This window comes from Neisseria sp. MVDL19-042950 (assembly GCF_030504625.1).
Lineage (GTDB): Bacteria > Pseudomonadota > Gammaproteobacteria > Burkholderiales > Neisseriaceae > Neisseria.
The window spans coordinates 1-57671 of sequence record NZ_JAUKWH010000007.1; the positions used below are offsets into that span (position 1 = coordinate 1).

Here is a 57671-nt window from a genome sequence, read left to right on the forward strand (position 1 = left end):
GAACATCAATACGGCGACGTTTGAGCGGGAGCAGATTAAGGATTAAATATAACTATTTGTTTATTCTTGGATTTACTTTTGAATTGCTTTCCATAATTTTTTTAACTCTACCCAAGCTTGTGCTTTTAATTGCGGTTGACGCAATAGGCGGGCAGGATGAGGAATGCTGAAATAAGGAAGTTCAAGGCATAACTCTGTAATGATATCGGCTGGCTCGGCTTGTTCAAAAAATTGTCCTAAAAACAAAACGGCTTTTGCTTGTGAGGCTGAAAGTTCCGCGTGAATTTGAGGAAGTTCGGTTTGAATGTATTCAATCGGTGGATTGTAATCAAAGGTGGCATCTTTTATCCAACAGGTTTTATGGGTATCTGTCGGGTTTAAGCCAATTGTAATAAGCATATTGTCCAGCAGAGTTCCTACTTCTCCGCTGAAAAATTGCCCCGATATATTGTCTTCTAAAGAGGGACAAACACTAATAATCATAACCGTTGCAGGTTGGATTTTATCGATTAATGATTGTGTTGATGGGGTAATCTTATTTTTAGAAGGTAAAACAGTAATGCTTTTTGATTGAGGAGTAATTTTTTCAGACGGCCTATCTGTTACGGGATAACCGTCTGAAGTTGTTTCGGAATTGCTCACAGATACTTTAGCGGCGGCGATGGCGGCTAAACGTGCCTGATTTGGTATTGCAGCAGAAGATGGTACTTGTATAGCAGGCTTCTGCGGGAAAACTAATGGCTGTTCGGTATTCTCAGTAAGTTGTTGACTGGAAACGGCGGGCAGCACTTTTGCACCTTGTTTCAGCCACATCGGGCCGAGGCCAAGTGCTTCATGCAGGTGCAGATAGCGGCTGCTTAACATAATTTCTCCATTAAAACAGCATCTTCGCGCATATTTTCAGATAAGGTGTAATATAATTTCCGGCGACCATATTCGCTAAAACCGAGTTTTCGGTAAAGCGACTGAGCGGCAATATTGCTTTCCCTCACTTCTAAAAATAAGCGCTCTACTTTATGTTCTAAGGCTGATTGGAACCAGATAGACAACAAATGGGAAGCCAAACCGGTTCGTCGGTATTCAGGAGCAGTAGCAATCAGGTGTAATTCCGATTCTCCACAAATGGTTTGCCATACAGCGAAGGCACTCAGTTTTTTATCTTGTTCGATCACCAAAACAGTATTGAAACGATTATTTAAGGCCGTCTGAAACTGATTGGCAGACCATGGTGATGATGGATTGCATTGCGCATCCAATTCTGCCAAATGGAAGCAGTCTCGGGAAGTAGCCGGGCGTATCAACATGAAGTTGCCTTCCGTTCTGCCTGCTCTTTAGCGGTTAAGGCAATTTTATTGCGAACATACAGCAATTCGGCATGTGCGGCATCAGTAGCAGGGTAATGGCCTGTTAGTGCCAGATTGAGATAATCTACGGCTGTGGGCATTTTTTCTGTGCCTTCGAACGGCGGTTTATCAACCAGAGCAAAGGCATTGCCGATGCCTATCGGGTTTTTGGCATATTCAGGTGGTGTGATTTCAACAGCTTTTCCAACCGAATAATTGCTTAGATACCGGTGGTTTTTAGTGTCCAACCAAGCGTAGAACACTTCACCCATGCGTGCATCCGTTGCTGCCAGCACGCATGGTAAATCAGGCAATTGGTAGGCTACCGCATCTAAGCAGGGTATGCCGACAAGCGGTGTGGCAAACGGCGCAGCCAAACCTTGGGCTACGCCTATGCCTATGCGAAGGCCGGTAAATGCTCCCGGCCCTTGCGCATAGACGATTATTCCTAAATCTGCTGCTCGGATATTACATTCATCAAATAATTCAGTAATTTGAGGGAGAATTAAATCGGATTGCTTATTGCCTGCCTCTGCATGGCGGCTGACGGTTTTGTCTCCTACACGCAATGCCAGCGACAGAAACGATGTGCTGGTATCAATGGCGAGAGCAGGACGGGAAAAGTCGGCTTGCATAAATCAAAGTAAACTTATTTTCAGGCGCACATTATACCCTACAACGGCGAGTGATTACCGGTTTATTGTCTTTGCGAGCGTGTTTGGCTTTGCTTTTTCAGACGGCCTTCCGTAAGCCAAAGGCCGTCTGAAATATGCTACAATTTCACGTTAATTTTTACTGAATTTCAGGAACAAACATGAGCTTAAAATGCGGCATCGTCGGCCTGCCCAACGTCGGCAAATCCACCTTGTTCAACGCCTTAACCCAATCCGGTATTGAGGCGGCCAACTACCCCTTCTGTACGATTGAACCCAACGTTGGCATCGTCGAAGTGCCCGATCCGCGCATGGCCGAGCTGGCTAAAATCGTTAACCCGCAAAAAATGCAGCCCGCCATTGTCGAATTTGTCGACATCGCAGGCTTGGTAGCAGGCGCGAGCAAAGGCGAAGGCTTGGGCAACCAGTTTCTCGCCAACATCCGCGAAACCGATGCCATCGTGAACGTTGTACGCTGTTTCGACGACGACAATATCGTGCACGTTTCCGGCAAAGTCGATCCGATTGCCGACATCGAAACTATCGGCACCGAGCTGGCATTGGCCGACCTTGCCAGCGTAGAAAAAGCCATTATTCGTGAAGGTAAGCGCGCCAAATCAGGCGATAAAGACGCGCAAAAACTCGTTGCCTTGTGCGAAAAACTGCTGCCCCATCTCAACGAAGGCAAACCCGTGCGCTCATTCGGCCTTGATGCAGAAGAACTCGCCATGCTGCGCCCCCTGTTTCTGCTCACCGCCAAACCCGCCATGTATGTGGGCAACGTAGCGGAAGACGGTTTTGAAAACAACCCGCACTTAGACCGCCTGAAAGAATTGGCTGCCAAAGAAAACGCGCCCGTAGTCGCCGTGTGCGCCGCATTGGAAAGCGAAATCGCCGAACTCGAAGACGAAGAAAAAGCCGAATTCCTCGCCGAAATGGGCTTGGAAGAACCCGGTCTCAACCGCCTGATCCGCGCCGGCTACGATCTGCTCGGCCTGCAAACCTACTTTACCGCCGGCGTAAAAGAAGTCCGCGCTTGGACCATTCACAAAGGCGACACCGCCCCGCAAGCCGCCGGCGTGATTCACACCGATTTCGAACGCGGCTTCATCCGCGCCCAAGTCATTGCTTACGACGATTTCGTTACCTTAGGCGGCGAAGCCAAAGCTAAAGAAGCCGGCAAAATGCGTGCAGAAGGCAAGGAATATGTGGTGCAGGACGGGGATGTGATTCATTTCTTGTTTAATGTGTAAGTAAGGCCGTCTGAAAATAAGAAAATGGTTGAGTTATAAACTCAACCATTTAAATTTTTAATCAAATAATTTTAGATTAAAGTATGTGCTTCGATTTTGAAAAAAAACATGAATTTCTTACAGGAAGTCATGGAAAAGACACATGGGTAATAATGTATGAATCAGATTATAAAAGTAATAAATATCATTATGGAATGTATAGTGCTTTAGCTGATTTAGAAACTTGTGAGAAATCATTAAATAGTGCTAGCTGGGATCTTCTTGCGTCAGGAGGGTTACCATCATTTGTAGAACATTTAGATGAAAATGGAGAATGGATTAGAAATTATGTTGGCTATGATAACACTGACTTTGAAAGACTTATTTATCTAAGGGATTTTAAAAATATTGTAGAAGGTTATGTTGAAGTGTCAGAAGAATTTCGCTTATTTCATAATCTTTACTATGATAGTGTGAATAATAGATATTTAGATTTTGATGATTGTGGTGATTTTATTGAAGTAATAAAAATAACAAAAAAGTAGAGATACGCTGAAAATATTTAATGGAATATCTATCTGCTAAATGTAAAAATCTTATTTTATATTGGGATGTAACACTTTTTCATGAAAATCAAAAAGAATTTCATATCCACCCTTACATTAAAAATGAAGAATTAGTTTGTATTTTTAATAAAAACCATCCTAAAATATTTGATGACTCGTATTGTTCGGTATTCTATGGTAAGAAAATAATTTTTCAAGAAAAAATTCAATCTGATCCTAAAAAACATGAAAGTTTCTGTATTGCTGGAAATGATGAAAATCCCCATTTTTATTCCTGCGATAATTCAAAGTTAGCAGATAATTTTGGGCATAATCCAAATAATCCTTACTATTTGACTCCTGTTTTCTTTAAAAAAGAAGTCATGCAAAAATATTACGAGTCCGATAAATATGAGGTTCAGGATGGTTCTCTAAGGTGTCAAGGGTTATGGAGCATTCATATTGATAATGGGTTACCTAATCATGTCTCTGTATTTTTGGGTGATTTAGGTAGAGATATGCCTTATAAAGAACAGCAGTATTGGAAGTTATTCAATGTTCCACCTGAGTCTCTTAAAATTAGCGAGGGAAGTTTTAGACGCAGTTTTTTAGGAGAGTTTGCTGATTCTAGCAGCCCGGAATTTCGATTTAAATCTGAATTTGAACAATTGAATAATAAATGGAAAGAACATTTTGGTTGGAATCTTTTTCTTCCATTATCTCAAGAAGATCAACATTTTTTTGAAAATATTAGAACACTCATTGCAGACAGCCAAAGAGAATTTGATAACGTAATTTTTGCACTGGCTAAAAGCACTATCGATTCATTAAATGTTAAAGATATGCGGACTTTTTTGGGCAAGGATTGCAATGATGAAAGTAAATCATTACAACTTTTCGAAGAAATTTTAATTAAGCTGCATGTTTTAAATGCACTAGACAAAGTGAATTTTTTGCGCAATATTCAAAATTTACGCTCTTCAAGTTCTGCTCACAGGAAAGGCAAGCAGTTTGAAAAGTTAAAAAGTCAAACAGTTTTGTTACAAAACAAGCAATATCAAAATTATGTTGAATCTGTTTTAAATACATTTGCTGAATTATGCAAGGAACTCATAAAGCATTTAAGTTTCGAAACTTAAAATACTCAATTTAAAAAATAATTTTAAAAATCAAAATAAGGATTTATTTAGAAATGAGTGTAATCCAAGACCTCCAATCCCGCGGCTTAATCGCGCAAACCACTGATGCCGAAGCCTTAGACGCTTTATTAAACGAACAAAAAATCGCTTTATATTGCGGTTTCGACCCTACTGCCGACAGTCTGCATATCGGCCATTTGCTGCCTGTGCTGGCTTTGCGCCGTTTCCAATTGGCTGGGCATACGCCGGTGGCTTTGGTGGGCGGTGCAACGGGCATGATCGGCGATCCGAGTTTCAAGGCGGTTGAGCGCAGTTTGAATACGGCGGAAACCGTGGCGGGCTGGGTGGAAAAAATCCGCAACCAGCTCAAGCCTTTTTTGAGTTTTGAGGGCGACAATGCCGCGATTATGGCGAACAACTACGATTGGTTCGGCGGCATGAACTGCTTGGATTTCCTGCGCGACATCGGCAAGCATTTTTCTGTGAATGCGATGTTGAACAAAGAATCGGTGAAGCAGCGTATCGAGCGCGACGACGTGGGTATTTCGTTTACCGAATTTGCTTACGCGCTGCTGCAAGGCTATGACTTTGCCGAATTGAACAAACGCTACGGCACGGTGTTGCAAATCGGCGGATCCGACCAATGGGGCAACATCACCGGCGGTATTGATTTGTGCCGCCGCTTAAACAAAGTAACGGCTTACGGCCTGACTTTGCCGCTGGTAACAAAATCAGACGGCACGAAATTCGGCAAAACCGAAGGCGGCGCAGTGTGGTTGGATGCGCAAAAAACTTCGCCTTACCAGTTTTACCAATTCTGGCTGAAAGTAGCTGATGCAGATGTGTATAAATTCCTGAAATACTTCACGTTCTTGTCGGTTGAAGAAATTGATGCCATAGAAGCGAAAGACAAAGCCAGCGGCGTAAAACCGGAGGCGCAGCGTATTTTAGCGGAAGAAATGACCCGCCTGATTCACGGCGAAGAGGCTTTGGAAGCGGCGCAACGCATTTCCGCCAGTCTGTTTTCCGGCGACGAAAGCAGCCTCACCGAAAGCGACTATGCACAGCTTGCTTTAGACGGCTTGCCGGCGTTTGAGGTATCAGGCCGTCTGAATGTGGTGGAAGCCTTGATTACTGCGGGTTTGGCCAAGTCAAACAAAGAAGCGCGCGAGTTTGTGAAGAACAAAGCGGTTTTGCTCAACGGTGAAACAGCCGTGTTCAACAATCCCGAACACACCGCCGAAAAGCCCGATGATGCCTACCTGATTACCGACGAACACAAACGCTTCGGCAAATACACGATTATCCGCCGCGGCAAGCGCAATCATGCGTTGCTGGTTTGGAAATAAGCAGTTGAAATATTTGAGGCCGTCTGAAAAGTTTTCAGACGGCCTTTTGGTATGGAACGGCAGGTTTATTCTTCGCCCAGCAATTGTTCGCGTGTCAGCAGGAATACGAAGCCGTCGCCGCCGCTGGTTTCCAGCCAAGTGACAGGGAGTTCGGGGTAGGCGGCTTCGAGCACGTCGCGGTTATGGCCGATTTCCACCAGCAGTACGCCTTTGGGGTTGAGGAACTTCGCTGCCTGCAAGATGATTTCGCGGGTGGCATCGAGGCCGTCCGAACCGCTGCCGAGGGCGAGCTCCGGCTCGTGCAAATATTCGGGCGGCAGTTCGTCAACCGATTCGGCATCCACATAGGGCGGGTTGGAAACGATTAAATCGTACGTGCCTTCCAAGCCTTCAAACAAATCGGTGTGTATCAGGTTGATGCGGTCTTGCAGGCCGTAGTCTTCAACGTTGATGGCGGCCACTTCCAATGCGTCCAAACTTAAATCGACGGCATCGATTTCGGCGGCGGGGTAGTGGTGTGCCATCTGAATCGCCAAACAGCCGCTGCCGGTGCATAAATCCAAAGCGCGGTGAACCAGTTCTTCGTGTTCTATCCACGGTTGCAGCGGTTCGCCCAGCAGCTCGTAAATAAACGAACGCGGCACAATCACGCGCTCGTCGACGTAAAAGTCGAAATCGCCCTGCCAAGCCTGATTGGTAAGGTAGGCAACCGGCACGCGGTCGGTAACGCGCCGTTCGATTAATTCCAACACTTCTACGATTTCGCTTTGCAGTAATTTGGCATCGAGATACGGGTCGAGAATGTCGAGCGGCAGATTGAGGGTGTGCAGAATCAGGTAGGCGGCTTCGTCGTGGGCGTTGTCGCTGCCGTGGCCGAAATGCAGCCCGGCATCGTTAAAGCGGCTGACGGCAAAGCGCAAAAGGTCGCGCACAGTGGAAAGTTGTTTGGCGGCTTCGGCGAACATGGGGTTTCCGTTCGTAAGGTAAAAACGTGATTATAGCGGAGGAACGGTTGCAAGAGTATTTCAGACGGCCTCCTGAATAATGAAGTGGCCTTCTGCTATAATCCGCCGTTCTTATCTGTTTCTTATCAACAGGCCGTCTGAAAACGGCTTTTCAGACGGCCTCGAAAGTAATCTGATGAAATACAACGATCTGCGTGATTTTATCCAAAAACTTGAGCAGGAAAACAAACTCAAGCGCATCGGTTTGCCGGTTTCTCCCCATTTGGAAATGACCGAAATTGCCGACCGCGTGTTGCGTGTCGGCGGGCCGGCGCTGTTGTTTGAAAATCCGGTGCGGCAAGACGGTTCGCGTTACGATTTTCCCGTGCTGGCCAATCTGTTCGGCACGCCCGAGCGGGTGGCGATGGGCATGGGGGCGGACAGTGTGGACAAGCTGCGCGAAATCGGCAAAACGCTGGCCTATCTGAAAGAACCGGAGCCGCCCAAAGGCATTAAAGACGCGTTTTCCAAACTGCCGCTGCTGAAAGACATCTGGAGCATGGCACCGAATGTGGTGAAAAAAGCGCCGTGCCAAGAAATCGTGATTGAAGGCGACGACGTCGATTTAAGCAAACTTCCGATTCAGCATTGTTGGCCGGAAGACATTGCACCGCTGGTAACATGGGGGCTTACCGTTACCCGCGGCCCGCATAAAAAACGCCAGAATTTAGGCATTTACCGCCAACAGCTTATCGGCAAAAACAAGCTGATTATGCGCTGGCTGGCACACCGCGGCGGCGCGTTGGATTTTCAGGCGCATAAAAAAGCCCACCCCGGTGTGCCGTACCCCGTGGCGGTGGTATTGGGCTGTGATCCGGCTACTATTTTGGGCGCGGTAACGCCGGTGCCTGATACCTTGAGCGAATATCAGTTTGCCGGTTTGCTGCGCGGTTCGCGTACCGAATTGGTGAAATGTATCGGCAGCGATTTGCAAGTGCCCGCGCGTGCCGAAATCGTGCTCGAAGGCGTTATCCACCCCGATGAAACCGCGCTGGAAGGGCCTTACGGCGACCACACCGGCTATTACAACGAGCAGGATTGGTTTCCCGTGTTTACGGTGGAACGCATCACTATGCGCGAAAATCCGATTTACCACAGCACTTATACCGGCAAACCGCCCGACGAACCTGCCGTGCTGGGCGTGGCATTGAACGAAGTGTTCGTGCCGCTGTTGCAAAAGCAGTTTCCCGAAATCGTCGATTTCTACCTGCCGCCCGAAGGCTGTTCGTACCGCATGGCCGTGGTCAGCATCAAAAAGCAATACGCGGGGCACGCCAAGCGGGTGATGATGGGCTGCTGGAGTTTTCTGCGCCAGTTTATGTACACCAAATTCATTGTGGTGGTGGACGACGATGTGGACTGCCGCGACTGGAAAGAAGTGATTTGGGCGATTACCACCCGCATGGACCCCGTGCGAGATACGGTGTTGGTAGAAAACACGCCGATCGACTACCTCGACTTTGCCAGCCCCGTTTCAGGCTTGGGCGGCAAAATGGGCTTGGATGCCACCAACAAATGGCCGGGCGAAACCGACCGCGAATGGGGGCGCGTGATTGAGCGCGACAAAGCCACCGTGGCGAAAGTGGATGCGATGTGGAGCGAGCTGGGGTTGTAATGAATTGTGAGATTTAATTATTTAGACAACACTTAACATAAGCCTTATATAATCTTGTATAATAATAAAATTAAGGTTGTATAGGCAGCGTAATCCTAGCGGCCAATGAAATATTATTAATATTCTCTATTGCCATTTTTCTTTTATTGTCAATAAATCAATTTTTATCTTTATCATCTATAAAAGAAAGGAATAGCGTTATGGAATTATTACTTAATATTATTTTCAATGCAATTAGTGTCTTAGGTGCTATTTTTAGTTATTTGAGTAATTCATTGGTAACTCTGCCTATACAATCTTAAAAATGTATGTGATGTATGTGAGTAGCTTGGTGCGATGTGCTGGGCGAGAGAGCAAAATGCTAGGTTTTGTTGGGTTCGAATCCCAATACTCACTTCAAAAATAACAAGGCCGTCTGAAAACATCTTTTCAGACGGCCTTGTTTCGGCAGTAAAGTGTGGTACAATAGCGGCCTTTCATAACCCGGGTCTGTAGCTCAGGGGTTAGAGCAGGGGACTCATAATCCCTTGGTCGTGGGTTCGAACCCCACCGGACCCACCAAAATACCCAACCGCATGAAGCAGCCGTTTCATGCGGTTTTGTTTTTTTATCCGCAAGACAATGAATTCAAAAATGATGTACACCGGACGTTTCGCGCCCAGCCCCACGGGTTTGCTGCATATCGGTTCGCTGCTTACCGCCGTGGCTTCTTACGCCGATGCCAAAGCGCACGGCGGCAGATGGCTGGTGCGGATGGAAGACCTCGACCCGCCGCGTGAAATGGCGGGGGCGGCAGACGATATTTTGCGTACGCTCGAAGCATTCGGTTTTGAGTGGGACGGCAAAGTGGCGTATCAAAGCCGCCGTTATGCACTTTATGAAGACGCTTTAGGCCGTCTGAAAAACAAAGGGCTGGTGTATCCCTGCTATTGCAGCCGTAAAGACTGGCAGGCGGCAGCGCGGTTGGGGGCGGACGGTTTCGTGTATAACGGCAAGTGCGGCAAGCCCGATTACAGGCCGTCTGAAAACGATTCGGCTAAAACGCCGGCATGGCGGCTGCGCGTGCCCGACGAAGTGGTGGGCTTCGACGACGAAATCGTCGGGCATTATGAGCAGAATCTCGCCCGCGACATCGGCGACTTCGTGCTGCTTCGGGCGGACGGTTTTTGGGCGTATCAGCTTGCGGTGGTGGCGGATGATGCCGATCAGGGCATCACGCATATCGTGCGCGGGCAGGATTTGCTGGTGTCCACTCCGCGCCAGATTTGGCTGCAACGCTGTTTGGGCTATGCCGTGCCGCACTATGCGCACCTGCCGTTGCTGGTTAATGTGCAAGGGCAGAAATGGTCGAAACAGACGCTGGCTCCGGCATTGGATTTAAACGCGCGGGAACGGCTGCTGCGGCAGATAACGACATACCTGAATCTGCCCGATGCGCCGGAAGTGGACAAACCGCAAGAACTGCTGGCATGGGCTGCGGCGCATTGGGACATGCGGAACGTGCCGCGCGAAGCAATCTGTACGGAAGGTACGGATAGGTAGATTTATCAAATCACAAAGGCAAAGGCCGTCTGAAAGCTCATAAGGTTCGCTTTCAGACGGCCTTTTTCTAACTTCGGGGCGCGTTAATCCGAGTTTTCGTGGTCTTTCAGAATTTTTTGATACACCGCTTCGGGCAGGTAGCGGCGAATCATCTCGCGCCATCCTTCGGGGCCGACCATGCCTTTGACCATAGTGGACGACACTTCGGCGAATTCGCGCGGCGGCATCAGGATAACGGTGGTGATGTCGGGCTGCAAATCGCTGTTGATGTAGCGCATCGAGCGTTCGTATTCGTAGTCGGAGGCGGTGCGGATGCCGCGAACCACGAAACGCGCGCCGATGCTGTAAGCGTAGTCCACCAAAAAGCGGTTGCCGAAGATGGTTACTTTCACGTTGGGGAATTCCTGCGTAATCGCTTCCAGCATTTCGCGGCGTTCTTCGGCGGTGTAGGTGCTGTGTTTTTCAGGGTTGACACCGATGGCGATAATCAGTTCGTCGAACATGGCCTGTGCGCGGCTGATCATCCATAAATGGCCGTTGGTGGGCGGATCGAAACTGCCTGCATAAACGGCACGGCGCAGAGTGGGAGTGCTCATGTGGAAAATCGGAAAGATTGAATAAACGGCTGGCAGGATAATGCTTGGGAAAATGAATGTCAAAACAAAAAAGCCGTCTGAAAAGAACAACTTGTTTTTCAGACGGCCTGGCGGTTTTTATCCATATGTTTTATTTGGGCTTATTGTAAGCCTCATAAAAAAACATTGCAGCAAGTCGTTGAGAAACCGCCGCCCCAGTTCGGTCGGTCTGAAAAATTGCGGATCGGTATCCAGCAGCCCTTGCTGTTGCGCGGTACGGATTTGCGCTGCGATGTGCGCGGGCGAGATGCCGGTGCGCTCTTGCAGCCATGCGGCGGGCACGCCGTCGGTCAGGCGCAGCGCGTTCATCATGAATTCGAACGGCAAATCTTCGGCCGCCACGGGTTTGCGTTCGATGGCATCGGCAGGATGGCTGTGCATGGCGGCAAGATAATCGTTGGGATGGCGCTTGCGGGTGGTGCGTTCGATGCGGGTAGGGTAGGAAATCTTGCCGTGCGCACCCGCACCGATGCCGATGTAGTCGCCGAACTGCCAATAATTGAGGTTGTGGCGGCATTGATGGTTGTGGCGGGCGAAGGCGGAAGTTTCGTAATGCTCGAAACCTGCGCTTAAAAGCTCGGCGTGAACGGCATCTTCGATATCTTGCGCCGTTTCGTCTTGCGGCAGGCCTTTCGGCGGCGTGTGTCCGAAAGGCGTGTTCGGCTCCATCGTCAAATGGTAGGCGCTGATGTGGCTTGCGCCGGTAGCGATGGTGGTTTGGATGTCGGATAAGGCCGTCTGAACGGTTTGGTTCGGCAGCGCATACATGATATCGACGTTCACTTTTTCAAACAGGCCGAGGGCGGTTTCGATGGCATTCAGGGCTTCGCTGCGGTTGTGGATGCGCCCCAATGCGCTGAGTGCGGCATCGTTGAAACTCTGCACGCCGATGGATAGCCGCGTGATGCCTGCGTCTTTAAACCCCTGAAATTTCTCTTTTTCAAACGTGCCCGGATTGGCCTCGAGCGTGATTTCGGCTTGCGGTTGCAGTTTGACAAGCGAACGGATGCCGCTGAGCAGACAGTCTATCGAGGCCGCCTGAAACAGGCTGGGAGTGCCGCCGCCGATAAAAATCGTTTCGACGGGCCGCCCCCACACGTTGGGCAGTTCGGTTTGCAGGTCGGCCAGCAGCGCATCAACATAGGCTTGTTCGGCCAAGTCGCTTTTGGCTTGATGCGAGTTGAAGTCGCAATACGGGCATTTGCGCACGCACCACGGTATGTGGATGTAGAGCGATAAGGGGGGCAGGGCGGTAAGGTGGCCTGCGCGGGTGAAGCTGAGTTCGGTCATGGTCGGGTATAAGGCGGTAGGCGTTTTCAGACGGCCTCAAAGGAGAGCGAAAGGGTCAAGGAGAGGCCGTCTGAAAGTTTGCGGCAAATAAACTTTGTTTCTGCTGCGGTGCTTTAGCTCGAAGAGAATGATGTTGCAGACCGCCGCAAGTGGCCAGAATCGGTTCTGTGCTCTTTGCACCGGCTGCGGCTTGCCGCTTGGTATCAAAAATAAGTTTATCGGCTATACGATGGTTTTCAGACGGCCTATGCGGGTTTTATTGCGGATACAGCAAATCGATTTTCTTTTTCAATTCAACCAATGCCGATCCGCGGTGGCTGATGCGGTTTTTGGTATCGGGGTCAAGTTCGGCGGCGGTGCAGCCTAATTCAGGCAGATAAAAATGCGGGTCGTAGCCGAAGCCGTTTTCCCCCGCCGCCTGCTGCTGCCAAACGCCGCGCCAGATGCCTTCGGCGATGATCGGCTGCGGATCGTTTTCATGGCGCACCAAAACCAGCACGCAAACGTAATAGCAGCTTTGATCGGCCTTGCCGGCGAGTTCGGCGGATAGTTTGGCATTGTTGGCGGCATCGGATTTCGGGTTTTCGCCGGCGAAGCGTGCCGAATAAACGCCAGGCGCACCGCCCAAAGCGGGCACGCAGATACCGCTGTCGTCGGCCAGTGCCGGTTTGCCGCTGTGTTTGCTGGCATGGCGGGCTTTGGCGATGGCGTTTTCGATAAAAGTAACGTGCGGTTCGGGGCATTCGGGTACGTTGAATGCGGATTGCGGCAGCACTTCGATATGGCGGCCTGCAAACCAGCGGGTGAATTCTTTGAGTTTGCCGGCATTGCCGCTGGCCAAGACGATTTGTTTAAACATGTTTGTTTTCCTGTTGTTCCGCCTGCATGCGCGCGGCTTGGATGGCTTTATTCCGCGCCACTTGGCGGATATAGAGGGCGAGACAGGCAATCTGGCCGAACACGGCGGCAAAGGCGAATAAAAAGCCGGCGACGGCAAATTGTTTGCTTCCGATAGAAAGCAGCCAACTTCCGAGCAATACTAAAGCCATGAATAAAAGCGTAAAAAAGGCGATGCCGAGCAGATAAGTTTTGCGGGCGTTCATAAGCGGCGGAAATGTGCGTGAAAAGAATGCATTATAGCGGAAGAAGCGGATAATTCTAAGCCGCGGCACCAAAATCGGGCTTGGCTTCCAAGCCGTTTGCCGCGATATGCCGAGGCCGTCTGAAAAGGTTTTTCAGACGGCCTGTGATATGATGCGCCCGTGACGAATCAAGCAGATTGATATGGAAAAAACCGTTTACCTATACACCGACGGCGCGTGCAAAGGCAACCCCGGCGCAGGCGGCTGGGGTGTGCTGATGCGCTACGGCACGCACGAAAAAGAATTGTTCGGCGGCGAGGCCGAAACCACCAACAACCGTATGGAACTGACCGCCGTTATCGAAGGGTTGAAAGCATTGAAACGCCGTTGCAGCGTGCAAATCTGCACCGATTCGCAATATGTGAAAAACGGCATGGAAAGCTGGATACACGGCTGGAAGAAAAACGGCTGGAAAACCGCGTCGAAGCAGCCGGTAAAAAATGAAGACTTATGGCGCGAACTGGATACGCTGGTGAGGAAACACGACGTAACATGGGCTTGGGTGAAAGGCCATGCGGGGCATGCCGAAAACGAACGTGCCGATGCGTTGGCAAACAAAGGCGCGGCGGCGTTTTCTTAAAGCAAAGGTGTTTTCAGACGGTCGGAAACCTTGCCTCGATGCCGGATAAGGTTCCGGCTTTTTTTAATCTCGCTCAATACAATGGCAGTATGCTTTCTTCGCAGATTTGCGGTGTTGTATAATTACATGTTTGATTGCAAGCCGAATATACAGGCCGTCTGAAAACACATTTCCAACCGGACGGCCGTTAAACAAAACAGCACAGGAACTCCAACCATGACCGAAACCATTGAACGCGACAGCATGCAATACGATGTTGTGATTGTCGGCGCAGGCCCGGCGGGATTATCCGCCGCCATCCGGCTCAAACAGCTTGCGGAACAGGCGGGCCGCGAAACCAGCATCTGCGTGGTGGAAAAAGGTTCGGAAGTGGGTGCGCATATTTTGTCCGGCGCGGTGATCGACCCGTTGGTGTTGGACGAACTGCTGCCCGATTGGAAAGAATTGGACGCACCGCTTACCCGCAGCGTGACCGCCGACAAAGTGCTGTTCCTCACCAAAAACAAAGCCATTAAGCTGCCCGTTACCCCCAATTTCAATAACCACGGCAACTACGTCATCAGCCTCGGCGCGTTGTGCCGCTGGCTGGCGGAGCAGGCGGAAAACCTCGGCGTGGAAATCTATCCGGGCTTTGCCGCATCGGAAGTGCTGTACCATCCCGACGGCTCGGTAAAAGGCATCGCTACCGGCAATATGGGCGTGGGCAAAGACGGCGAACCGACCGACAATTTCCAGCCCGGCATGGAATTGTGGGCGCAGCAAACCATTTTCGCCGAAGGCTGCCGCGGCTCGCTTACCCGACAACTCATCCAAAAATACGCGCTCGACCGCGATTGCCAGCCGCAAACCTACGGCATCGGCATCAAAGAAATCTGGGAAGTGCCCGAAGGCCGTTGCCAACCCGGATTGGTGGTGCACAGCACGGGTTGGCCGTTGGATAGCAAAACCTACGGCGGTTCGTTTATCTACCATCTCGACAATAATCAGGTGGCCGTCGGCTTCGTGGTCGGTTTGGATTATCAAAACCCCTATCTTTCACCATTTGAAGAATTCCAACGTTTCAAAACCCACCCCGAAATCCGCAAAACTTTTGAAGGCGGCCGCCGCATCGCTTACGGCGCGCGTGCGCTTAACGAGGGCGGTCTGCAAAGCCTGCCCAAGCTCTCGTTTAAAGGCGGCGTGCTGGTGGGGGATGCGGCGGGCTTCTTGAACGTGCCACGCATCAAAGGCATCCACACCGCCATTAAATCGGCCATGTTGGCCGCCGAGGCTGTATTCCCGATTTTGGAAAATTTAGAAGAGGTCGAATCGTTTGAACACGGCAAAGAAGCCGTTGCTTATGAAGATTTGTTCAAACAAAGCTGGGCCTACCGTGAGCTTTACGCCGCACGCAATATCCGCCCGTCGTTTAAATGGGGCTTGTTCCCCGCGATGGCTTATACAGGTTTGGAACAATATGTCTTCAAGGGCAGAACACCGTGGACGATCAAACACCACGGCACCGACCACGGTTCGCTGAAAAAAGCCGCGGCCTGCCGTCCAATCGATTATCCGAAACCTGATAACAAACTGACGTTCGACCGCCTCAGCAGCGTGTTTTTAGCCAACATCAGCCATGAAGAAAACCAGCCGTCGCACCTCACGCTGAAAAATCCGCAAACCATACTCGACGTGAATTTGCAGGAATACGCGGCCCCCGAAACCCGCTATTGCCCGGCGGGTGTGTATGAAATCGTGGAAGAGGGCGGCAAACCGCAACTGCAAATCAACGCCCAAAACTGCGTGCATTGCAAAACCTGTGATATCAAAGACCCGACCCAGAATATCATCTGGATTTGCCCCGAAGGGGCAAGCGGGCCGAATTACGGCGCGATGTAGCAATCGGCAGGCGAGAGGCCGTCTGAAAAGTTTCAGACGGCCTCTTGCTGTTTTCGTGATTTGCAAGCCGCCGGAAATCATAAGACAATACCGCATCTGAAACCCGACGCTCAAGGAAGCCGAAATGACTACGTTCCCCATCGCCCGTTCAGGCGGCAACACGCTGGAAATCCAAGGCAAAATGGCCAACCGCCACGGCCTGATCGCCGGAGCGACCGGTACGGGCAAAACCGTTACCCTGCGCCGCATGGCCGAAGCCTTCAGCGAAGCGGGCATTCCCGTGTTTCTGGCCGACGTGAAAGGCGATTTGTCGGGCATTGTGAACGCAGGCAGCGACAGCGGCAAAGTGGCCGAGCGCATTGCCGAATTCGGTTTGGGCAGCGGCTGGCTGCAAGGCTTTCCCGTGCGCTTTTGGGATGTGTTCGGCGAAACCGGCGTGCCCGTGCGCGTAACCATTTCCGAAATGGGGCCGATGCTGCTGGCGCGGCTGATGAACCTGAACGACACGCAGGAAGGCTTGCTCAATCTGGTGTTCCGTGTGGCCGACGACAACGGCTGGCATCTGATCGATTTGAAAGACTTGCGCGGAATGCTCAAACACGTTGCCGATAATGCCGCCGAATACCGCAGCCAATACGGTAACGTATCGCCCGCCAGCGTCGGCGCGGTGCAGCGGCAATTGCTGACGCTCGAAAACGAAGGGGCGGCAAACCTGTTCGGCGAGCCTGCGCTGAATCTGGAAGACTGGATGCAGACCGAAGGCAGCAAAGGCGTGATCAATATTCTGAATTCCGAAAAACTGATGCGTTCGCCGCGCATGTATAGCGCGTTTTTGCTGTGGATGTTGGCGGAACTGTTTGAAACCCTGCCGGAAGTGGGTGATTTGGATAAGCCCAAATTCGTGATGTTTTTTGACGAAGCGCATCTGCTGTTCGACAACGCCCCCGCCGCGCTGGTGGAGCAAATCGAACAAGTGGTGCGCCTGATCCGCTCGAAAGGCGTGGGCGTGTATTTCGTTACCCAAAACCCGCTCGACCTGCCCGACACGATTTTGGGGCAGCTCGGCAACCGCGTGCAGCACGCTTTGCGGGCGTTCACGCCGCGCGACCAAAAAGCCGTGAAAGCCGCCGCCGAAACTTTCCGCACCAATCCGAATGTAAACGTGGTGGAAGCGATTGCCGAACTCGGCGTAGGCGAGGCGCTGGTGTCGTTTTTGGATGAAAAAGGCATGCCGATGCCGGTGGAGCGTGCGTTGGTGTTGCCGCCGCAATCCAACCTGACCCCGCTGGCCGCCGCCGAACGCGACGAGAAGTTCCAAAAAGATATTCTCTACCGCCACTACAAAGACATGGTCGACAACTATTCGGCCTACGAAGCATTGGCGGAATTGGAGCAGCAGCAAGCCGAAGCGAAGCAGGCCGAAGCCGCGGCGAAAGAGCAGGCCAAAGCGGAGAAAGCAGCCGCCGCACAGCCGCAGAAAGACGGCGTAGTCGGCGGCTTCTTGGGCGGTTTGTTCGGCAGCCGCAAAAAAGCCAATCAAGGCGTGGCGTATGATTTGGCCGACAGCGTGGGCGACCAGATCAACAAGCAAGTTACCCGTGCCATTTCACGCAGCGTGATGGGCGTAATTAAGAATATGCTGAAATAAGCTATTTCGATAAAGAGGCCGTCTGAAAACACCAGAGTTGGTTTTCAGACGGCCTCTTTTTATCCGCTGTTTAAAGCAGCCCTTCAATCGGCAATATCGACAGTATTTTTACCGTTATCCGTTTCCAGAAGCCCGCTTCCGGCTCTTTGGGGTGGATAAGGCGGTCTTCCGGGTCTTGCCATTGCAGTTTGTTGTGTCGGTTTAAGGTTACTTTATAGGCGTAAGAAGGCGTGGTGTTGACCAGTGTACGCTGCATGTTTTGAGCCAATTCGGGACTTTCGATGACCACGCCCATTTCGGTGTTCAGGCGGGCGGAGCGGGGGTCGAGGTTGAACGAACCGATAAACACGCGTTGTTGGTCGATGATGAAAGTTTTGGCATGCAGGCTGGTGGCCGAGCTACCGGTTAAGCCGCGGTCCTTGCTTTTCGGCACGGCATGGCTGGGTTTCAGTTCGTAAAGCTCCACCCCCGATTTCAGCAGCGGCTTGCGGTATTTGGCGTAGCCGGAATGCACGGCCGCCACATCGGTTGCCTGAAGGGAATTGGTCAGCACGGTAACGCCGACCCCTTGTTTGATCAGTTCGGAAATGGCGCGGCTGCCGGCTTTGGTCGGCACGAAATAGGGTGATACCAGATAAATTTCTTTTTCGGGCGAACCTAAGGCTTCATCCAATTTTTCGCTGATGAGCGGTTTGCTGCGGTTGCGGTTGAGCCCTTTGGAAGGATCGTCGCTAATCAATTTGGTTTTGGCGTGCCGCCATGCGATTTGGTTGTTTTTAATCGCTTCAAACAGACGAGAGTTTTCCAAATCGCGGTGGTAGCCGACAAGAATATTGTTTTTGTCGCTGTCGCTGTGGGCAAGCTCGCGGAAGCCTTCGGCGGCATCGGCGCGGGTAATGATGCGTTCGAGCGGATAAGAAGAGTTGCTCGCCCAATAGCGGTCGAAATCTTCGGAAACTTCGGTAACTACGCGGCCGGTGGCGAGAATGTCCAAATCGGCAAATACGGTGTCGTTGCTGACGTTGAAATATTCGTCGCCGATATTACGGCCGCCCACGATGGTGGCATGGTTGTCGGCGGTAAGCGATTTGTTGTGCATGCGGCGGTTGAGGCGGGGGAAATCAGTGAGGTAGCCGAGCGCGCGCCATTTGCGGGAAAGGAAAGGGTTGAACAGACGGATTTCGATGTTCGGATGGCTGTTGAGCGCGGTTAATACGTTGTCCAAACCGTTGGTGTTGTTGTCGTCGAGCAGCAGACGCACACGCACGCCGCGCTCGGCCGCACGGTGTAGCATATTGAACAGCAGCTTGCCCGAAACGTCGTTGTGCCAGATGTAGTATTGGATATCGAGCGTATGGTCGGCCGATTCGATCAATGTCGCACGGGCGACGAACGCGTCGTGGGCATCATCCAAAATGTAGATGCCGGAAGTGTCGGCTCCGACATCAGTATCTTCCCCTTGGGTGGGCTTCAAGGCGGATTTCAGGCGCGGAGAAGGCGGCACGTCGAGATATTGCGTAACGGTGCGGTTCTCCAATGTGGGCAGACTCATGCAGCCGGAAAGGAGGGCAGATATCATTAGGCAGGTAAGTTTAAATTTCATCTGTTTAAAAAGGTGTTTCAGACGGCCTCTGAAACAGGTTGCAAACACCGTGTATTTTACCCTTTTTTGACACTTGTCAGGCTGCTGCCGTCCGAGCGGTGCAAACGGGTAAATATCAGGCTGGATAACAGCGTAATGGTGCCGGTGCCGATAAAGGTGCAGCGGAAGGCAGTGTGCAGGTTTGGCCCGATAAGGCCGCTTTGGCTCCACCATTGCAGCATCAATGCGCCTAAGGCAATGCCGAAACTCATGGCGAGCTGTTGGTTGACCGCCATCAGGCTGTTGCCGCTGCCCGTTTGATAAGGGCGTAAATCGGCAATGGTCAGAGTATTCATGGCGGAAAACTGGATGGAGTTGCACACCCCCATCGCCAGCAGCAATACAACCCATAGCCACAAAGGTGTTTCTGCAACCGGCAGAGCAACCGCCATAATCAGTAAACCGAGTATGCGGGTGTTGGCCACCAATACGTTACGGTAGCCGAAACGGGTCATGATCGGTTTGATCAGCGGTTTGACCAGCAGCGATGCCAACGCAACCGGAGCAACCAGCCAACCCGACAAGCTGGCACTGAAGCCGAAGGCCACCTGAAAAAGGAGCGGCAGCAGAAACGGTATGGAGCTGATCCCCAAGCGGCTGGCCAAATTCCCGATAAGGCCGAGCCGGAACGTGCGCACCTGAAATAAATGTGCGGCATACAGCGGATCTTCATCATGTTTGGCATGCTCGCGGTAGAGCCACAAAGCCGCTATGCCGATGATGGCCGTTAAAGCGGAAAACAATAAAGCATTGGGATGCGTAACCAATTCTACCGACAAACTCAAAAAGCAGGCTGCCACGGCAAATAGCAGAAAGCCGAGCATATCGAAACGGCCTCTTTCGCCTTTGATGTTCGGCATGATTTTCATAGACATCCAAATACCCAATGCGCCGATGGGCAGGTTCAGCAGGAAAATCCAATGCCAGCTTGCGTATTCCACCAAATAACCGCCTACCAGTGGCCCGACCACCGGTCCGATGAGGGCGGGCATCACCGCATAATTAATCGCATTTAAGAGCTGTGATTTGTCGTACACCTTCATTAAAGTGAGGCGGGGCACGGGGGCCAGCATCGAACCCCCTAAACCTTGCACGATACGGGCAATAACCAGCATGGTCAGATTGGGCGCGGCGGCACACAGCAGCGAGCCGGTCATAAACAACCCCATTGCCGCCACAAACACATTGCGCGTGCCGAAACGGTCAACCAAATAGCCGCTCAATGGAATCAGCAAAGCCAATGTCAGCACATAAGCAATAATCGCAGACTGCATGTTTAACGGCGATTCATTCAGATCAACCGCCATTTTAGGCAGGGCGGTATTCAGTATCGTGGCATCAAGCATTTGCATGAAAATAGCAATCGCCAGCAACATTGGCAGCCACCGCGACGGAGTGGGCATAGGTATATTATCCATAGGCTGGGAGGCCGTCTGAAAAGTTCAATTATTCGGAGGTTGTTTTCAGACGGCCTTTGGGGATTAAGGTACCGGTAAGAGATTATCGTATTGTATATCGGCAGAAATTGTTATCAAGATTTGGAGGTATTTACATTGCGGACTGCATAGCCGATGAAACGGGGGCAGGTTGGAAAGGAATGCAGCTATGCCGAGGTTTTCATTCTTCAACTAAAAGAAGATTTTGCTTGGAAGCAGATGGCAATTCGCTTTATCCCAAAGTTGAATTTTTCTGATTTTGAAAGCAGCGGCGAGAATAAGAAGATAAAGAGATGTTTGATTTCCGTACATAGAAAAAAGCCTGAACAATTTGTTCAGGCTTTTAAATCTGGCTCCCCGACCTGGGCTCGAACCAGGGACCTGCGGATTAACAGACCAAAGATAAAAATATAACTAATTGATAATGCTAAGTAGTGATGTTTGCACATTCAGTCATGTACAGCACTTATCAGCTTATTTTAGGTACAAATAAGACGCACCCAATGAACGAAAATTTAAGCATCTTTTTTTATATGTTGGATGTTTAAATTTTCGTTTTTTTCTTTCCATAATCGTTGTGAAAGGAGCATCATTTGAAAAAAATTCTGCTGGTACTGCTGCTGGCGCTGACCTCCTCAAAAGCCACTGCGGCAGGTATCTACCCTGAATACCAAGTGCTGATTGAAAAACACGTAACATTGCAGGGTTTAGATAAAAACCTTGTCTGGGCGGTGATATATGCGAAAAGTCGAAGCAATCGTAATGCTACATCTCATAAAAATGCCCGTGGATTGATGCAGGTGATTCCGCCGACAGTAGCACGAATGGGTGTGAATCCGAAGCATCTATACGACCCTGAGCAAAACATCATTGCAGGTACACGTTACTTGTGCTTCTTGAATGATCGTTTTAACAGCAATTTTGACCATATTGTTGCTGCATACAACGTCGGTGAAGGCGCAGTTGATAAGTACCACGGCATTCTGCCGTATCGCGAGACATGCAAGTATGTTGTGTAAGTGCGCAACCGTTATGCGCGGTTGAGCGGAAACGCCTTTTTTGCCACAACACCGATAAAAGCAGTTGCCAAGGCTGCCGATAAAGGCAATGAATATCTGCTGTTGTGCGGGTTGAAGAGCCGCTAAAAGTTTACGCTTCTTGGGATGTATTTGAAGAATTTTAGTTTTGCCTTCGTGCAATGTCTTCCGGTTTGATGCCGGTTTTTTTATGTCTGCCGCGATTGTGCGGCTTTTCTTTTTGGAGATTAGCATGATTTTAATTAGCCCGAATGCCCGTCAATGGTGCAAAGCCGTTGCGCTCGGCTCAATTTACAATGGCTGCTAACGGTTTGAGTGATCTTGAAAGTGGATTGAGAGATTTCTTTACTAGTTTCTATGGCGTCTATACGATTATTGCTTATTTTATAATTTTGTTTATGATAGTTCACATCTTTTTTGATCTTATTTATAGATATTTAAAATTATTTTTATCAAAGGAAAAAGCATGCCGCTGAACTGCAATATCGACGATTGGTTTTTAGGCTATAAAACCCGCACCGTAAAAGGCAGAGACACCGGGTTGTCATTCAGCAATGGTTGCAACAAACCTATTAAGCCGCTCAAGCCCGGCAGCGGCTTGGCCAACCTGCAGGCGGCGCTCAAACACTCGGAAGTAATGGTCAAAATACCGAAGCGGCTCAGTAATCACTCAAAAGGTATGCGCAGGGTACGTAACCATTTAGATTACGTCTCCTGCAACGGCGAAATCACACTGGAAACTCAAGACGGCGAAAAGCTCAACGGTAAAAAAGCTATAAACGACCTAACCCGAGACCGGCATAAGCTCAATATTCCCGAAGAAAGAAAATATCGTGAAGCGTTCAATATCATCCTGTCCATGCCTGGACACATTGACCCTGACGCAGTATTGAATGCCGCCCGAAAATTTGCCGCCAAACAGTTCGACGGCCACCAATACGCTTTCGGGCTCCATCACGAAGCCCTCTGCCCCGGCGAGCCGAAGCATCCGCATGTGCACTTGTGTGTATTGATGCGTGACGAGTTTGGCTAACGGCTCAATCCGCATAAAAATGACTTATTTGAATGGCGCGCCCACTTTGCCTAAAGGCTGCGTGAAGAAGGAGTTCAATGTGCAGCCACTAGGCGACAACACCGTGGTCAAACACAAAAGCTTGAAAACAGCCTGCTGAGAGCCATGAGCCAACGTGGTGTATTGGACAGTGTGCATAAACAGTAAGCCATTGAGCTGATTAAAGAGGTTAAAAACAGCGATCGCCCAAAGCATCCTTTTTTGAACTATGCAGACGTGTGGCATCATTGTGTCGGAATACGAGGCCATCGCCAAAGAGTTGTACAAAATGGGGCACAAATCGGAAGCCAAAATTATCAGCGGCTTGGCCAAAGAAGTTGCCGGGCAGGGTTTTGATACTAAGGCGCAAATGCAATTTGATCAAACTATCGGAAAGAATCATGCTATGAGTGCGCTGATACAAGAGAGTGGAATAGATGGAGCAGCAAGAGAGCATTGAAAAAATAGCTAAACAAAGAATATAATAATCCATATAATTTAAAAAAATTAATATTATTTTACGTAAAATACCTTGCAAAGATTTAAATAGATGCTATTATCAAACAGCATTGATATTAATGATAATTATTATTATTAATATTATTATTATTTAATATAATTTTAAAAAATTATCGTTATATGAAATGCAATATTTGTTTGATTAAACTTTAATCTATTGAAAGGTAGGTCATATCATGAAATACGGTAAAGTTCTCTCTAAAAGCATTAAAGCCCTGAAAACTCTGCAAGCTAATCAGTCACGAGGCAATTGCGCTTCTTGTAACAACTCTTCTATTAACGCTTAGCTAATCAATCCCCCTAATGCGCTTTCGTATTAGGGGGATTATTTATCAAAATTATTGTTCAACTAAGGATATGGGCGACAATTTATGTACTGCATACCAAACTTCGGCTTATCACGATTCGATGGTGGGTTGTTAATACAGACTCCGAAAGGCTTTTTTGAAATAACCAACAGTAGAGTATGTGAAATTATTTTGTCTTTGCCCCGTAGCGGTGGACTAATAGAGGATGTTGAAGTTATTCAACTTTTGGAAAGGGGTGAAGAAAATGATAGTCAAGAAGTTATGTCTTATTTGGTAGAGACATTAGGTATCATAGCTAAAACCAACATATCAAATAAATCTTCTTTAGTAATGACAACTTCTTCAATATGGGCTGATGTTGCCCGTTATTTGGATTTTGATGTCATAGAAAAGATGGAGGTTCAGCCTGGAAAAATTAATGTAATGATTTTTGAAGGTGCTCCTGAGGAAAGAATTATTGATGCGGCTATACAAGAATTATCTGAGAATGATCAATTAATCATTGGTTTTTGTGCTCGAAGTAATTTCGTAATAAGCTCCACATGGTTCCGTAATTCGGGATTACCATGTCCTCTTTGCACTGTTGATTTTTCTTTAGATAGAGTTTTTTTTGATCCGCATGATGCAGGAATGGGACTTTCGGATGTGTATGATTTTGTGAGGAGCTTAAATGTAAAAGAGCCAAGCATTTCTCTTCGAAAAACAGATATAGCTTTCTTATTGCGGTATGTTAAACAGTATATAGAGTCCTTATCAGGAATCGGTTTCGGTGCTTTCTCTCCTTTTGATCCTTTATTTACATCAGTGATTGATTTGGCAGAATTAAATCGTCAATTGGTACGTATTCCTCTTTCACCTCTTTGTAATTGTATTAAACATCAAATTTAAAGTTTAAATAGTAAATAAGGTAAAGAATAATGCATGAGCTTGAATTAAATTTGGCTGCTGATTATATCGATCAATCAATCTTCAAAGATAATTATATTTTCCATTCTCGTAGCCATAATCGTGAAAATAAATATTTGGCTGTTGTACCTCGGCCTATGACTTATCTAGGTGTTGAACATCTCAAACTTTTAGAGTTTCCGGAACATTATTTTGGTGGGCAAATATTAGAAAGAAATGTAACTGATTTTTCTCCATTAATTGAAAGAAAGCCTTCAGCAACGTTCTTTAGAAATGATCAGAAAATGACTTATAAGCAATTGATGACTCTTTTGTCACAAGCATTTGGAGAATCTAATTCTGATCTTCATACGCGGCCTTACCCTAGCGGAGGAGGTATGTATAGTGGGCAAGTAATTTTATATGCAAAAGCTATAGATGGATTAGATAAGGGTAGTTATCATTTCTTACCTAAATCTCATAAACTAGAGCGATTGAATGCGAAATCAGAAGAAGTGATAGAAAAGCATTTATTCCTTGGGGCAAATGAAAAATTTCTAGATTATTCTTTCTTTATTCTATATTCAATAATGCCAGTATTTACAATAGCAAAATATGGAATGAGAGGATATCGCTTATCTTGTATTGAAATAGGCTCAATGTATCAGGCGCTAATTATGAAGTCTGAAAAAATGGGGTTGAGATCTAGAGTATGGGGTGGCTTCAATGATGAACAATTATCACTCACTTTAGGGGTTGATCCTCGTGTGGTGTGGCCGGTTGTATGCCACTTGGTTGGTTGGGAGAATAAAGAATGATAGGTTCTTATTTTCCGCGTTTTTATATAGTGAACTCTGCAAATCTTGATCTACCTTCGATTATAATCGGCCGCATGGGGGAGACAAAGGGAAGTACTGCAACAGGTTATGATAGAAAAACAATTATTAGATCTGCGGGTGAGGCTTTAGAGCGGCAAGTTGGTTTTAGCCAACTGCCAATGAGTGGAATATGTAGGAAATTAAATCAGTTGGAATACCCTCTGCAGCAATGGTTTAAAACTCTTTTTGGTAGGCAAAATAAGCCAGGCACTGATGAGCATGAATTTTCTTGTGTTGAAGCCTTCCGATTAAATGACAATAAAAAATTTATAGTACCATCTATCCCATTTACTTTATCACCACATCAAGACAATCATTTTATGCCACATCGGGACAGTTCTGGCTGCGCCATTCATAGTAACAGTGATTTGGCTCTGGAAAGTGCTGTTGCGGAATTAATAGAACGGCAAGGGTTAACTTTATTTTGGTACTTTGGCCATCTTAATCATAGTGTGGATTTGAGTGAAGGATTTCTTAAAAAAGAGGAGTACTATGAAATATTGCCATTATTAAATTGGTATAGGTCTAATGTGAGGGCAAAAATATACCTATTTGATATATCAGTATTGCTACCATATAGAAGTATATTGGCTATATATGTAGATGAAAGTGGCCCTATCCATTTTGCTGCTGGTGGAGCGGCTAGTAAAAATGTAACTCAGGCAGTTAAAAAAGCATTAATTGAGTTATATCAAGCTTATACTTTAACTTATCAGAATGTTATTACAAAAAAAACGGAGCTTGATATATCAGAAACTCAAGATAATCTAACAAAAGGTTATTTGCAATTTAATAACACTAAAAATGCAACTTATTTTATTAATTTAGCTATAGAAAATAATGTAACTCTAAACACCTTCTACTCTCCTCCAGAAAATGTTAAAAATATTAATGCAGTAGATGTTTTTGTACATAAGCAGGAAGTTTCTTTTGGCAAATATCTAGATTCTCTAACTTATATATCTACCTTTTGTATTCCAGGATTTCCTTGTATGACTATTGAAGGGAGTGCATCAAGGACGGAGTTGGAAGCAGCTATTTTTTTTGGGTATAACACACAGATCAATTTTGGCCCAGTCCCATTTGCATAGTGAATAGCGTAAAAGGTATAAACATGAAAAACGCTCTATTTGTACTAAAGCAAGTCATTACTTTGTTGAGTAAGAATTCTAGATTTCTTTTCTATATATCTTTTGTGCTCTTTCTGTTGGTTACAACTTTTCGTATTGTAACGCCATTGGCATTTGCGTTGATAGTGGTAGAACATAATAATATTGCTTCCGGATTATTATGGGGAGCAATTATCTATGCATCTCTATTTTTTATAACGCGATTTTTGGAAGAATTACGATTCTCTTTTTATGTTTCTTTTGAGCAGGAAGTGCAAAAACTACTCTTGCTGAGAACGATAGATATATTCTTTAGAGTTCCATTGTCTATGCCTCAAAGTCAGTCACCAAGTGAGAATGCTATCTCTGTAGATAGAGGGGTTGGTGGGCTAAGAGATGTTTTATATAGCTTTATCTTTACACTTGCCCCCGTTGGGATTGAAGCTTTTATTATGGTTGTAATTATCGGATTTCGTATAGATTTGATTATGGCTATTTGGGCATCTTCTATTCTAATAGGTTTTATTTGGATTACTACCAAACTATCTGAGCGTACTCGTGCATTGCAAGAAGAATGGTTTTCGATGGCGTCAGTAAATTATAAGATTCTCTCAGAGAGCCTACGTTCTTATGAAACAATCCGCTCATTTGAACAAAGTAAATGGGTTCGAGACAGATATGGAATTGCAATGGACTCTTTTGTAAAGAGAGTAATTGCATCTTTAAGGCCAGGCATCATTCTCGGATTTATACAGGGAATTCTTTTAACTATATTAATGGGAAGTACAATTAGTTTTGTGCTTACTTCAGATTTACAGATAAATGAAAAAATCGCAAGCATTATATTAATTAATGGGCTTCTATTACAGATGGTATCACCCCTTCTGCAGTTTTCTGGTGCGTATAGGGTTTTTACATTAGGGCTTTCTAGTGCGCGTCAGCTTGTAGAGCTTATCAATACTCTCCCCGCACAGGCAAAAATTGCACATATAGAATATGAAGGTGAAGAGGAATTCAAAATATCAAATCTTATTGTTAAGCATAATGAAAAAATCATTCTTAATATAGATAAGCTATTGATTCCCAGGTTAAAATTTATTACTATAAGTGGCGCATCTGGTTCAGGTAAATCTACACTAGCAAGATGCCTTGCGGGCTTGAATGAGTATGAAGGTCGAATATATTCGAAACAAAAAACGGATCGTATTTTTTTTATGACACAGGAAGTTCATGTATTTGATACAACAGTTGAAGAAAATATTTCAATGGGGTTGCCTGTCGAAAACAGTAAATTTTTTTGGGCTCTAGTGCATGCAGGAATTAGTGAAGAGGAATATAAATCATTAGAAAGCCGGGGGGTTGGTGAAGGCGGCATTAATGTGTCAGGGGGGCAGCGGCAGCGTATAGGCATAGCTCGAATGTTATATCATGAAGCTGAAGTTATGATATTTGATGAGCCTACTTCAGCTCTTGATGAAGTCTCTGCTTATAAGGTAATCGATACTTTATTAGAGCTTTCAAAAGAAAGAACATGTATTGTTGTTACACATGATTCTCGATGCGTACAGGTATCTGACATTAATTTTCAAATAAAAAATGGGGTTGTTGTAAACCAACTTAACATGACTTCAGGATAAGCCAGCATTCCTATCCCATAGCGGACAAGCTGGCGACATTGATTTTTACCCCCAGCTTAAACGGCATCAAGCAATACGCAACCAAGTCCGAAATCAAATTCAGCAAGAAATCTGTATAAGAACGGTGCCGCGTATGCTCTATTTGGCAAAGGTTTTTCAACTCACCAAATACCGATTCGATCACACTGCGCTTTTGCAGTAACCCTAGCTCAAACGGCGTTTTATCCTTTTGTTTCATATTCTTTTTCTTCCCCGTTACCAAACGAATGCCATATTCGCTTTGCAGCCATTGAGTCAGCTCCTTACCTAAATAGCCCTTATCGCCAACAACAATGCCACAATATCTTTCAAAGCATGGCGGTCATTGACATTACCCGGGGTTAACCAGATATCGACAAGTGCTTCTTGATGGTTGATAAGAGCATGAATTTTGAAGCCACAGAGCCAAGCCATACTACTTTTACCGCGCCGGGTGCTGCCTGCAAAAACACGAAGGCCTTACCGGTGTCAGTGTGGTAATTATTGCATCGGAAGTTTACTCGTCCTGCCCGCCTGCAGACCAATAGCAAAGCAGAACGCGTTATCTGTACGCTGCTGGAAATGAGGCATGAAAAGACAGCCTTTACTGACAGTGGACACAGAAAAAAGGAGTTGTGCCGCTTTATTAATTACTATAATACTGTTTAAGCCTCATTCAGGACTACAAGATGATACACCTTTTGAGGTCTTACAGGCTTATTTTTCTCAACCTGTTGTGTAAACAACGCGGTTATTTTCTACATATAAGATTATGGCAGCATGTCACAAAATACCTTTTAACAGATAAAATATGCTTAATTTCAATTGCTAAGAAATTAACAGAGGAATTATGTGTACTCTTGCGGAAAAAGATGCCTTGATCGAGCGCATAGCATCTGTTCAAGCGCTTATTGCCCGTAAAACACCGCGTACTGGTGTGAACATACTCCTGACCAAAAACGGATTGTAGCGTTACGCTGCCACCTTTATGCTTCATTGTCTGAAGATATTAGCTTTGAGGACGTGAAAGATGAATGTAATGCACTGCATCAAAGATATTCTACCATGCCTAAGCAGAAGATGTGTGCATAATGACATCAAGGCAGGAGCAAGCATCATTTGAAGCGATTTGGGACGAATTGACGGTGGAGTTGGAAGTTCGTCCTTCTGCATTTCCGAAAGGGTTTGTTCTGGGCGGCCAGCCTGAGGCGGGTAAATCACGTCTGGTGCCTTGCATTAACACAGAAATGAACGGTAATCTGATGATTATCAATGGCGACGAATTCCGCCGTTATTATCCCGACTTTGACGCTATACAGGCACAATACGGCAAAGATGCTCCTAAACACACTGCAGAGTTTTCCGCAAAAATGACCGAGCTCGTGCTTTGCACGAACAATATAACGCGTCAATCGAAGTCACTTTCCGTACTACTGATGTACCGATGGACACGCTGGACAAAATGCACGAACACGATTATCAAACCGCCGTGCACATCCAAACAGTACCGGCTGAAGTCAGCTGGCAAAGCATCCTAGAACGTTACGACAACATGCTTAAAATCGGTGAAACGCCGAGATACACCGACAAAGCCCATCACGATTTGGTTGTAGATTTATTGTCGGATAATGCAGATGTGGTGTTTGCATCCAGCAAAGTTGATTCATTCAAAGTGTATTCGCGTGAAGGTTTGATTTTTGATGACCGTATTCACCCAAACAGTAAGCCCAATACGGCCATAGATGCAGAACTATACCGCAACAGTCGGCAGCTAGAAGTCTTGGAGACAAACTACCGGGAAAGCTACCATCTGTTTTCTGATATGCAGAAACTTGTCGTGAAAGAATCTGAAAAAATCATCAATGATTTGCCACTGGCCGAGCAGGTGCAGGCTAAAATCTATTTATATTCCGGCCAGCTTACCCAATTGCAGCACACCCAATTATCTCAACAAAGACCGTCTGAACAATCTACCGAATCCCTTGATGTAGAAATCGAGTGCTGACCGCTCACACTGCCATTCCTGACTACAACAACCAACCTGATTAAAAAATCCCGCCAGAGGGAGCAAGATAAAAACGGGCGTTGTGGTTCACAGGCTGCCGCAGGCACCGGAGAAGTCACATAAGTCTGGTTTTATCTTGGAGGCGTGGGGGGCGTTTCGGTCGAGCTTAGTGAGACTGGAACGGGGTTGCGGCGGGATGGTTTTCACTATTTTTTGAATATGGCCCGCCCGTTGACGGCCGTCTTTGCCCCTTAAAATCAAAATTTACTCACAATAATTTACACTTCTCATGAAGATACAGCGTATAAAATATATTGTTTTTAAGCAACAATAAGGCAAAATTGACTATCTTCCAGGCGGTTCAGTGGCAATGGATACCATTTTCACACGGTCATATTTGTGGTGTGATAGTTCTATTCAGACGGCCTGAAGGCCGTCTGAAAATCAAAAGACAATCTTGTTTTCTCGGCAATATGTACTAATCACTGCATCCAAATCACGCAACGTAGTAACGGCCTTACTGTTGATACTTATAGTAGTTGCATATCGCGTTAATCTGATACGTCACTTCTCAAAACGACCAGCGTGTGCCGATGAATGGTGGTCAAGCATTGGATGATTGCCTTGCCGGTTTGGCGCAAACGCTGCGAGCAATCTGTAGTGTGGCTGAACGGCCATAAAGGTGAGGTGAAAAATGGTAATAAATCTTTTCAAGACTTCAAAATTTACAAAGACAGCCAACAGCAAATTATCGGTATTGTGCATATTCCCAATCGGAATCCGGATACATTCGGCAAGGATATTCAACGCATGACTGAACTGAATCTGACATTTACCGAAGTCGACGCATTATCCGAATTCACACTGATGCCCCACCAACGCCTACGCACAGTAAGACGCGATATTTACGAACAACTGAACAATATCACCTTCTTGGCTACCGTCAAGGTATCCCATGAGCAGGCATGATGTAGAAGGCATAATTGGCGAAGTCTTCGCCGTAACCGGCGTAAAACTGACTGCTGATGCAGCAGCAATCTGTTCCGACGGTCTTACAGTCGTTTGAGAAACGCCAGGACGAAGCACGGGAAGTTTTTCTGCATCAGTTGGTCATTTATGAACAGAACATCACCGCTACTGCTGAGCTGCTGCAGAAAACGGATTTGCAGCAGGCTGAAATCGAAGAGAAGCTGTTTGGCAGCATCAGCCAACGGATGAATAAAGACACCGAGCAGCGGAATCATGCATTTTTAGGCCGTCTGAAAGGCTATCTGATAGCCGCCTACGTGGCTTGGGCGGTGACTGGGTTGCTGATGGCGGCTGCGGTTAAATTGTAGGAGCTTGATATGGCCAATTTGAAAAATGACAGTCGGTTTGAGCAAAAGATGCTTTGGGGCGGCTATGAACAGCTGATAGCCAAGCCTTGAGTATTGGCCGTTAAGCAAAGTCATTTGCTTCAAAAATGCAGTGTGTGCGGTCAATTCAGCTTATAAACGAGCGAGCACCAGATGGAGTCGGCGTATGATTCTGCATTTTTTAAGCAGGGCTAGATTGGTGATTGAATTTTATCAGAAGGAGGGCAGACATGCTGATTGACAACACAACGGTACGGGTGAACCCATCATTTAGACCGTCTGAAGATAAGCTACCCGCATTACAGAATAATTCCGATGCAGACCGAAGCAGGCAAATATCATTGCCTGCTTCGGTCTGCATTAGCAAACACAAGTATCTGATGCTGGAGCCGCGTCTGAAACGTTACCAAATCGTCAAGCGGCTGGTGGAATGACTGGAAATAGCACCATTTACGGTGTTTGAAGAGGAGGCCGGATATGAAAACCTATAACGTTGAAGAAGTTGTCGAATACTGCAAATACCACGCATAAACAATAAGAGAGTATATCTGCGCGGGTAAGCTGATAGCGAGCAAGCCGAGGCGCGGATACTGTATCAGACAGTCTGCCCTTGACGTATTTTTGAATCAACTCGAAAATGAGCAGGTGCAGGCATTACTCGAAAGCAGGAGTGAAAAATTATGCCTAGAAACAACGATGGATTATACCAACGCAACGGTAGATTCTATATTGACATCTGGTCGCCAAGCGGCGAGCGCATTAGACGCTCTGCCGGCACCAAAGACTGCAAGCAAGCGCAACAGCTCCGCGATAAAATAGCGCATGAGCTGTGGCAACAGGAGCATATCGGTATTAAGCCGAAACGGATGTGGGACGAAGCAGCAGTAAAGTGGCTTCAAGACATGAACGGCAAAAAAAGCATTGATACTGATATTAGCCGATTAAGACACTTAACCGGATTGAGAGGACTGTTTTTAGACGCCTTGACGCGGGAAGTGATTATGAGTGTGGTTGATGCTTTGCCATGCGGCAACGGCACCCAAAATAGATATATCGCACTGATACGTGCCATTCTGTACAAAGCCCGTGATGAATGGGAATAGATAGATAAAGCGCCGACATTGAAACAGTTGAAGGAAAACACGCAGCGTATCCGCTGGCTGAAGCCTCAAGAAGCCTCACGGCTGCTTGAGCATTGTCTGACAACCATTGGCGGGAAATGGCTGCATTCAGCCTCTATACGGAGTTACGGCAAAGCAATGTGTTTGGACTGAAGTAGGTGCAAATCGACCTGTTGCGAAAAATTGAATGGATTTATCCCGATGAAGCCAAAGCAGATAAAGTAATCGGCATCTCGCTGAACGATTCTGCTATCAGCATTTTACTCAACAGGCAGGGTAATCACGACGAGTATGTATTTATCAATATTCATAACCGCGTGATAACTGGCCTGAACAGTAAAGTATGGAGGCAGGCACTTCAGAAAGCGGGTATTCAGAATTTCCGCTGGCATGACCTGTGCCACACGTGGGCAAGCTGGCTGGTTCAATGTAGCGTTCCCTTGGTTGATTTGAAGGAAATGGGTGGCTGGGAGAAGCTGGACATGGTGATGCTCTATGCCCACTTGGTCACAGAGCATCTGTTGCCGCACGCAGGCTTGTTAGATCAGGTTGGTAACTTTGGACATAAAACGGATACAAGAGCCGGCAAGGTGACCAGAGAAAAAAAGCCTAAACGCTTGTTTAGGCTTTGGAAAGATGGCTCCCCGACCTGGGCTCGAACCAGGGACCTGCGGATTAACAGTCCGTCGCTCTACCGACTGAGCTATCGGGGAAGAAGCGTGCATTATAGCGTTGTTTGAAAATGTGTCAACGGTTATTTGGGAAAGGAAAGTGAATAAATTAGTAATATTTTGAATTATAAATTAATTTATTTTGAAATGTGAGCGAAGTTAGTCGTGCTATGGTACTGACAGCCCGATTGGTAAATCTGTCGAACTGCTAGGTATAGGCAATTTAACTCATTGCAGATACAAAAATCATCTATCACTAAGTAAGCAGGCGGCACAATGCGGAGACATACTGCCAATGAAAATTTGGCAAAGCTCGCAAATAATCGGATGTTACGGTTGTTGCAATAAAAAGGAAAAATCGGGTGGAAAACGCTTGGTCGAAGTGCCGGCAGATTAATGGCGAAAGCGTTTGAGGCCGTCTGAAAAAAGCCCTCTGCGAAAATGCAGAGGGCTTTTTTTCAGGATAGGTATCTAACAGCAGCGTCCGCCATTACTGCCACTGCGGCGTTTGCTACAGTAATCCTGAAACTGCAACTTCGTCATCACCGGCGCATTCGGATTATGTTTACGTTGGCGTGCAACGTAATTTTCATAATCGGGCACTCCCACCATCAGATTGGCAGTTAAGCGTGCTGTTTTCCATACGCGTTTGATGCGGTGCAGAATCTTATAACTCATTCTGTTGAACCTCGTTACGGTAAACTGCCGGAACTTCTTTTGCAGTCGACCATGCAACTTTACGGGCTTTCAGGGCAACACGCAAGCCGTATACGGCAACGATAACCACGATTGAGAGGAATAGTACGGTTAGGCTGGAGTTAACGTAGTCGTTGAATACAATGCGTCCCATTTGCTCTAAGTCTTTTGCCGGAGCCAAGATTTCTCCGCGTGCCGCCGCATCATTAAATTTGGCGGCATGTGCCAAGAAGCTGATTCTCGGATCGCTGTGGAACAATTTTTGCAAACCGGCATAACAGGTTACGAACAGAACCAATACGGAAGGTACCAACGGAACCCATACATAGCGTTCGCGCTTCATCTTCACGAGTACGACCGAGCACATGATGAGAGCGACACCCGCCAGCATTTGGTTGGCGATACCAAACAAAGGCCAGAGTGAGTTAATACCACCCAGTGGGTCGGTTACCCCTGTGTAGAGGAAATAACCCCAGAAAGTAACGGCTAAGAAGGTGGCAAACAGGTTGGCCGGAAGCGAATCGGTATTGCCGAAAGGTTTGTAGAACACGCTGCCTAAATCTTGGATCATGAAGCGGGCAACACGGGTACCTGCATCAACGGCAGTCAAAATGAAGAGTGCTTCAAACAAGAGTGCGAAGTGATACCAGAAAGCCATCATGGCTTCACCCGGGATCAACTTACTCATGATGTGCGCCATACCTACGGCCAAAGTCGGTGCACCGCCGGCGCGCGACAGAATGGTGTTTTCACCCACTTCTTTAGCCGTGTGCAATAAAGTGTCGGCAGTAACGGGGAAGCCCAATTGGTTGGTAATTACTTGTGCGGCTTGAGCAGCGTCGGTACCGATAAGAGCGGTAGGGCTGTTCATGGCAAAGTAAACACCCGGGTCAAGTGATGCGGCCGCAGCCAAAGCCATGATGGCGACAAAACTTTCCATCAGCATGCCGCCGTAGCCAATCATGCGTACGTGGGTTTCGTTTTCCACCATTTTCGGTGTGGTACCTGAAGAAATCAGGGCATGGAAGCCTGAAACCGCACCACAGGCAATGGTAATAAACAGGAAGGGGAACAAACTGCCCGAGAATACGGGGCCGGTGCCGTCGATAAATTTGGTAACGGCAGGCATTTGCAAGGCAGGGCTTACAATCATGATACCGATGGCCAAAGCGATGATGGTACCGATTTTCAGGAAAGTAGAAAGATAGTCACGCGGGGTCAGCAGCAACCATACGGGCAATACCGCAGCCACGAAACCGTAAATCATAATCGCCCAAGTCAGTTGGATACCGTCTAAGTCGAAGAAGTGGCCGTAAGAACTGTGGGCGACATCTTCGCCATAAACAATTGCCAACATCAGTAGAATGAAACCGACAATGGAAATTTCGCCGATTTTGCCCGGGCGGATGTAACGGGTATAAATACCCATAAACAGCGCAATCGGCATAGTGGCGGCGATGGTGAACGTACCCCACGGGCTGTGTACCAGTGCTTTAACTACGATCAATGCCAATACGGCCATAATGATGACCATGATCATCAAAATACCGATAGAGGCGATGATGCCGGAAGTGGTACCGAGCTCTTGTTTTACGATGTCACCCAGCGATTTGCCGTCACGACGCATTGAAACAAACAGTACCATCATATCTTGTACCGCACCGGCGAAAACCACGCCGAAGATAATCCACAGCGTGCCCGGCAGGTAGCCCATTTGAGCGGCCAAAACGGGGCCGACCAACGGGCCTGCACCTGCAATGGCTGCAAAGTGGTGGCCGAACAATACACCTTTGTGTGTGGGTACATAGTCCAATCCGTCATTGTGGCGTTCGGCCGGGGTTAGGCGGTTAGGGTCAAGCGCCATTACCTGTTTGGCAATATACAGGCTGTAAAAGCGATAGGCTATGCAATAAACGGAAACGGCAGCGATTACCATCCATACCGCACTGACCTGCTCACCCCTATGGATAGCGAGTGTAGTAAAGGAGGCTAAACCGACCAATACCACAATGCCCCAGATCAGAAACGTTTTAAGTTGTTTCATGACAAAGTCCTTAGGAAGTTGTTGAGAGTGAAATGGATCATCATGCTACGTTTTGCCGTGCAAACATTATGTAATAATTTGTAGCATGCTTGACCTGTGCAAGATTAACATATTTATAAAAAGACGAATATCTCATCAACTGGAAAATAACGGGCAACTTGAGTCATGTCAAAAATATGCAAAAGGCCGTCTGAAAATGCATATAGGGCAAAAGCGGGGAGGGGCGGAGAGTGTAAAACCAAGCGGAGAAGCCGGTAATCGTAGGTGTTGAAATGGGCTTGGAAAGCGGGTGCTTTACGAATGTTTACTTTGCAGAATAGCTTTGTTTTATAAAATGTAAAAAATAAAACACATTTGGAAAAGTTAGGGCTAAATTTTTCAGACGGCATCGGGTTGATTATTTAGGCCGGCCTATGCTCGATGTATTTGATGTGAAGGGCCTATGAGCGATTTTCCGGAGGAAAGTGTTTTTCATCTGTATATCAAAAGGCTTTATAATGCCGCCCTTCGATATCCGATACAGCAATGCTTTGATTTATGAATAATAAAATTCTGCCTCCGCGCCGGCTTTCCACGGCTCCCATGCTTGATTGGTCTGATAGGCACTATCGTTACATGGCACGCCAGATTAGCCGTTATACTTGGCTTTACAGTGAGATGATTAATGCAGGAGCCATTATTTACGGAGACAAAGACCGTTTTCTGATGTGCAACGAATGTGAAAATCCGGTGGCGTTGCAGTTGGGAGGCAGCGAACCTTCCGATTTGGCCCGCGCGGCTAAAGCTGCGGAAGAGTATGGTTACGACGAAGTTAATTTGAATTGCGGTTGCCCCAGTCCGCGGGTGCAGAAAGGAGCGTTCGGAGCGTGTTTGATGAACGAGGTTGGGCTGGTTGCCGATTGTTTGAAAGCCATGCAGGATGCGGTGCAAATCGACGTAACCGTTAAGCACCGTATCGGAGTGGACCGTCAAACCGAATATGGTGTCGTGCAAGATTTTGTCGGTACGCTGGCGGCAAAAACTTCTTGTAAAACTTTTATCGTCCATGCCCGGAATGCTTGGCTGGACGGGCTTTCACCTAAAGAAAACCGTGAAGTGCCGCCGTTGAAATACGATTATGTTTATCGACTCAAACAGGATTTTCCCGAATTGGAAATCATCATTAACGGTGGTATTACCCGTAACGATGAAATCGCAGTGCATTTGGAGTATGTGGACGGCGTAATGGTGGGCAGGGAGGCGTATCATAATCCGATGGTAATGCGGGAATGGGACAGGCTGTTTTATGGCGGTATGGAAAATCCCATTGAATATGCTGATTTGGTGGAGCGTTTGTTTCATTACAGCAAGCAACAGATTCAGGCAGGGCGGGGTACGATTCTACGGCATATGGTTCGCCACTATTTGGGGTTGATGCACGGACTGAAAGGGGCGCGTACATGGCGGCGTATGCTTTCGGATGCCGTGTTATTAAAAGATAACAACGGCGAGCTGATATTGGATGCGTGGGATAAGGTCAAGAAAGCAAATGATTGGGTGTAGTTTAAAAATATGAGCCCAACCTAACCGTAATATTTTGTTGACAGGCCGTCTGAAAATAGAAAAAAACCGCTGTGTAAGTAACAGCAGTTTTTGTTTAGGCAAATCTTTTCAGACGGCCTGCTTTTATTTGTTTAACTCTTTAGCCAGATACAGCCACGTTTCAATTACGGTATCAGGGTTAAGCGATACGGACTCGATACCTTCTTGTACCAGCCATTTGGCAAAATCGGGATGGTCGGAAGGGCCTTGTCCGCAGATACCGATATATTTGTTGTGTTTGCGGCAGGCGGAAATCGCCAGATGCAGCATCACTTTCACGGCAGGGTTGCGTTCGTCGAACGTGCTGGCAATCGGGCCGCCGCTGTCGCGGTCTACACCCAGAGTAAGCTGGGTCATATCGTTCGAGCCGATTGAGAAGCCGTCGAAGTATTGCAGGAACTGCTCGGCCAAGAGGGCGTTGCTCGGCACTTCGCACATCATAATCAGGCGCAAACCGTTTTTGCCGCGCTCCAAACCGTTTTCTTTCAGAGCTTTAATAACCGCTTCGGCTTCGTTGAGCGTGCGCACGAAAGGAATCATGATTTCTACGTTGGTCAAACCCATTTCGTCGCGAACGCGTTTCAAGGCCTGACATTCCAAAGCAAAGCAATCTTTGAAATCATCTGAAACATAGCGGGCCGCACCGCGGAAGCCCAGCATCGGGTTTTCTTCGTGGGGTTCGTACAAATTACCGCCGATCAGGTTGGCATACTCGTTGGATTTGAAATCGGACATACGCACAATAACTTTGCGCGGGTAAACCGAAGCGGCAAGCGTGGCCACGCCTTCGGCGATTTTGTCAACATAGAACGATACCGGAGAAGCGTAGCCTGCGATGCGGTCGCTGATTTCCGCTTTCAATTCGGGGTTTAGCGTGTCGAATTCGAGCAGGGCTTGGGGGTGGATGCCGATTTGACGGTTGATGATGAACTCCATACGTGCCAAACCGATACCTTCGTTGGGCAGACCGGAAAAGCTGAAGGCCAGCTCGGGATTGCCGACGTTCATCATGATTTTTACCGGCGACTTGGGCATGTTGTCCAAAGCGACATCGGTAACTTCCACATTCAGCAAACCGTCGTAAATCAAGCCTGTGTCGCCTTCCGCACAAGAAACGGTAACTTCTTGGCCGTCTGAAAGTACGCCGGTGGCATCGCCGCAGCCTACTACGGCAGGAATGCCCAGTTCGCGGGCAATAATGGCCGCGTGGCAGGTACGTCCGCCGCGGTTGGTTACGATGGCGGATGCACGTTTCATTACCGGTTCCCAATCAGGGTCGGTCATATCGGTTACCAGCACGTCGCCGGCTTGCACGGAATCCATTTGCGAAGCGTCTTTAACCAAACGCACTTTGCCTTGGCCTACTTTTTGGCCGATGGCGCGGCCTTCGCACAATACGGTGGATTTGCCGGCAATATTGTAGCGGCGCAGGCTGCGTCTGCCTTTTTCTTTTTCTTGCGATTTCACGGTTTCAGGGCGGGCTTGCAGAATGTAGAGCTTGCCGTCCACACCGTCGCGGCCCCATTCGATATCCATCGGGCGGCCGTAGTGTTGTTCGATAATTAAGGCGTATTGCGCCAATTCGGTGATTTCTTCGTCGGAAATCGAGAATTTTTTACGGTCGGCATCGGCTACATCTACCACCTGCACTGATTTACCTGCTTGGGCTTGCTCGGTAAAGATCATTTTGATGAGTTTCGAGCCCATGGTTTTACGCAGAATGGCGGGTTTGCCTGCTTTCAATGTCGGTTTGTGTACATAAAATTCATCAGGGTTTACCGCGCCTTGAACAACGGTTTCGCCCAAGCCGTAAGAAGAAGTAACGAATACAACGTCTTCAAAGCCCGATTCGGTATCGATCGAAAACATCACGCCGGCCGCACCGCTGTCAGAACGAACCATGCGTTGAACGCCTGCCGATAAAGCGACGACATCGTGGGCGAAGCCTTTGTGCACGCGGTAAGAGATGGCGCGGTCGTTGTATAAAGAAGCGAATACGTGATGCATGGCCTCTTTTACGTTTTCCAAGCCGTTGATATTCAAGAAAGTTTCTTGTTGGCCGGCAAAAGATGCGTCAGGCAGGTCTTCTGCGGTGGCTGATGAACGTACTGCTACGGAAATGTTTTCGGTGCCTGCATCGGCAACCATTTTTTCCCATGCGGCTTTGATTTCGGCATCAAGTTGCTCGGGGAACGGGGTATCTAAAATCCATTGGCGTATTTCTTTGCCCACCCGTGCCAATTCGGTAACGTCTTCCACATCCAGAGCAGCAAGGGCTGCGGAAATACGTTCGCTCAGGCCGTTGTGCGCTAAAAAGGCGCGATAGGCATCTGCGGTCGTGGCGAAACCGCCGGGAACGCGGACACCTTTCTCGGTAAGCTGACTGATCATTTCGCCCAATGAGGCGTTTTTACCGCCCACGCTTTCCACATCGGTCATGCGCAGGTTTTCAAACCAAATAACGTAATTTGCAGCCATGTTTTTAGTCCAGTGTAAACAGGTTAAAAAAAAGAAATAAATTTTCGCGGGTATTCTAACCACTCAAACGGGTAGTGTCATGTATTTTTAATAAGTGTCGGTTTGTGGGGCCGTCTGAAAAATTGCGGCAAAATGAACTTGTAATCAGATGAAACCGGCGATGAAAAATTCCCGACTTTTTGTTATCCCTTGTTAAATATGGGTTTTGAAATACATCAATAATCTTCAGGTAGATTATGCGGGATGAAATTTAAGCAATTATATTCTAAAAAGATAAAAAATACATGATAAAAATGTGTATTTTTTATTTAATGGATTTGCTTGTAGCTTGTTGTAGTTTGACGTGCGGAGGCTTTATTTGCCGTTAGGCAATTGGTATGATACGCCTTTAAATTTAAGGCCGTCTGAATGTTTCAGACGGCATCCTACAATTGGTTATTTTGAGAGACTTTAATATGGCGCGCCGTACCGCATTTTTTATTTCAGACCGCACCGGGTTAACTTCCGAAAGCATGGGTGAAGCCCTGCTGGATCAATTTGAAGGTGTGAATTTCAAACGGGCTACTTATCCTTTTGTCGATACCGCCGAAAAAGCCCGTGCTATGGTGCAGATTATTAATGCGGCAGCGAAGGAAAGCGGTCTGCGCCCTTTGGTGTTTACCAGTATCATTAATCAGGAAATCCGCCAAATTATTAAAAACTGCGACGGCCTGCATTTGAGTTTTTTCGATGCTTTTCTGGGTACCATCGAACGGGAACTCGGATTGAGTGCGCGGCATTCGGTAGGGCGTACGCACGGCATCGGCGATACCGAACGCTATGATGCACGTATGGAAGCGGTGAATTTTTCGTTGAATCATGATGACGGTATCAGCGGTAAAGATTTGAAAGATGCCGACGTTATTCTGATGGGCGTATCGCGTTCCGGCAAAACGCCGACTTGCCTGTATTTGGCCCTTCAATACGGTATTCGCGCCGCCAACTATCCGCTGACTCCCGACGATTTGGAAAGCACCGAGCTGCCGCGTATGGTGCGTCCTTACAAAAACAAATTGTTCGGTTTAACGATTCTGCCGGAGCGTTTGCAAGCTATCCGCCAAGAGCGCCGTCCCGACTCTAATTATTCAAATTTGAATACTTGCCGTCGAGAAGTATCTGATGCACAAGCCATGTTCCGGCAGCATGGTATCCCCTTTACCAATACGACCGATAAATCGGTGGAAGAGTTGGCGGTAAGTATTATGCAGTCATGTCATTTGAAGCGTCGTTTTTAAAGAGGATGCGGCAAAAGAGTTTGGTTATATTGGATTTTGGTTGAGGAGAATAACAATCGTTAGTGAATTGGCATTTTGATAAGAAACGTTTGCTTTTGTTTTTTAAGATAAATAAATTGCAAATTCACTGACGGCGGTCGGTTGGTAGCTTGCAGTTCAGGCGGCCTTGTGGCAATTTGATTCCAGTCAATGCGTGCCGGGCAGTTAAAGCGTAGCATTGACTCATTAATCTTTTAATAAACCGTATTATAAAAAAGGAGGGACACAACCATGGCAACTCAATTCTTTATGCCCGTACAAAACATTTTAGGGGCGGATGCCTTGAAAGAGGCGATGGATGCTATCGTCGCATTCGGTTTTAAGAAAGCACTGATTGTTACCGATGCCGGTTTGAGCAAGCTCGGTGTAGCAGAGCAAGTCGGTAAGCAGTTGAAAGAAAAAGGCATCGATTATGCCGTATTTGATCAGGTTCAGCCCAATCCTACCGTCGGCAATGTCAATGCGGGATTGGCGGAGCTGAAATCTTCGGGTGCGGATTTTATCGTTTCATTGGGCGGCGGTTCGTCGCACGACTGTGCCAAAGGTATTGCCGTTGTGGCAACCAACGGCGGAAAAATCGAAGATTATGAAGGGGTAAACAAGTCGAAAAAACCTCAATTGCCGCTGATTGCCATCAACACCACCGCAGGCACGGCATCTGAAATGACCCGCTTTACCATTATTACCGACGAAACCCGTCATGTGAAAATGGCGATTGTCGATAAAAACGTTACGCCGATTCTTTCGGTAAACGATCCTTTATTGATGGAGAATATGCCCGCGCCTCTGACGGCTGCCACCGGTATGGATGCGTTAACGCATGCGGTTGAGGCTTATGTTTCTACTGCTGCCGACCCGATTACCGATACTTGTGCCGTTAAAGCTATTGAGTTGATTGCACGTTACCTGCCGACCGCCGTTCACGAACCGAAAAATAAAGAGGCCCGTGAAAAAATGGCTTATGCGCAATTCTTGGCCGGTATGGCATTCAATAACGCTTCTTTGGGTTATGTGCATGCAATGGCCCATCAATTGGGCGGCTTCTACGATCTGCCGCACGGTGTTTGCAATGCTTTGCTGCTGCCGCATGTCGAGCGTTTCAACCAACAGGTTGCAAAAGGGCGCTTGGATGAGATCGGCGCAATTTTGAGTAAAAACAACCCTGATTTGGCCGGTTTGGAAGTGATCGATGCCATTACCAAATTGGCGCGTATTGTCGGCATTCCGAAATCTCTGAAAGAATTGGGCGTGAAAGAAGAAGATTTCGGCGTGTTGGCAGATAATGCGCTGAAAGACGTATGCGGTTTAACCAACCCGATTCAAGCGAATAAAGAGCAGATCATCGGTATTTTCAAAGCAGCTTTTGATCCCGCTTAATCGTTTTTACTGATTGAGATAAGGCCGTCTGAAAAATTTCAGACGGCCTATTTTGTTAATGCAAGAATTGCTTCCGTAAGTCTTGATAGCTTCCGTGGTTGACCACATTGGTATAACCGAGCTTTTTCAAGGCTTGCAGGGCGGATTCGGCACGTCGGCCGCTGCGGCAGTAAAGGTTCACTTGTTGGGTTTTGTCGGTGCTGATCGAACGGATTTTTTCGACGATTTGGTCGTGGGGAATATTAACCGCACCTTTCAGATGGCCTGTGTTGAATTCTTCCAATGTGCGGACATCGATCCAAATGCTTTGGGATTTTTGAGCGGTTTGCCCGGCGGCGGGCTGTGCCGCCGCAGCATAAAGCGGGGAAATGGAAACAAGGGCGGCGCTGATAAACAGGATTTGAAACAGTTTGGACATAGGTATCTCGGTATTTTTTAAATATATAACAATCAAAGGGCTTTTTAATTTAAGACGGCCGTCTGAAAGTGCGGTTTAAACGAAAAACCGTCGAAGGCTAAGCCGCAACGGTTTCGTTTATTAAAAACAGGTGGCAATGTTAATTGCAGACAATCTTAATTGCCAAGCCGCCTTGTGAGGTTTCGCGGTATTTGGCGTTCATGTCTTTACCGGTTTCATACATGGTATCGATCACTTTATCCAAGTCGACACGCGGCGTACTGGCGCGGCGCAGGGCCATGCGTGCGGCATTGATGGCTTTTACCGAGCCGATGGCGTTGCGCTCGATGCAGGGAACCTGCACTTGGCCGCCTACCGGATCGCAAGTGAGGCCGAGGTTGTGTTCCATGGCGATTTCCGCCGCGCTGCAAACGCGTTCGGGGGTGCCGCCTAAAATTTCCGCCAATCCCGCCGCAGCCATTGAGCAAGCCACGCCGACTTCGCCTTGGCAACCCACTTCGGCTCCTGAAATGGAAGCATTCATTTTATAGAGCGAACCGATAATGCCCGCAGTGAGTAGATAGCGGTCGATGATTTCGGGAGTGAGCGGTTCGACGAATTTGTCGTAATACATCAAAACGGCAGGCACGATACCGCATGCACCGTTGGTCGGGGCGGTTACCACGCGGCCGCCGGCAGCATTTTCTTCGTTTACCGCCAGCGCATACATATTTACCCAGTCGATAATCTGCATGGGGTCGTTGTTGAGGTTTTTATTGGCGGAAAGCCAGCGGTAAAGCCCTACGGCGCGGCGGACGACTTTTAACGGGCCGGGCAGCACGCCTTCGGTGGCCAAGCCGCGCTTCATACAGTCGGACATGGTTTGCCAGATATATTGCAGATATTCTTCAACTGCTTCTTTTCCATGCAGCGCCACTTCGTTTTGATACATCAGATTGGAGATGGACAAACCGTTGTCGTTGCAGTGTTTGATAATGTCTTTGGCGTTTTTATAAGGAAAGGGGACTTCGACGGCTTGTTTTTCTTCTACGCCGAAATGCGCTTCATCAACGATAAAGCCGCCGCCGATAGAATAGTAAGTTTGGCGGTAGACTTCTTTTTCGTCGCTATCGAAGGCCGTGATGGTCATCCCGTTTTCATGCAAAGGCAAAAAATCGTTATGGAACAACATATCTTCGGCATATTGGAAGCGTACTTCGTGTTCGTTCAACGCCACAGCCAGCCTGCCGCTTGCTTTAACGTTTTCGACAAAAGCCGGAATCAAATCGATATCGACGTTATGCGGCAAGTAACCTGCCAAACCCATGATGATGGCGGTATCCGTTCCGTGACCCAAGCCGGTCATGGATAACGAACCGTATACATCGACACGGATATGCTCAACCTGTTTCAGTTTGCCTTGGGAGCATAAGTCGTCAATGAATTGTTTGCCTGCCTTCATCGGGCCGACGGTGTGGGAGCTGGAAGGGCCGACACCCACTTTGAAAATATCGAATACGCTGATCATGGTACTGCTCACTTATCTTGGTACCGGCTTTTAAAACCGGAATGGTATCTGTCTGAGAGGCCGTCTGAAAAACCGTTTTGGTTTGCATGGTGCAAAACATTCGAACAGATGGTTTTCAGACGGCCTGAATAAGGTTTCAGCTTATTAAGCAATTAAGTTGTAGATAATATTGGATATTGCGATCAAGCCCATTACCACCACGAAGACATTGCTGAATTTGCCTTGGAACCGTTTCATTGCCGGTACTTTTCTGACGGCGTACATCGGCATAATGAACAGGATCATAGCAATAATGGGGCCGCCCAGCGATTCAATCAAGCCCAAGATGCTCGGATTGATGATGGCAACAACCCATAAAGTGATCAGGAAGAACAGGGCAGAGTAGAGGTTCAGTTTTTTATGGTTGATGGCAGTATCCGAACCGGCATCGCGTTTGAGTTTGATAAACAAGCCTTCCAAACCTTCGCGCGCACCCATGTAGTGGCCGAAGAAAGAGCTGGTAATGGCCAAAAATGCAACAAACGGGCCTAAATAGGAAATGTAGGGATTGTCGAATTTATTGGCGAGGAACGACAGAATCGAAATATTTTGTTCTTTTGCCAAAGCCAGTTCGGACGGGGTTAAAGTCAATACACAACTGAATACGAACAGCATCACGAAAACCAATAAGACGGTGGCGGTGCTGCGCAGAGTGCGGCTGGCGTGCCGGTCTGTTAATTCGGCATCTTGGTATTCGCGTTGTTGGGACAAAACGAAAGAAGAGATGGCCGGTGAATGGTTGAAAGAGAAAACCAACACGGGGATGGTAATCCATAAGGTGGTTAAAAACGCGCCTGCGCTCGGAATGTTGGTAAGCGAAGAGGTGTTCCACTCGGGAATCAGGTATACCGATAAGATAAACAGAATAAATACCAGCGGATATACCAGCCATTCGGTTACTTTCAATACGATACGTTCGCCCAACAGCAATACACCGATTAACGAAGCAATCAAAATAAACGACAACAAGGCCCGCGGAGGAGAAGCCATGCCGAGCTGGTTGACGAGAAAGGAGTCTATGGTATTGGTGATGCCGTTACCGTAAATCAGCAAAATGGGGAAAATGGCAAAGAAGTAGAGCAGCGTAATCAATTTGCCGGCGGTTTTGCCGAAGTGCTCTTCTACTACTTCTGTAATATCGCTGCCCGGTTTGGCGGAGGAAAGTACGAAACGTGCCAAACCCCGATGGGCGAAATAAGTCATCGGGCCGACGATAATGGCCATGGCGACAAGCGGCCAGAATCCGTTCATGCCAGCATTGATCGGAAGGAACAGCACGCCGGCTCCCACGGCGGTTCCGAATAGGTTTAGTGTCCAAACCAAGTTAAATTTATTCAATTTTGAAGAGGCCGTTTGCGGGTGGTTTGAATGTTGTGATTTCATTTTAAAAACCTCTAATAAATAAATGTTTTGTTTATGTGATGGTTGAAAGCAAATGTTATTGGATGTAATTTTCAATCAATGCAGCTTTGTTCTGATTTTTAATCGGATATAGTAAAAATAATATTTTTTAAGCCATAACGTTTTGACTTGGATAAAAGATTTGCTAATAAGTTTTAAAATAAATAAAAAGTTTGGGAGCATGTTCTTTATGTTGAATGAAAATAATATGTAATTGAATAACATGGGCGAAAGGTCTGACGGTTTTACCTTGTTGTAATCGGTTGTTAAGCGTTGCGGTATTGTCGAACTTTGGGTTTGATTTTGCCAAATTTTCCATAACATGAAATTTCAAAGCCGAGAGGCCGTCTGAAAAGTTTTCAGACGGCCTCTCGGCTTTGAAACATGCTTCTAGTTGCGCACAACGCGGCGGACATGCGGAATAGCGTGGAGGGCGCGGATGATTTCGTCCAATTGAGCCGTATCCTTAACTTTGATAAAGAATTTGAATTCGATAAAGCCTTCTGTGCCAGCTTGTTTTTGCGACGGTGTTTCCACCGATTCGATGTCGGCGTTTGCGCCTGAAATTGCTTGAGCCATAGCGGCAAGCAGGCCGTGCGTGTCGCGGGAACCGACGGTGAGCGAGGTGCGGAAACTACGGTCGTGTATGCTGTCCCAGTTCGCGTCAAGTTGTTGTTCCGGATCAGCCTTCAACACATTCGGACAAGTATCGCGGTGAATTACCATGCCTTGGTCTTTAATCAATACAGCGCGGATGTTGTCGCCCGGAATGGGGTTGCAGCATTGTGCCAAATGTACGCGGCCGGTTTCGTTGCCGTTGATTTTAATCGGGCTGAGGCGGACTTCGTCGCCGAAATGTTCGCCCGCCAGTTCGGCGATGTGCATGGCAACGGATACCGGCAGAGTATGCCCCATACCGACGCTGTACAACACATCTTCAAAGGTGGTTTGCTTGTTGTTGAGGTCGGCGAGATATTTCTCTTTGAGGCCGTCTGAAAGCAATACATTTTGCGGCAATAAGCTGGATAGGGCTTTTTGCAGCAGGTTTTCGCCGAGCGTAACCGCATCTTGGCGGTTCATGTTTTTAATATAATTACGGATGGCGCTGCGGGCACGGCTGGATACGGCAAAGCTCAACCAAGCAGGGTTGGGCTTGGCTTGTTCGGAAGTGATGATTTCAACCGAGTCGCCCGTTTTCAACTTGGTGCGCAACGGCATCATGGTGTTGTTGACACGGGCGGCAACGGTGCGGTGGCCGATATCGGTATGTACGGCATAGGCAAAGTCAATAGGGGTGGCACCTTCGGGCAAGGCTAGAATTTTTCCTCTGGGTGTAAGGATATAGACTTCGTTGGGAAATAAATCGACTTTAACGGCTTCGAGAAACTCAATCGCATTCGAGCTGCCGGCTTGGAGGTCGAGAATGTTTTTCAACCATTGGTTGGTGTGCAGGGTAGCTTGGTCAACGGTATTTTCGCCGGATTTGTAAATCCAATGTCCGGCCACGCCGCCTTCCGCTACGGCATCCATTTCACGGGTGCGTATCTGCACTTCGATCGGCAAACCGTAGGGCCCTACCAGAGTGGTATGCAGGCTTTGGTAGCCGTTACTTTTGGGAATGGCGATATAGTCTTTGAAACGGCCGGGTTTCGGTTGGTACAGGCCGTGCAGTGCACCGAGAGCGGCATAGCATGCGGGAACGCTGTTGACGATAACGCGGAAGCCGTAGATATCCATCACATCGGCAAAGCGCAGGTTTTTCGCCTGCATTTTCTGATGGATACTGTATAGGTTTTTTTCCCGCCCTTTGATTTGGGCTTCGATATTGGCTCCGACCAGACGTTGGCTGAATGCACGAAGCACTTTGCCTACTACGTCGCGGCGGTTGCGACGGCTGGCTTTCATGGCCTTTTGCAACGTTTCATAGCGGCGCGGGTGCAGGTTTTGGAAGGATAAGTCCTGCAGTTCCTGATATGCGTTGTTTAAGCCGATGCGGTTGGCAATTTGCGCATAAATTTCAAGAGTTTCTTGGGCGATACGGCGGCGTTTTTCGGGGCGCATCGAACCGAGGGTGCGCATATTGTGCAGCCTGTCGGCCAATTTGACCACGATCACGCGCACGTCTTTGGTCATCGCCAGAATCAGTTTGCGAAAACTTTCGGCTTGATGCTCGGCCTGACTGTCGTATTCGAGCTTTTCGAGTTTGGAGAGGCCGTCTACCATCTCGGAAATGGTTTCACCGAACTCGGCTGCCATTTCGACTTTGGTTACGCCGGTGTCTTCCAATACATCGTGCATGACACCCGCACACAGACCTTGTATGTCCATATGCCAGATAGACAACTGGGTGGCGACGGCAAGCGGATGGGTAATATAAGGTTCGCCGCTTTTACGGGTTTGGCCGTCATGGGCGTGAAAAGCGAAGGCGCAGGCTTTTTCAAGTAACACCTTTTCTTCGCTGTTCAGGTAAGAGGCGGTGCGGAAAAGTAATTCGCGGGCCTCTGCTGTGAGCGGATCATAAGGGGCGGTAGGCTGGGGGGCAAGCATTCAGACGGCCTTAGTGCTTGTTTTGTCGTATTTATTTGCCGCGTTTGAGCAATTCCACGCCGATTTCGCCGGCAGCGATTTCGCGCAGGGCGGTAACGGTGGGTTTGTTGTTGCGGATGTCGTCAACCAGCGGTGTGTTGCCGTTTTCGAGCTGGCGTGCGCGGCGTGCCGCGGTCAAGGTCAGGTCGAAATGGTTGGGGATTTTGGTAATGCAGTCTTCTACGGTAATACGGGCCATTTTGGTAGTGCTTTCTTGAATAAAAATACTATTGTCGCTGTTTTTTAAGATTTTTCCAACAGGTTTTCGATAAATACTTGTTGGGAAGGCAGCTTCAGGCGGTATGATTTGATGATGTGCAGCAGATCCGCTTCGGCAGTAACTACATCATGGTTGACGATAACATAATCAAACAGGAAAGCTTGTTCGATTTCATTGCGTGCTTTGCTTAGGCGTTTGGCAATCACTTCGGGGCTGTCCGTGCCGCGCCCTTTCAGGCGGTCGGCGAGCTCTTGGAATGACGGGGGAAGGATGAATATACTGCATGCGTCGGGCAATACGCGGCGCACTTGCTCCGCGCCTTGGATGTCGATTTCGAGAATAACGTCATAGCCTTGTTCGCGTAAGATGTTTACACCCTCTACGCTGGTGCCGTAATAGTTGTCGAAAACTTTGGCGTGTTCCAGAAAAGCGCTTTCGCCGATTAAGGCTTTGAATTTTTCAACATCGACGAAGTAGTAGTGCTTGCCGTGTTCTTCGCCGGGTCGGGGCGGGCGGGTGGTGTGGGATACGGAAACACGGATATCGTCGTGATGTTTGATCAGGCGTGAAACCAGTGTGGTTTTTCCGGTGCCCGAGGCGGCAGATACGATAAAAATATTGCCTTTTTTGGATGCTTGCATGATGTTCTGATAATGAGGGGAAAATCGTCGTTTATTATGCCACACTGTGCGATACAGCGACAATGTACATCAGGCTTCGGGCAGAGAAACCGCAAAAGGGAAAGGCAGTATTTTTTGAGGCCGCTTGATGTACTCATCGGTTTTTTTTGTTATACAATTACATGTTTGAGTTTTCGATGTGCGGAGCGACCGCAATTGTTTCGATTAAAGGTGAAAAGGAATCTTTATGTTGATTCACCCTGATGTGATGGGCGTGGCAGCGTTGGCCGAGAAAATTCGGAAAATACCCAATTGGCCGAAAAAAGGTATTTTATTTCATGATATTACGCCGATTTTGCAAAGCCCCGAGTATTTCCGTTTGTTGGTTGACTTATTGGTGTACCGCTATATGGGCCAGAAAATCGACGTTGTGGCGGGGTTGGATGCACGCGGATTTATTATCGGTGCGGCGTTGGCGTATCAGTTGAATGTGGGTTTCGTACCCATTCGTAAAAAGGGTAAGCTGCCGTTTGATACGGTGTCGCAAAGCTATGCTTTGGAATATGGCGAGGCAACGGTGGAAATTCATACGGATGCCATTTGCAAAGGTGCACGGGTTTTGCTGGTGGACGACTTGGTGGCAACCGGCGGTACGATGCAGGCAGGCATTGGACTTATCCGCAAACTCGGCGGAGAGGTAATCGAAGCAACGGCCATTTTGGAGTTTACCGATTTGCCCGGAGGTAAAAATATCCGTGAGCACGGTGTGCCGCTGTTCACTCTGTGTCAGAATGAAGGTTCTATGCCGGAGCATTAATAGTTCTATGCCGGAGCATTAATAATATTACTGGAGCAAGCCTTAAGAGGCCGTCTGAAAAAAGTTTTCAGACGGCCTCTTTTAAATATATGGAAACTTTACGATGCCTTTTTCTACATTGAATGCCGTTACACCTTGAATGGTGTTCGCATGCGGGAGAATGGAGATTCCGTACCGGCTTATTCTTTGCGTAAGGCTTTGGGCAATACGAACACGATGCTTTCTTCCACGCCTTCGCCTTCGCGCACGGTATCGTGTCCCCACTCTTGAATGGTGGCGATCACTTCCTGCACCAATACTTCGGGAGCGGATGCGCCGGCGGTTACGCCGACTTTGTTTTTGCCTTCAAACCATTCGCGTTTCAGGTAGCTTGCGTTATCCACCATATAAGCGTCGACACCGCGCAGGGCGGCCACTTCGCGCAGGCGGTTGCTGTTGGAAGAGTTGGGGGAGCCGACTACGATAACGATATCGCATTGCGCAGCCAGCTGTTTGACTGCTTCTTGGCGGTTGGTGGTGGCGTAGCAGATGTCTTCTTTATGCGGGCTGCGGATATGCGGGAAGCGTTTTTGCAGAGCTTCGATGATGTCTTTGGTTTCGTCTACCGATAAGGTGGTTTGGCTGACATGTGCCAGTTTTTCGGTATCGCGCACTTCCAGCTTGGCAACGTCTTCCACCGTTTCAACCAGCAACATGCTGCCTTCGGGCAATTGCCCCATCGTGCCTTCCACTTCGGGGTGGCCTGCGTGCCCGATCATAATGATTTGATAACCTTGTCCGTCCAAGCGGGCAACTTCTTTATGAACTTTGGTAACCAGCGGGCAAGTGGCATCGAATACTTGAAAGCCGCGTTCGACGGCTTCGTCCTGCACCGCTTTCGATACGCCGTGCGCCGAGTAGATTAAGGTTGCTCCTTCCGGCACATCGGCCAAATCTTCGATAAAAATGGCACCTTTTTTACGCAGGTTGTCGACGACGAATTTATTGTGTACCACCTCGTGGCGCACATAAATCGGTGCTCCGAATTCTTCCAGCGCACGCTCTACGATGCTGATGGCTCTGTCTACACCGGCACAAAAGCCGCGCGGGTTAGCTAATAAAATGGTTTTTTTTGTCATGGTTTGAAGTTTGGGTAGGTATGTTTTCAGACGGCCTGTTTGTCGTCTTTTTTATGTTTGAATCCGTCGATAATCAGCATTACCGCGCCGACACAAATAAAGCTGTCGGCGATATTAAATGCCGGATAGTGCCAGTTTTGCCAGTAAAACAACAGAAAATCAACTACATGGCCGTGAATCAGGCGGTCGATTACATTGCCGAACGCACCGCCGATAACCATTGCCGCGCCGAGCTTGCCCCATGCGCCGAAATCGTCTTTTACAATCGCACGGGCCAGATAAAAGCTGATAACCACAGCCAGACCGAGGAAGAAATATTTTTGCCAACCGCCTGCATCCGCCAAAAAGCTGAACGCGGCACCGGTGTTGTAAACCAATGTCAGGTCAAAGAAATTCGGGATGATGTTAAGCCGCTCGGTATATTCGAAGCGGTTGAGTATGGCGGTTTTGCTGATTTGGTCGAGGATAACGGCAACGATGGCCAGCAGCCAGTATTTCGTTTTGGAAGTTTTTTTGATAGTCATGTGTGGGGCGGCAATAAATGAAAGTGCTGCATTTTACCTGAATCATGTGGTGCTGGGGTAAATTGAATCAAGACGCCGGAATCTTGGCGGAGTGCCGTCTTAGGCATATTCTGCGTTGCGCACGGCTCGACCGTTTGCCTGACTTGATGTTGTGTCAGAGTTTGTCTGATTATTGCGTTTGGAACTGCGTCTATACCATCCGATAGCTTTTTGAAGTTAGAGGCCGTCTGAAAAGAATAGGGTGTTTTCAGACGGCCTCTGGTCGAAACGGCCAGACATCAAACAGGATTAATAAAGTTTTCGATTTCCCGCCGGCTGATTTCAGGCGTTGCGCCGCGACAAGCGGCGACCATCGCACCCAGAGCGCAGGCAAAAGTCAGGGTTTCACGGGGGTGTGCACGGTTGAGCAGTTGGTAGGTTAAACCTGCCAGAAAGCTGTCGCCCGAGCCGACGGTATCGGCCACTTTAACGCGGAAACCGCTGTGGTGGTAGATTTCGCCGTCGTCGAAATAAACGGCACCGTGGCTGCCAAGTGTTACGCAGATTCGCGATACGCCGCACAGTTCGGCAAGATAGCGGATGTTTTGTTCGACGGAATGTTGTTTTGAACCGTATGCCCGAGCCAGTTCGTATAATTCGTCGTCGTTCATTTTGACCAAATCGGCCTGTTTCATCATAGAAAGCAGGCGGTCGGTGTCGTAGTGGGGCGGGCGCAGGTTGACATCAAATATTTTGAATTTGGCCTGTTCCAATAATCGTTCGAGCGTGTTGCGCGAAACTTCGTCGCGGGTCGACAGGCTGCCGTAGATAAAAGCATCGGATTCCGCTACGCGTTTGAGCGCAGTTTCTTCAAATCGGATTTTGTCCCAAGCGCAAGGGTAAACGATGTCGTAAGACGCGCAGCCCGATGAATCGAGCGTTACTTTTACCAAACCGGTGGCTTGTTCGTCGGAAACTTGCAGCAAATCGGTAGCGATGTTTTTGCTTTCAATCAGGCGCAACAGTTCTTCGCCGTCCGCATCGTTGCCGCGGCAACTAATAATGCTGCAATCGGCACCGAGGGAACACAGGCGCACCAATACGTTGAGCGGCGCACCGCCCAGCACTTTGCCGCTCGGAAGGTCGTCCCATAACACTTCGCCGAAGCTGGTTACTTTCATGATACGTTTTCCTTAATCAGTGATTGAGAGAGTTCTTCCAACGGCACACCTTTGGTTTCGGGCATCATAAATATCACGAATACCAGTTGCAGCACCATCATAACGGTAAAGCCTACGAACACCCATGCCGCACCAATGCTGCCGAATAAAAACGGAATCATAGCGGGAATGGCCGCAGCAAGTACCCAGTGGGTGGAGCTGCCGAGGGATTGGCCTTGAGCACGCAGATGGCTGGGGAAAATCTCGGAAATAAATACCCAGATTACCGTACCTTGGCCGATGGCGTGTGCAGCGATAAACAGGAAGAAAAACAAGGGTACGGCAATGCCCTTCCATTGCAGAAAAAATGCCAGCGATACCAAACCCAATGAGATGATATAGCCGAAAGAGCCGATATACATCAATTGGCGGCGGCCGAACTTGTCGATTAATGCCAAACCGACGAAGGTAAAAATCAGGTTGACCAAACCGATGCCTACGCTGCTTAACATGGCTGCACTTTTTTCCAAACCGGCGATTTCAAAAATACGCGGCGCATAGTATAGAAAAGCATTGATGCCCGACATTTGATTAAAAAAAGCAATCAGAAAAGCCAGCAATACCGGCAGCCGGTATTTTTTCAGCCACAGGCTTTCCTTTCTATACCCACTGTCGGCTTTGGCAGCCGCCATCAGCTCATTGATATCCGCATGGGGGTTTACCTGTTGCAATACCGAGCGTGCTTCGTCATAACGCCCTTGCATCATCAACCAGCGTGGCGACATCGGGATGGTGAATACCATCAGTGTATAGATTACGGAAGGAACAACTTGTACACCCAACATCCAACGCCAAGTGTTTGCACCGAGTTCCAAGCTGCTGAATAAAAAATTGGAAAGATAGGCTATCAAAATGCCGAATACGATATTAAATTGATACATGGCGACCAAGCGGCCGCGTTTTTCCGGCGGGGCGATTTCAGACACATAAGCCGGGGCCGCAATCGTGGATGCTCCCACCCCCAAACCACCGATAAAACGGAAAAATGCAAACTGCCACGGGTTGGAAACCAGCGCCGAACCGAGCGAACCGATGATATACAAGAAGCCGATGAAAATCAGGGTTTTTTTCCGGCCGAGTTTGTCGGTGGGGATGCTGCCGAAGAGGGCACCGATAACCGTACCCCATAAAGCTGACGACATGACAACGATTCCGTGAAACCAATCGGGGCTGTTCCACAGTTTTTGAAGGGCTTGATCCGCACCTGAAATCACTACGGTATCGAAGCCGAATAGAAAACCTGCCAAAGCCACCGTAATCGACCAGAAAAGAAGTTTTGACTGGTTCATAAAGTATCCTCGCTTTGTTGAGTTGAAAATAAAAACTTTTTGAATGCAAATATTGTGAAGCACGACATAGGCCGTGCAAAGGAAACTTCGGGTTTCTCGGTAAGCGGAAGAAGGCTTTTCAGACGGCCTGTGGGATGGCTATCGGTAAATCAGGCGGCCGTCAGCTTTAAAAAATGTTAGAGCGAAGCCGCATTTTAATGCATAACTTTGACAAGGAATGAATATAGAAGTTTGATAGGGAAGGATATTTATTTAGTGTGCCGTAGGAGGTTATGAATGCAGATTTTCATGCACAAGGCAAAGATAAAACTACAAACATTTGCTTTCTGTTTTCAGACGGCCTCAGATGCTTGCTCGAATCCGGTAATACAAAAACGGCCTGTTGATTAAACAGGCCGTTTTTATATAAGCAGAAGAGTGCTTTATCCTTCGGTTCCGCTGGCAGTTTGGGTTTCCGGAGGGGAAACTTCGCCGGTAGGTTGCGGCGCTGTTTCATTCCGGGTTGCTTTACGTTCGGCTTGGGCGGCCAAAGCCTGCTGTACTGCCGGATGCTGTTGGGCGATGGCTTGTTCTTCGGCGCTTACTTCGCCTTTGAAACGGTTGTTCAGGTCGAAGCGTTTGCCGCCGCGGGCCAATGCTTTCAGGTAGCGCGGGCGGCGGCAGTGGTTGGCCAGCACGCGGGCGATCAAAGCGGGGTCGAATTGGGGCAGGGCGGTAGCGAGGTCTTGGTCGATACCGACGGCCAGCGGCTTGAAACGTTTGAACACATCGTATTTATTGTAGATGTGGTCGGCAATCATATCGGTTTGTTTCTTTTTGCTCATGGTTTGTACTGCGGATTTCAGTGCAGCACCCAAAGCGGTTTCTTTTGTCATGTCTGTGTTCCTGTGAATAAACCCGTTGCCCTGTGCGGAGGGCTGAAAATTGGAGGCATTTTAGTATAAAGTGAGTGTTTTGGCTAAGGTTTTATCGGCAAATACTTGAATTTTTCTGCCGTTTCGCCGCATTTCAGGCTGTTGCCCGATTGCCTGCCTGTTGCAACACCGCAGAGGTTGAAAAGGCCGTCTGAAAAGTTTTCAGACGGCCTTACTCGGTTTGAGTTCAACGGCGTGCGATATCGGGTGTGTCCACGCGCACATCGGCATTCTGGGCGCGGTGGCGCAGGGCATGGTCGATCAGCACCAGTGCGAGCATGGCCTCGGCAATCGGGGCGGCGCGCAGACCGACGCAGGGGTCGTGGCGGCCGTGGGTGGCGAGTTCGACGGGATTGCCTTCGATGTCGATTGAGCGGCGCGGGGTGGCAATGCTGCTGGTGGGCTTGACGGCGATGTTGACGGCGATATCTTGGCCGGTGCTGATGCCGCCCAAGATGCCGCCGGCGTGGTTGGACAAGAAGCCTTCGGGGGTCAGCTCGTCGCCGTGTTCGCTGCCGCGTTGGGTGATGCAGCCGAAACCTGCGCCAATTTCCACGCCTTTGACGGCGTTAATCGACATCATAGCGTGGGCGATGTCGGCATCGAGCCGGTCGAATACGGGTTCGCCCAAACCGACGGGTACGTTGCGGGCTTCGACGGCGAGTTTGGCTCCGACGGAATCCAGCGATTTGCGCACGCTGTCCATATAGTGTTCCAACTCGGCTATTTGGCTTTGGTTGGCGGCGAAGAAGGGATTGTTGCCGATGTGTTCGTAGCCTTCGAAGGCGATGGTTTTTTCGCCCACTTGGGTAACGTAGGCGGTGATTTCGGTGCCGAACTTTTCTTTCAGCCATTTTTTGGCAATCGCTCCTGCGGCAACGCGGGCGGCGGTTTCGCGGGCGGAGCTGCGGCCGCCGCCGCGATAGTCGCGGATGCTGTATTTGTGCCGATAGGTGTAGTCGGCGTGGCCGGGGCGGAATTGTCGGGCGATGTTGCCGTAGTCTTTGCTGCGTTGGTCGGTATTGCGGATGAGCAGGGCAATCGGTGTGCCGGTGGTTCGGCATTCAAATACGCCGGAAAGGATTTCCACTTCGTCGGCCTCGCGCCGTTGGGTAACGTGGCGGCTGGTGCCGGGTTTGCGGCGGTCGAGGTCGGTTTGGATGTCGGCGGCGCTTAATGAAAGCCCGGGCGGGCAGCCGTCGATGATGCAGCCTAATGCGGGGCCGTGGCTTTCGCCGAAAGTGGTTACGGTGAAGAGTTGTCCGAAAGAGTTGCCTGCCATGATTTTTTATGTGGGAAAGTGGATACAGGCGGCAAGTGTAGCATAAAAGGCCGTCTGAAACGGAACGTCTGCCGACTTCGGACTATTTGTCTTCCCGTACTTTTTGGCGTACGAATGTTTCGGCAATGTCTTTCAGGGTAAAGCGGTCGGTTTCGGGGCATTCGTCGGGGTAAACCGGCTTGGAAAAATCGACGCGGATATGCAGTTCGGGCATGGAAATCACACGCCAGATGGAATGCAGCAGGCTCACGTCGGCATAGGAAGGTTCGGTGGTGCGGTTGCCCAAATGGTCGTAATAGCGCAAAGCCATAACCTGAATCGGTGCGTTGCTGTCGATGGCGGATTGAAACAACGCGGCTTTAAACGGCAGCACGTCGGTGCCCGAAGAGGTTTTTGCTTCGGGGAAAAAGCTGACGTTTTGGCCGGATTTTAAAGCGGCGGCAATGGCTTGGTTGATGGGTTCGACATCTTTGCGCGAATTGCGGTTGATGAAAACCGTGCCGGCGTTACGCCCCATTTTGCCGAGCACGGGCCAGTTGCTGATTTCTTGCTTGGCGATAAAACTGCTGGGATAAAGTGCGCTCATGGCGAAAATATCCAGCCATGAAACATGGTTTGCCACCACCAGATTGCCGTGAGTATGGAAATGTTCGGGCGGGGTGGAAACATCCAACTTGATGCCCAGCGCCTGCAAAGCGGTGGAGCCCAGCGTGATGATGGCTTGGTTGCGCTGCTCGGGGTCGTCGCCGTCTATCCGGTTCAGGTTGCGGCCTGTTTTAAACAGCCATACCGCCAGCTTGAACAGGCGGGCGAAGCGGAGGGTGAGAGGGGCTTTTTGTGCAGACATCAGGGAAGTGTTCTTTATCAAAAGTGCAGGGCGTGGATTATATTACAAGTGTTTGCTTTGCTGCGAATCGGAAAGCGGTTTTCAGACGGCCTGTTGGCACAAGCCTCGGCAACAGGCCGTCTGAAAACTATTTC

At 48.3% G+C, this 57671-nt stretch carries 51 protein-coding genes, 2 tRNA genes and 4 pseudogenes (1 of these 57 running past the window's edge); 28 read left to right on the forward strand and 29 right to left on the reverse strand.

Translation table 11 applies throughout. The annotated features are described in order from the left end of the window. Window positions 1-72: 72 nt before the first annotated feature. From Q0X97_RS07420 to tsaB, 3 genes are read right to left on the reverse strand one after another with little or no spacing between them, the layout of a single operon-like run. Window positions 73-864: a uracil-DNA glycosylase family protein gene (locus Q0X97_RS07420; protein ID WP_302066715.1), complete on the reverse strand. Its 792-nt coding sequence runs from the start codon at window positions 862-864 to the stop codon at window positions 73-75. Further along, a complete protein-coding gene (gene rimI / locus Q0X97_RS07425) occupies window positions 858-1304 on the reverse strand; it encodes a ribosomal protein S18-alanine N-acetyltransferase (protein WP_302066716.1) in 447 nt (148 codons plus the stop codon). The genes Q0X97_RS07420 and rimI overlap by 7 nt, the downstream gene beginning before the upstream one ends. Further along, window positions 1298-1978, reverse strand: a complete 681-nt coding sequence (tsaB, locus tag Q0X97_RS07430; protein ID WP_302066717.1) for a tRNA (adenosine(37)-N6)-threonylcarbamoyltransferase complex dimerization subunit type 1 TsaB — start codon at window positions 1976-1978, stop codon at window positions 1298-1300. The genes rimI and tsaB overlap by 7 nt, the downstream gene beginning before the upstream one ends. Window positions 1979-2157: 179 nt before the next feature. Here tsaB and ychF point away from each other — a divergent pair, with 179 nt between their 5' ends. From ychF to tyrS, 4 genes are all read left to right on the forward strand, one after another. Further along, window positions 2158-3249, forward strand: a complete 1092-nt coding sequence (ychF, locus tag Q0X97_RS07435; protein ID WP_064130235.1) for a redox-regulated ATPase YchF — start codon at window positions 2158-2160, stop codon at window positions 3247-3249. An 83-nt stretch (window positions 3250-3332) separates the two neighbouring features. Beyond that, a complete protein-coding gene (locus Q0X97_RS07440) occupies window positions 3333-3773 on the forward strand; it encodes a hypothetical protein (RefSeq protein ID WP_302066718.1) in 441 nt (146 codons plus the stop codon). Window positions 3774-3793: 20 nt separating this feature from the next. Next, complete coding sequence (locus Q0X97_RS07445; protein WP_302066719.1) at window positions 3794-4912, forward strand: hypothetical protein; 1119 nt, start codon at window positions 3794-3796, stop codon at window positions 4910-4912. Window positions 4913-4965: 53 nt separating this feature from the next. Beyond that, window positions 4966-6261: a tyrosine--tRNA ligase gene (gene tyrS, locus Q0X97_RS07450; protein WP_302066720.1), complete on the forward strand. Its 1296-nt coding sequence runs from the start codon at window positions 4966-4968 to the stop codon at window positions 6259-6261. Between the two features lie 65 nt (window positions 6262-6326). Here tyrS and prmB read toward each other — a convergent pair whose 3' ends face one another. Further along, window positions 6327-7226, reverse strand: a complete 900-nt coding sequence (gene prmB, locus Q0X97_RS07455; protein WP_302066721.1) for a 50S ribosomal protein L3 N(5)-glutamine methyltransferase — start codon at window positions 7224-7226, stop codon at window positions 6327-6329. Window positions 7227-7401: 175 nt separating this feature from the next. Here prmB and ubiD point away from each other — a divergent pair, with 175 nt between their 5' ends. The 3 genes from ubiD (at window position 7402) to gluQRS (ending at window position 10422) form a co-directional block, all read left to right on the forward strand. Next, a complete protein-coding gene (ubiD, locus tag Q0X97_RS07460) occupies window positions 7402-8880 on the forward strand; it encodes a 4-hydroxy-3-polyprenylbenzoate decarboxylase (RefSeq protein WP_302066807.1) in 1479 nt (492 codons plus the stop codon). Window positions 8881-9365: 485 nt separating this feature from the next. Next, window positions 9366-9441, forward strand: a tRNA-Ile gene (locus Q0X97_RS07465). A gap of 75 nt (window positions 9442-9516) precedes the next feature. Then, window positions 9517-10422, forward strand: coding sequence for a tRNA glutamyl-Q(34) synthetase GluQRS (gene gluQRS, locus Q0X97_RS07470; protein ID WP_302066808.1), 906 nt, complete (start codon window positions 9517-9519; stop codon window positions 10420-10422). Window positions 10423-10505: 83 nt separating this feature from the next. Here gluQRS and coaD read toward each other — a convergent pair whose 3' ends face one another. From coaD to Q0X97_RS07490, 4 genes are all read right to left on the reverse strand, one after another. Next, a complete protein-coding gene (coaD, locus tag Q0X97_RS07475) occupies window positions 10506-11018 on the reverse strand; it encodes a pantetheine-phosphate adenylyltransferase (protein WP_302066722.1) in 513 nt (170 codons plus the stop codon). Window positions 11019-11135: 117 nt separating this feature from the next. Further along, on the reverse strand, window positions 11136-12347 hold the full coding sequence (hemW, locus tag Q0X97_RS07480) for a radical SAM family heme chaperone HemW (protein WP_302066723.1): 1212 nt from the start codon (window positions 12345-12347) through the stop codon (window positions 11136-11138). Window positions 12348-12603: 256 nt separating this feature from the next. Continuing rightward, entirely contained in the window at window positions 12604-13206 is a 603-nt protein-coding gene (rdgB, locus tag Q0X97_RS07485; protein WP_302066724.1) for an RdgB/HAM1 family non-canonical purine NTP pyrophosphatase, read from the reverse strand. Beyond that, window positions 13199-13450, reverse strand: coding sequence for an NGO_0222 family membrane protein (locus Q0X97_RS07490; protein ID WP_302066725.1), 252 nt, complete (start codon window positions 13448-13450; stop codon window positions 13199-13201). The genes rdgB and Q0X97_RS07490 overlap by 8 nt, the downstream gene beginning before the upstream one ends. A gap of 181 nt (window positions 13451-13631) precedes the next feature. On the opposite strand from Q0X97_RS07490, the gene rnhA reads away from it, so the two are divergent. From rnhA to Q0X97_RS07505, 3 genes are all read left to right on the forward strand, one after another. Further along, window positions 13632-14069 carry a ribonuclease HI gene (gene rnhA / locus Q0X97_RS07495; RefSeq protein WP_302066726.1) on the forward strand — a complete coding sequence of 146 codons (438 nt, stop codon included), beginning with the start codon at window positions 13632-13634 and terminating at the stop codon, window positions 14067-14069. A 216-nt stretch (window positions 14070-14285) separates the two neighbouring features. Continuing rightward, complete coding sequence (locus Q0X97_RS07500; protein ID WP_302066727.1) at window positions 14286-15947, forward strand: electron transfer flavoprotein-ubiquinone oxidoreductase; 1662 nt, start codon at window positions 14286-14288, stop codon at window positions 15945-15947. Between the two features lie 124 nt (window positions 15948-16071). Then, window positions 16072-17595, forward strand: a complete 1524-nt coding sequence (locus tag Q0X97_RS07505; protein ID WP_302066728.1) for a helicase HerA-like domain-containing protein — start codon at window positions 16072-16074, stop codon at window positions 17593-17595. Window positions 17596-17665: 70 nt separating this feature from the next. On the opposite strand, the gene Q0X97_RS07510 is transcribed toward Q0X97_RS07505, so the two are convergent. Next, window positions 17666-19198: a phospholipase D family protein gene (locus Q0X97_RS07510; protein ID WP_302066729.1), complete on the reverse strand. Its 1533-nt coding sequence runs from the start codon at window positions 19196-19198 to the stop codon at window positions 17666-17668. A gap of 56 nt (window positions 19199-19254) precedes the next feature. Further along, window positions 19255-20655, reverse strand: a complete 1401-nt coding sequence (locus tag Q0X97_RS07515; RefSeq protein WP_302066730.1) for a DHA2 family efflux MFS transporter permease subunit — start codon at window positions 20653-20655, stop codon at window positions 19255-19257. Between the two features lie 153 nt (window positions 20656-20808). Here Q0X97_RS07515 and Q0X97_RS07520 point away from each other — a divergent pair, with 153 nt between their 5' ends. From Q0X97_RS07520 to Q0X97_RS07555, 8 genes are all read left to right on the forward strand, one after another. After that, the gene (locus Q0X97_RS07520) at window positions 20809-21087 is read left to right on the forward strand and encodes a hypothetical protein (protein WP_302066731.1); all 279 of its coding nucleotides are present in this window, start codon (window positions 20809-20811) and stop codon (window positions 21085-21087) included. A gap of 179 nt (window positions 21088-21266) precedes the next feature. Continuing rightward, the gene (locus Q0X97_RS07525; protein WP_302066732.1) at window positions 21267-21692 is read left to right on the forward strand and encodes a lytic transglycosylase domain-containing protein; all 426 of its coding nucleotides are present in this window, start codon (window positions 21267-21269) and stop codon (window positions 21690-21692) included. A gap of 484 nt (window positions 21693-22176) precedes the next feature. After that, window positions 22177-22743 carry a hypothetical protein gene (locus tag Q0X97_RS07530; protein ID WP_302066733.1) on the forward strand — a complete coding sequence of 189 codons (567 nt, stop codon included), beginning with the start codon at window positions 22177-22179 and terminating at the stop codon, window positions 22741-22743. Between the two features lie 268 nt (window positions 22744-23011). Further along, window positions 23012-23221: a hypothetical protein gene (locus tag Q0X97_RS07535; RefSeq protein ID WP_302066734.1), complete on the forward strand. Its 210-nt coding sequence runs from the start codon at window positions 23012-23014 to the stop codon at window positions 23219-23221. A 430-nt stretch (window positions 23222-23651) separates the two neighbouring features. Then, a complete protein-coding gene (locus Q0X97_RS07540) occupies window positions 23652-24476 on the forward strand; it encodes a hypothetical protein (protein ID WP_302066735.1) in 825 nt (274 codons plus the stop codon). 29 nt (window positions 24477-24505) lie between these two features. Then, window positions 24506-25291, forward strand: a complete 786-nt coding sequence (locus Q0X97_RS07545) for a SagB/ThcOx family dehydrogenase (RefSeq protein ID WP_302066736.1) — start codon at window positions 24506-24508, stop codon at window positions 25289-25291. Then, window positions 25288-26442 carry a YcaO-like family protein gene (locus Q0X97_RS07550; RefSeq protein ID WP_302066737.1) on the forward strand — a complete coding sequence of 385 codons (1155 nt, stop codon included), beginning with the start codon at window positions 25288-25290 and terminating at the stop codon, window positions 26440-26442. Before Q0X97_RS07545 ends, Q0X97_RS07550 begins: the two co-directional genes overlap by 4 nt. Before the next feature lie 23 nt (window positions 26443-26465). After that, window positions 26466-28097, forward strand: coding sequence for an ATP-binding cassette domain-containing protein (locus Q0X97_RS07555; protein WP_302066738.1), 1632 nt, complete (start codon window positions 26466-26468; stop codon window positions 28095-28097). A 10-nt stretch (window positions 28098-28107) separates the two neighbouring features. Here the strand turns inward: Q0X97_RS07555 and Q0X97_RS07560 are convergent. Then, window positions 28108-28550, reverse strand: a pseudogene (locus Q0X97_RS07560) (IS982 family transposase). A 69-nt stretch (window positions 28551-28619) separates the two neighbouring features. Between Q0X97_RS07560 and Q0X97_RS11890 the strand changes: the two are divergent. The 6 genes and pseudogenes from Q0X97_RS11890 to Q0X97_RS11895 all read left to right on the forward strand — a co-directional run. After that, a pseudogene (locus Q0X97_RS11890) lies at window positions 28620-28857 on the forward strand (integrase core domain-containing protein); the annotation flags it as partial. Between the two features lie 349 nt (window positions 28858-29206). Continuing rightward, window positions 29207-30120 (forward strand): annotated as a pseudogene (locus Q0X97_RS07565) (zeta toxin family protein). A 597-nt stretch (window positions 30121-30717) separates the two neighbouring features. After that, window positions 30718-31089: a hypothetical protein gene (locus Q0X97_RS07570; protein WP_302066739.1), complete on the forward strand. Its 372-nt coding sequence runs from the start codon at window positions 30718-30720 to the stop codon at window positions 31087-31089. Window positions 31090-31145: 56 nt separating this feature from the next. After that, complete coding sequence (locus Q0X97_RS07575) at window positions 31146-31457, forward strand: hypothetical protein (protein ID WP_302066740.1); 312 nt, start codon at window positions 31146-31148, stop codon at window positions 31455-31457. Window positions 31458-31705: 248 nt separating this feature from the next. Then, entirely contained in the window at window positions 31706-31909 is a 204-nt protein-coding gene (locus Q0X97_RS07580; RefSeq protein ID WP_302066741.1) for a hypothetical protein, read from the forward strand. Between the two features lie 246 nt (window positions 31910-32155). Further along, window positions 32156-33153: pseudogene (locus Q0X97_RS11895) on the forward strand (tyrosine-type recombinase/integrase); the annotation flags it as partial. Between the two features lie 80 nt (window positions 33154-33233). On the opposite strand, the gene Q0X97_RS07595 reads toward Q0X97_RS11895, so the two are convergent. The 3 genes from Q0X97_RS07595 to Q0X97_RS07605 form a co-directional block, all read right to left on the reverse strand. Next, a tRNA-Asn gene (locus Q0X97_RS07595) sits at window positions 33234-33309 on the reverse strand. A 429-nt stretch (window positions 33310-33738) separates the two neighbouring features. Further along, the gene (locus Q0X97_RS07600) at window positions 33739-33933 is read right to left on the reverse strand and encodes a YbdD/YjiX family protein (protein ID WP_107928931.1); all 195 of its coding nucleotides are present in this window, start codon (window positions 33931-33933) and stop codon (window positions 33739-33741) included. A gap of 1 nt (window position 33934) precedes the next feature. Next, complete coding sequence (locus Q0X97_RS07605) at window positions 33935-36007, reverse strand: carbon starvation CstA family protein (RefSeq protein ID WP_302066743.1); 2073 nt, start codon at window positions 36005-36007, stop codon at window positions 33935-33937. A 537-nt stretch (window positions 36008-36544) separates the two neighbouring features. Between Q0X97_RS07605 and dusA the strand changes: the two genes are divergently transcribed. Continuing rightward, window positions 36545-37549, forward strand: a complete 1005-nt coding sequence (dusA, locus tag Q0X97_RS07610; RefSeq protein WP_302066744.1) for a tRNA dihydrouridine(20/20a) synthase DusA — start codon at window positions 36545-36547, stop codon at window positions 37547-37549. Between the two features lie 123 nt (window positions 37550-37672). Here the strand turns inward: dusA and ppsA are convergent, their stop codons facing one another. Further along, window positions 37673-40066, reverse strand: coding sequence for a phosphoenolpyruvate synthase (gene ppsA / locus Q0X97_RS07615; protein ID WP_302066745.1), 2394 nt, complete (start codon window positions 40064-40066; stop codon window positions 37673-37675). 455 nt (window positions 40067-40521) lie between these two features. Between ppsA and Q0X97_RS07620 the strand changes: the two genes are divergently transcribed. Then, on the forward strand, window positions 40522-41340 hold the full coding sequence (locus Q0X97_RS07620; protein WP_302066746.1) for a pyruvate, water dikinase regulatory protein: 819 nt from the start codon (window positions 40522-40524) through the stop codon (window positions 41338-41340). A 270-nt stretch (window positions 41341-41610) separates the two neighbouring features. Next, window positions 41611-42756, forward strand: a complete 1146-nt coding sequence (locus Q0X97_RS07625) for an iron-containing alcohol dehydrogenase (protein ID WP_107879673.1) — start codon at window positions 41611-41613, stop codon at window positions 42754-42756. Window positions 42757-42811: 55 nt separating this feature from the next. Here the strand turns inward: Q0X97_RS07625 and Q0X97_RS07630 are convergent, their stop codons facing one another. The 6 genes from Q0X97_RS07630 to gmk all read right to left on the reverse strand — a co-directional run bounded on the left by Q0X97_RS07630 (window position 42812) and on the right by gmk (window position 49568). Beyond that, window positions 42812-43174, reverse strand: coding sequence for a rhodanese-like domain-containing protein (locus tag Q0X97_RS07630; RefSeq protein ID WP_302066747.1), 363 nt, complete (start codon window positions 43172-43174; stop codon window positions 42812-42814). 139 nt (window positions 43175-43313) lie between these two features. Beyond that, entirely contained in the window at window positions 43314-44681 is a 1368-nt protein-coding gene (locus Q0X97_RS07635) for an L-serine ammonia-lyase (RefSeq protein ID WP_302066810.1), read from the reverse strand. Window positions 44682-44825: 144 nt separating this feature from the next. After that, entirely contained in the window at window positions 44826-46103 is a 1278-nt protein-coding gene (locus tag Q0X97_RS07640; protein ID WP_302066748.1) for an HAAAP family serine/threonine permease, read from the reverse strand. Window positions 46104-46511: 408 nt separating this feature from the next. Continuing rightward, window positions 46512-48668, reverse strand: coding sequence for a bifunctional (p)ppGpp synthetase/guanosine-3',5'-bis(diphosphate) 3'-pyrophosphohydrolase (locus Q0X97_RS07645; protein ID WP_302066749.1), 2157 nt, complete (start codon window positions 48666-48668; stop codon window positions 46512-46514). Between the two features lie 31 nt (window positions 48669-48699). Further along, complete coding sequence (rpoZ, locus tag Q0X97_RS07650; RefSeq protein ID WP_085390183.1) at window positions 48700-48906, reverse strand: DNA-directed RNA polymerase subunit omega; 207 nt, start codon at window positions 48904-48906, stop codon at window positions 48700-48702. A gap of 44 nt (window positions 48907-48950) precedes the next feature. Beyond that, window positions 48951-49568 carry a guanylate kinase gene (gene gmk / locus Q0X97_RS07655; protein WP_302066750.1) on the reverse strand — a complete coding sequence of 206 codons (618 nt, stop codon included), beginning with the start codon at window positions 49566-49568 and terminating at the stop codon, window positions 48951-48953. A 226-nt stretch (window positions 49569-49794) separates the two neighbouring features. Here gmk and Q0X97_RS07660 point away from each other — a divergent pair, with 226 nt between their 5' ends. After that, window positions 49795-50364 (forward strand): adenine phosphoribosyltransferase, encoded by a 570-nt coding sequence (locus Q0X97_RS07660; RefSeq protein WP_302066751.1) that lies wholly within the window; start codon window positions 49795-49797, stop codon window positions 50362-50364. 179 nt (window positions 50365-50543) lie between these two features. On the opposite strand, the gene ispH is transcribed toward Q0X97_RS07660, so the two are convergent. The 8 genes from ispH to mutM form a co-directional block, all read right to left on the reverse strand. After that, complete coding sequence (gene ispH / locus Q0X97_RS07665; RefSeq protein ID WP_302066752.1) at window positions 50544-51482, reverse strand: 4-hydroxy-3-methylbut-2-enyl diphosphate reductase; 939 nt, start codon at window positions 51480-51482, stop codon at window positions 50544-50546. 26 nt (window positions 51483-51508) lie between these two features. Then, the gene (lspA, locus tag Q0X97_RS07670) at window positions 51509-52006 is read right to left on the reverse strand and encodes a signal peptidase II (protein WP_302067701.1); all 498 of its coding nucleotides are present in this window, start codon (window positions 52004-52006) and stop codon (window positions 51509-51511) included. Between the two features lie 278 nt (window positions 52007-52284). Further along, window positions 52285-53166 (reverse strand): carbohydrate kinase, encoded by an 882-nt coding sequence (locus Q0X97_RS07675; RefSeq protein ID WP_302066754.1) that lies wholly within the window; start codon window positions 53164-53166, stop codon window positions 52285-52287. Next, window positions 53163-54557, reverse strand: coding sequence for a sugar porter family MFS transporter (locus Q0X97_RS07680; protein WP_302066755.1), 1395 nt, complete (start codon window positions 54555-54557; stop codon window positions 53163-53165). Before Q0X97_RS07680 ends, Q0X97_RS07675 begins: the two co-directional genes overlap by 4 nt. 359 nt (window positions 54558-54916) lie before the next feature. Then, entirely contained in the window at window positions 54917-55369 is a 453-nt protein-coding gene (locus Q0X97_RS07685) for a ProQ/FINO family protein (protein ID WP_302066756.1), read from the reverse strand. A gap of 226 nt (window positions 55370-55595) precedes the next feature. Then, window positions 55596-56690, reverse strand: coding sequence for a chorismate synthase (aroC, locus tag Q0X97_RS07690; RefSeq protein ID WP_302066757.1), 1095 nt, complete (start codon window positions 56688-56690; stop codon window positions 55596-55598). 82 nt (window positions 56691-56772) lie between these two features. Beyond that, window positions 56773-57537: a 1-acylglycerol-3-phosphate O-acyltransferase gene (locus Q0X97_RS07695; protein ID WP_302066758.1), complete on the reverse strand. Its 765-nt coding sequence runs from the start codon at window positions 57535-57537 to the stop codon at window positions 56773-56775. Window positions 57538-57664: 127 nt separating this feature from the next. Beyond that, window positions 57665-57671 carry the final stretch of a bifunctional DNA-formamidopyrimidine glycosylase/DNA-(apurinic or apyrimidinic site) lyase gene (gene mutM / locus Q0X97_RS07700; protein ID WP_302066759.1) on the reverse strand. The gene runs 821 nt beyond the window's last position, so 7 of the gene's 828 nt are visible here — the last part of the coding sequence; its start codon lies off the right edge, out of view; it ends in the stop codon at window positions 57665-57667.

Excerpts from the sequence above, each read along its gene's own strand:
- Q0X97_RS07420 (WP_302066715.1), bottom strand. The coding sequence starts at position 864 with ATGTTAAGCAGCCGCTATCTGCACCTGCATGAAGCACTTGGCCTCGGC.
- rimI (WP_302066716.1), bottom strand. The coding sequence starts at position 1,304 with ATGTTGATACGCCCGGCTACTTCCCGAGACTGCTTCCATTTGGCAGAA.
- tsaB (WP_302066717.1), bottom strand. The coding sequence starts at position 1,978 with ATGCAAGCCGACTTTTCCCGTCCTGCTCTCGCCATTGATACCAGCACA.
- ychF (WP_064130235.1), top strand. The coding sequence starts at position 2,158 with ATGAGCTTAAAATGCGGCATCGTCGGCCTGCCCAACGTCGGCAAATCC.
- Q0X97_RS07440 (WP_302066718.1), top strand. The coding sequence starts at position 3,333 with ATGTGCTTCGATTTTGAAAAAAAACATGAATTTCTTACAGGAAGTCAT.
- Q0X97_RS07445 (WP_302066719.1), top strand. The coding sequence starts at position 3,794 with ATGGAATATCTATCTGCTAAATGTAAAAATCTTATTTTATATTGGGAT.
- tyrS (WP_302066720.1), top strand. The coding sequence starts at position 4,966 with ATGAGTGTAATCCAAGACCTCCAATCCCGCGGCTTAATCGCGCAAACC.
- prmB (WP_302066721.1), bottom strand. The coding sequence starts at position 7,226 with ATGTTCGCCGAAGCCGCCAAACAACTTTCCACTGTGCGCGACCTTTTG.
- ubiD (WP_302066807.1), top strand. The coding sequence starts at position 7,402 with ATGAAATACAACGATCTGCGTGATTTTATCCAAAAACTTGAGCAGGAA.
- gluQRS (WP_302066808.1), top strand. The coding sequence starts at position 9,517 with ATGTACACCGGACGTTTCGCGCCCAGCCCCACGGGTTTGCTGCATATC.
- coaD (WP_302066722.1), bottom strand. The coding sequence starts at position 11,018 with ATGAGCACTCCCACTCTGCGCCGTGCCGTTTATGCAGGCAGTTTCGAT.
- hemW (WP_302066723.1), bottom strand. The coding sequence starts at position 12,347 with ATGACCGAACTCAGCTTCACCCGCGCAGGCCACCTTACCGCCCTGCCC.
- rdgB (WP_302066724.1), bottom strand. The coding sequence starts at position 13,206 with ATGTTTAAACAAATCGTCTTGGCCAGCGGCAATGCCGGCAAACTCAAA.
- Q0X97_RS07490 (WP_302066725.1), bottom strand. The coding sequence starts at position 13,450 with ATGAACGCCCGCAAAACTTATCTGCTCGGCATCGCCTTTTTTACGCTT.
- rnhA (WP_302066726.1), top strand. The coding sequence starts at position 13,632 with ATGGAAAAAACCGTTTACCTATACACCGACGGCGCGTGCAAAGGCAAC.
- Q0X97_RS07500 (WP_302066727.1), top strand. The coding sequence starts at position 14,286 with ATGACCGAAACCATTGAACGCGACAGCATGCAATACGATGTTGTGATT.
- Q0X97_RS07505 (WP_302066728.1), top strand. The coding sequence starts at position 16,072 with ATGACTACGTTCCCCATCGCCCGTTCAGGCGGCAACACGCTGGAAATC.
- Q0X97_RS07510 (WP_302066729.1), bottom strand. The coding sequence starts at position 19,198 with ATGAAATTTAAACTTACCTGCCTAATGATATCTGCCCTCCTTTCCGGC.
- Q0X97_RS07515 (WP_302066730.1), bottom strand. The coding sequence starts at position 20,655 with ATGGATAATATACCTATGCCCACTCCGTCGCGGTGGCTGCCAATGTTG.
- Q0X97_RS07520 (WP_302066731.1), top strand. The coding sequence starts at position 20,809 with ATGAAACGGGGGCAGGTTGGAAAGGAATGCAGCTATGCCGAGGTTTTC.
- Q0X97_RS07530 (WP_302066733.1), top strand. The coding sequence starts at position 22,177 with ATGCCGCTGAACTGCAATATCGACGATTGGTTTTTAGGCTATAAAACC.
- Q0X97_RS07540 (WP_302066735.1), top strand. The coding sequence starts at position 23,652 with ATGTACTGCATACCAAACTTCGGCTTATCACGATTCGATGGTGGGTTG.
- Q0X97_RS07545 (WP_302066736.1), top strand. The coding sequence starts at position 24,506 with ATGCATGAGCTTGAATTAAATTTGGCTGCTGATTATATCGATCAATCA.
- Q0X97_RS07550 (WP_302066737.1), top strand. The coding sequence starts at position 25,288 with ATGATAGGTTCTTATTTTCCGCGTTTTTATATAGTGAACTCTGCAAAT.
- Q0X97_RS07555 (WP_302066738.1), top strand. The coding sequence starts at position 26,466 with ATGAAAAACGCTCTATTTGTACTAAAGCAAGTCATTACTTTGTTGAGT.
- Q0X97_RS07570 (WP_302066739.1), top strand. The coding sequence starts at position 30,718 with ATGGTGGTCAAGCATTGGATGATTGCCTTGCCGGTTTGGCGCAAACGC.
- Q0X97_RS07575 (WP_302066740.1), top strand. The coding sequence starts at position 31,146 with ATGCAGCAGCAATCTGTTCCGACGGTCTTACAGTCGTTTGAGAAACGC.
- Q0X97_RS07580 (WP_302066741.1), top strand. The coding sequence starts at position 31,706 with ATGCTGATTGACAACACAACGGTACGGGTGAACCCATCATTTAGACCG.
- Q0X97_RS07605 (WP_302066743.1), bottom strand. The coding sequence starts at position 36,007 with ATGAAACAACTTAAAACGTTTCTGATCTGGGGCATTGTGGTATTGGTC.
- dusA (WP_302066744.1), top strand. The coding sequence starts at position 36,545 with ATGAATAATAAAATTCTGCCTCCGCGCCGGCTTTCCACGGCTCCCATG.
- ppsA (WP_302066745.1), bottom strand. The coding sequence starts at position 40,066 with ATGGCTGCAAATTACGTTATTTGGTTTGAAAACCTGCGCATGACCGAT.
- Q0X97_RS07620 (WP_302066746.1), top strand. The coding sequence starts at position 40,522 with ATGGCGCGCCGTACCGCATTTTTTATTTCAGACCGCACCGGGTTAACT.
- Q0X97_RS07625 (WP_107879673.1), top strand. The coding sequence starts at position 41,611 with ATGGCAACTCAATTCTTTATGCCCGTACAAAACATTTTAGGGGCGGAT.
- Q0X97_RS07630 (WP_302066747.1), bottom strand. The coding sequence starts at position 43,174 with ATGTCCAAACTGTTTCAAATCCTGTTTATCAGCGCCGCCCTTGTTTCC.
- Q0X97_RS07635 (WP_302066810.1), bottom strand. The coding sequence starts at position 44,681 with ATGATCAGCGTATTCGATATTTTCAAAGTGGGTGTCGGCCCTTCCAGC.
- Q0X97_RS07640 (WP_302066748.1), bottom strand. The coding sequence starts at position 46,103 with ATGAAATCACAACATTCAAACCACCCGCAAACGGCCTCTTCAAAATTG.
- Q0X97_RS07645 (WP_302066749.1), bottom strand. The coding sequence starts at position 48,668 with ATGCTTGCCCCCCAGCCTACCGCCCCTTATGATCCGCTCACAGCAGAG.
- rpoZ (WP_085390183.1), bottom strand. The coding sequence starts at position 48,906 with ATGGCCCGTATTACCGTAGAAGACTGCATTACCAAAATCCCCAACCAT.
- gmk (WP_302066750.1), bottom strand. The coding sequence starts at position 49,568 with ATGCAAGCATCCAAAAAAGGCAATATTTTTATCGTATCTGCCGCCTCG.
- Q0X97_RS07660 (WP_302066751.1), top strand. The coding sequence starts at position 49,795 with ATGTTGATTCACCCTGATGTGATGGGCGTGGCAGCGTTGGCCGAGAAA.
- ispH (WP_302066752.1), bottom strand. The coding sequence starts at position 51,482 with ATGACAAAAAAAACCATTTTATTAGCTAACCCGCGCGGCTTTTGTGCC.
- lspA (WP_302067701.1), bottom strand. The coding sequence starts at position 52,006 with ATGACTATCAAAAAAACTTCCAAAACGAAATACTGGCTGCTGGCCATC.
- Q0X97_RS07675 (WP_302066754.1), bottom strand. The coding sequence starts at position 53,166 with ATGAAAGTAACCAGCTTCGGCGAAGTGTTATGGGACGACCTTCCGAGC.
- Q0X97_RS07685 (WP_302066756.1), bottom strand. The coding sequence starts at position 55,369 with ATGACAAAAGAAACCGCTTTGGGTGCTGCACTGAAATCCGCAGTACAA.
- aroC (WP_302066757.1), bottom strand. The coding sequence starts at position 56,690 with ATGGCAGGCAACTCTTTCGGACAACTCTTCACCGTAACCACTTTCGGC.
- Q0X97_RS07695 (WP_302066758.1), bottom strand. The coding sequence starts at position 57,537 with ATGTCTGCACAAAAAGCCCCTCTCACCCTCCGCTTCGCCCGCCTGTTC.